Genomic DNA, 56,258 nt, shown 5'->3' with positions numbered 1-56,258 from the left:
CGCTGAGACCCGCCCGGGCCGCGGCGTCGCGGTCGACCCGCACCGCGATGTAGGGCAGCGAGGAGGAGAGGTTGCTCTCGGCCTGGCTGATCCCGTCGGTCCCGCGCAGGACCTCGAGGAGCTGGTCGCTCGCGCTCTGGAGGTCGCTCTGCGAGGCGGTCGAGAGGTCGACCTCGATGTCCGAGGAGGCGCCGAAGCCGGAGGAGGCGGCGACGCTGATGTCCTCGGCCGAGGCGACGCCCGACAGCGCGTCGCGGACGTCCGCCTGCACGGCCTCCTGGTCGGCCGACTCATCGGTGGTGACGGAGTAGCGGATCGAGGTGCCGCCGCCTCCTCCCCCGCCGAACGCGCTCTGCAGACCGCCGGAGGAGCCGACGGTGAGCTGGACGGTCTCGACGCCGTCGACGCCGAGGATCGCCGTGCTCGCCTGCTGCGCCGTCGCGTCCTGCGCGTCGAGGCTCTGGCCGACGGGGACCGTCTGTGTGACGGTGAAGGTGTCCTGCCCGCTGGAGCCGAGGAAGTTCGTCTTCATCAGCGGGTACAGCGCACCGGTCCCGACGAGCACGAGCAGCGCGAGGAGGACGGTGACGACCGAGTGCTTCAGCGTCCAGTGGATGATCGGGCCGTACACCGACTGCAGCCCGCGCGCCCGCCGGGGAGCGGCGTGGGCGCCGTGGTGCGGGGCCTCCTCGACCGGCGCGGCGGTGTCGGCCGGGACCCCCGAGGCGGGTGCCCCTCCGGCCGCCGCGCGCTCCTCCGCGAGCGCCGCCTGCGCGGCCTGGCGCACCGCCGGCCGCTTCGAGGGGCGGAGGAACCAGTAGGCGAGCACCGGCACGATCGTCAGCGCCACCACGAGGGAGGCGAGCAGGGCGATCGACACGGTCAGCGCGAAGGGCCGGAACAGCTCGCCCGTGGTGCCGCCGACGAACGAGATCGGCAGGAACACCGCGACCGTGGTGATCGTGGAGGCGGTGATCGCGCCGGCGACCTCGCGGACGGCGACCGCGATGGTCCGGGCCCGGTCCTCACCCGCGTCGAGGTGCCGCTTGATGTTCTCGATCACGACGATGGAGTCGTCGACCACACGGCCGATCGCGATGGTGAGCGCGCCGAGGGTCAGGATGTTGAGGGTGTAGCCGGCCGTCTGCAGGCCGATGAAGGTGATCAGCACCGAGGTCGGGATCGAGATGGCCGTGACCAGGGTCGAGCGCACCGACAGCAGGAACAGCAGGATCACCAGCACGGCGAAGACGAGGCCGAGCGCCCCCTCCTGCGCGAGCGACGCGATCGACTCCTGGATGTAGGGCGCCTGGTCGAAGACCGGGGTGAAGGCGGCGTTGTCGCCGATCGACTCCTCGAGGTCCGGGAGCAGCGCGGCCACGCCGGTCGACACATCGACGGTGTTCGCGGCCGGGAGCTTCGTGATCGAGAGGGTCAGGGCGGGCTGGCCGTTGACGCGCGAGATCGAGGTGACGGGGGCGTCGGTGACGGCGACCGTCGCGACGGAGCCGAGGGTGGTGACCGTCGGCTCTGCGGTCACGGCCGCGCCTCCCGCCGCCGCTCCGGCGTCGGAGCCGCCGGCGGAAGCCCCGGCACCCGCGGAGGCACCCGCGCCCGCTGACGCACCGGCGCCGCCCGCACCCGCGGAGGCACCTGCGGACGGCAGCAGCGGCAGCGCCGCGATCGCGTCGGTCGAGTCGAGCTTGACGCCCGACTGCACCGAGAAGGTCGACCCGTCCTGGGTGATCTGTCCGCCCGCGACGAGCACGCCGTTCTGCTGCAGGGCCGAGCGGATGTCGCCGGTCGAGAGGCCGGCCGCGGCGAGCGCCGCGTCGTCCGGAGTGATCGTGACGCGCTGGGCGGTCTCGCCGACGAGCGCCGCCTCGCGCACGCCCTCGACCTTCTCCAGGTCCGGGATGACCGTGGTGCGCAGGCGCTCGGCCAGCGCGTCCGCGTCGCCGTCGCTCGACACGGCGAGCTGCAGCACCGGCAGGTCGTCGAGGGAGCCGGTGACCACCTGCGGGTCGACGCCGTCCGGGAGCGTGCTCTTGATCCGGTTGATCGCCTGCAGGATCTTCTGCTCGGCGGTGGCGAGGTCGGTGCCGTAGGTGAAGGACGCCGAGATGAGGGAGGAGTCCGTGGAGGACGTCGCGCTGGTCGTCTCGAGCCCCGGCACCCCCTGGATGGCGGTCTCGATCGGCGTCGAGACGTCGTCGTTGACCACCTCCGGAGCGGCGCCCGGGTAGGACGTGACGACGGCGAGCTGCGGGAAGGAGATCGACGGCGCGAGCTCCTGCTTGAGCCCGGTCAGGGCGACTCCGCCGAAGACGGCGATGACGACGGTGACGAGCGCGATGAGCGCCCGGTTCTTCATGCTGAGGACCGCGAGGAGATGCACCCTCCGAGTCTTCCATCAGCCGACTGAGTGTTGGGAGGGACGCGGCGTTCCGGGGCGCGCGACGGGGCGACCCGCGCCACCGGCGGGCCCGGACGCCCTCAGCCCAGGCGGACCTCCGCCGTCGACGACCCGACGGGGAGGCTCACTGCAGCGCCCGCCCCGGCGCTCGAGAGCGCGAAGTCCCCGGCGAAGGCCCGGACGCCGACGCGCCCCTCGGCGTCCGTCCGGAGCACCGTCGGCTCGAGCCACCAGTCCCCGCGGATCCGCGAGCGCAGCGCCTCGTAGGCCGGCTTCGGGCTCCCGTCGCGGCGGAGGAACCCGCCCGGCGCTCCGAGCCAGGCTCCGGCGTCGTCGAAGCCCCAGTAGGTGATCGCCTCGACCGCCGGATGCGCGACCAGCGTCTCGTAGTGCCGCACCATCTCGTCCGCCTGCCGCGCCTCCCCCTCCGGAGTGGTCGGCCAGTCCTCGACCACGTGGTCGTTGAGGTCCTCGATCTCGGCGGGCATCAGCTCGCCCGAGACGAGGGTGGTCTCGGTCCAGTGCAGCGGCAGACCGAAGCGCGCGAACCTGTCACAGATCGCCGCGATCTGCTCCTCCCCGCGGAACCCCTGGTGCATGTGCGACTGCAGGCCGATCGCGTCGGGCCGGATCCCGGCCTCGAGCACGTCCTCGATCAGCCGCTCGTACTCGGGCCCGAGGTCGAAGTCGTTCAGCACGAGCACCGGTCCGGTGCCGAGGCTGCGCGCCTCCGAGAAGGCCAGCTCGACCATGCCGACGCGTCCCTTCTCGCGGGCGAGGCGGGTGACGGCGTTCGTCACGCCGTCCGGCTCGTTCGCGAAGCGCGGCATGATGACGACCTCGTTGATCGCGTCCCAGGTGTCGATCAGCCCGGCGAAGGCGCCCACCTCCCGGCGGATGCGCGCGCGGAGGAGCTGCTCGGCCTCGTCCAGCGGCAGCGCGTCGAGCCACTCCGGCTTCACGTAGTGCCAGACCAGCGGGTGCCCCTTCAGCCGGACGCCGTCCGCGGCGAGCGCGCGCGCCTCGGCGAGCACCTCCTCCGTCGCGGTGCGGCCGCGCTCCGGCTCGAAGCGGCCCCAGTAGACGGGGAGCGTCGCCGTGTCGAACAGGTCGAGCCAGAGCCGGCGCTCCTCGGCGCGCGCGGGGTCGGTGCTCGGAGGGGTGCAGCCGAAGGCGAAGGCGTGGCGGCGCTGCTCGACCGTCACATCGGCGTGGGCGAGCGGAGCGCCGTCGGCACCGAGGACGGTGACGAGGGCGTCGGCGAGACGGGGGCTGAAGTCGGTCATGCGGGGCCTCTCAGGCGGGGTGGCGCTCGTCGAGCGCCGTGTACTCGGATCGGGTGAGCGGGAGGACCGCTCCGTGCTTGGTGTCCTCGGGCAGGTCGAACTCCTCCGCGAGCTCCCAGCGGCCCGAGGCCGGATCGGTGCTCGTGTAGGCGCGGTAGCCGTAGGGGCGGAGGGCGTACTGGTCGACCCAGAGCGACCAGCGCTCATCGCGGTGGTGCCGGAAGACCAGCGGCCCCTCGATGCTCGGGCCGAGCTCCTGCCCGATCCCCCGGGCGACGGTGGCGAAGTCGTCCGCGAGGAGGGAGGAGCCGACCTGCTGGAACACCTGCATCGTGTCGGGGGCCTCGTCGTGCTGCTTGGCGAAGCGGTGGACGGCCGTGCGCTCGATCAGCAGCGTCATGTCGATCACTCCGCCGGGCAGCCGCAGGTAGGTCTCGGGCTCGGTGAACGTGCGGAAGTCGCGCGTGCGGGACATCAGGATGCGGCTGTCGCCCGTCTCGCCGGTGGCGGGGTCGCCGTCCTCGGCCAGGCCGGAGGACCAGTGCACGAGGAAGTCGCCCGAGACCGGGTCGTAGACCGACTCCGGCGCCCAGGCCATGCCCGCGGCCTCGGGAGCGACGGCGACCGCGCGCGGCTCGGACCACTCGAGGAGGTCCGGGGAGTCCCAGACCACGAGGTCGCGGCTCCCCCGGTGCCGGTAGAGGTCCCAGTCCGGGCCCTCGGGCCGCCAGACGCGGAGGTCGGTGGCGACGAGGTGGAAGCCCCGCGGCCCGCGGACGATGTGGGGGTCGCGGACGCCGCCCGTGCCGCCGGTCCACTCCAGCACCGGCCCGAGCGCGCGCCAGCGCAGCGGATCGTCGCCCCGGCTGAGCGAGAGGAAGATCTTCTCGCTGTGGCCGGTCCGGTCCTCCACGAAGTGGACCAGCAGGTAGCCGTACCCGTCGCTCATGAGAGAACGATCTCACACGCCCGGCGGGCACTCCACCTCAGACCACGTCGGCGAGGTACCCCGGGTCGGCTGCCGGGTGCCGCGCGACCTGCGCCCACGCCGTCGCGAGCGCCTCCACGGCCCGGTCGGTCGCCTCGGGCGAGTAGCCGATCGGGATGCGGAGGAACCGCTCGAAGGCGCCGTCGATCCCGAAGCGCGGGCCCGCGGTGATCAGCAGGCCCGCCGTCCGGGCGGCGAGCGCCAGCTGCGAGCTCGCCGGCCGGCCCAGGCCCACCCAGGTGGAGAGGCCGCCCGAGACCCGCGGCACGCTCCACTCCGGGATCGCGCGCGCCAGGGCCGCCTCGAGGTGGTCGCGGCCCGCGCGCAGCTGCGAGCGCCGCAGCTCCAGCACGCCGTCCATCCGGCCGAGCATGTCCGCGACCAGGAGCTGCTCCAGGATCGGCGTGCCGAGGTCGCTCGCCGAGCGCGCCAGCGCCAGCTTGCGGATCACCGCCCGCTCGGCGCGGATCCAGCCGATCCGGATGCCGCCCCACAGTGTCTTGCCGACGGAGCCGATCGAGAGCACCGTCCCCTCGGGCCCGTAGGCGGCGAACGGCAGCGGCGTCATCCGCCGGTCGATGTCGAGCTCGGCCGTCGTCTCGTCGGCGATGATCAGCGTGCCCTGCCGCGCCGCGGCGGCGATCGCCCGCTCCCTCAGCTCGGCGGCCATGGAGCGGCCCGTCGGGTTGTGGAAGTCGGGCATCAGGTAGGCCAGGCTCGGGCTCGTGCCGCGCAGCGCGGCGATCAGGCCCTCTCCGTCCCAGCCGTCCGCCCCGTCGACGTTCACCGGCACGAGCCGCGCGCCGGCCAGCCGGAGGGCCTCGTAGGCGTGCGGGTAGGTCGGGGCCTCGATCAGCGCCCGGTCGCCCCGCGCGAGCAGGGTGCGGGCGACGAGCGCGATCGCGTGCTGCGCGCCGATGGTCACCATGATCTGGCCGGGCTCGGTGCGCAGACCCCGCGCGGTGTAGCGCTCGGCGATCGCGCGGCGCAGCACCGGCAGGCCGACCGTGTCGTAGGAGCCGGAGTCGAAGTGCTCGGGGGCCGCCTGCGCCGCGCGGGTGTACGCCTCGGCCAGCTCGGGGACGGCGGGCAGTGCCGCCTTGGTGAAGTCGAGGAAGTCCGGCGCGAGCGAGGGCACCGCGTGCACGGCCGCTCCCGGCAGGCGGGTGACGCTGCCGGAGCCGCGCACGCTGACGAGGTAGCCGCTGTCGCGCAGCTCGCGGTACGCGGCGGCCACGGTCGTGCGGCTGACGCCGAGGCGGGCCGAGAGCTCGCGCTCGGCGGGCAGGCGGCTGCCCGCGGGGATGCGGCCGTCGATCCCGAGGAGGCGGATCCGGTCGGCCAGCGCGAGGTAGGCGGGCCGGGTGCCGCGCTGCTCGCGCCAGTCGCCGAGGAGGGTCTGCAGGGCGCGCGCGCCGAAGTGGACATCAGCCATGCGTCCAAGGTAGCCGGATTGGACCGCGCGAAGAAGGCCAATGCCACGCTGTGATGAGTCCATGACCCTCACCGCTCCCGTCGCCGCCGCCGCTCCCCCAGCGGGCCAGTGGCGCCTCCGACCCGTGCCGCGCCTGCTGGTGGGCCTGATCCTCTACGGATTCGCCGACGCGATGATGATCCGAGCGGCGATCGGCGTGGACCCGTGGACCGTCTTCGCCCAGGGGGTCGCGCACCAGACCGGGCTCGGGATCGGACTGCTCACGAACGTGATCGGCCTGCTCGTCCTGCTGCTGTGGATCCCCCTCCGACAGCGGCCCGGTCTCGGCACCGTGCTGAACGTGCTCGTGGTCGGCACGATGATCGATGTCGGGCTGCGCGTGCTGGCGACGCCGGACGAGTGGTGGGCCCGCGGCCTGCTCTTCGCCGGAGGCCTCGTGCTTCTGGCGGTCGCGAGCGGGATCTACATCGGCGCCCACCTCGGTCCGGGGCCCCGCGACGGACTGATGCTGGGCCTGCACACCCGCACGGGCCTGCCGATCTGGGTGGCGCGCTCGGGCGTCGAGCTCACGGTGCTGCTCATCGGCTGGGCCCTCGGCGGCGACGCCGGCCTCGGCACCCTCCTCTTCGCGGTGCTGATCGGGCCGCTCTGCTCGGTGACCCTGCCTCTGCTCGGGGTGCGGAGGCACTGACCCTCGCACGACGGAGGCCCCGCCTCCCGGACCGGTTCCGGGAGGCGGGGCCTTCGCGATCGGATCGGCTAGCGCTTGGCCGCGATCTCCGCACGCATCCGCGACGCCTCGTCGGAGTCCTGGATCGAGGCGATCCCCTCGGTGATCGAGGTGCCCGACGCGGGGGCCTCGTGCTCGTCCGCTCCGAGCGTGGTCTCGTCGAAGGGCGAGCGCCCGCCGAGGACCTCGCGGACCTGCACCATGTCGATCTGCTTGGTCCAGGTGCCCACGAGAAGGGTGGCGACCGCGTTGCCGGTGAAGTTGGTGACCGCGCGGGCCTCGGACATGAAGCGGTCGATGCCGACGATCACGCCGACGCCGTTGACCAGGTCGGGACGGAAGGACTGGAGGCCGCCGGCCAGCGTGGCCAGGCCCGCTCCGGTGACGCCCGCGGCGCCCTTCGAGGCGATCATCATGAAGAGGAGGAGGCCGATCTGCTCCGGGATCGACATCGGCGCTCCGGTGGCCGAGGCGATGAACAGCGACGCCATCGTGAGGTAGATCGCCGTGCCGTCGAGGTTGAAGGAGTAGCCGGTGGGCACGGTGATGCCGACGACGGGCTTGGAGACGCCGAGGTGCTCCATCTTCGCGATCAGGCGGGGCAGCGCCGCCTCCGAGGAGGAGGTGCCGACGATGAGCAGGTACTCGCGGGCCAGGTACTTCATCAGCGAGAAGATGCTGACGCCGGTCACCAGGCGCAGCAGCAGGCCGAGGACGACGACCACGAAGATCGCGCAGGTGATGTAGAAGCCGATCATCAGGGTGGCGAGAGCGACGACCGCTCCCCAGCCGGTCTTGCCGACGACCGCGGCGATGGCGCCGAACGCGCCGATCGGGGCGACCCAGAGCACCATCGAGAGGATGCGGAAGACCAGGACCTGGAGCTGCTTGATCGCTCCGAGGATCGGCTGGCCCTTGGCGCCCATCTTCTGCAGCGCGAAGCCGACGAGCAGCGCGACGAAGAGGGTCTGCAGGATGCTGCCGTCCACGAGCGAGGAGAACAGCGAGACGGGGATGATCCCGAGGACGAAGTCGCTGGTGCTCTCGGCCTTGAGGTCGCTGGTGTCGTAGGTGGCGCTCGAGATGTCGAGGCCCTCGCCCGGGTGCAGGATGTTGCCGACGACGAGGCCGATCGCCAGGGCGAAGGTCGACATCACGATGAAGTAGCCCAGCGCGAGTCCGCCGACCTTGCCGACCGTGGCGGCCTTCGCGATGGAGCCGATGCCGATGACGATGGTGCAGAAGATGATCGGCGCGATCATCATCTTGATCAGTCCGACGAAGGCCTTACCGACGGGCTCGAGCGTCGCCGCGAAGGCGGGAGCGACGAGTCCGACCACGACGCCGGCGACCACGGCGATGATGACGGCGATGTAGAGCCAGTGGTTCCGGTCGATGCGCCGCCGGGTCTTCGGAGGGGTGACCGCGGGGATCAGCCGGTCGGACGGCGTCTGAGGCGTCTTCGCCATGGGGGTGTCCTTCTCTTCGTCGAGGTGAGGGGGTAGGACGATGGTGGCCCCGCCTCCGGAGCCCGGCACGGTTGCGTTCATACTGTTCACGGCGGGGCGCCCCGAGCGCTCGCTCACGAGGGAGTGGCATGGTCAGGACGCCGAGCGCACGCGGACCGCGCGGCAGCATCGCCGCGCGCCTGTTCGCCGTGCAGCTGCTGAGCATCCTGCTGATCGCCGCAGCGGCCGTCGCGGTGCTGGCCCTCGACGCGCGGAGCCGGGCGGGCGACGAGGCCGCCCAGCGGAGCCTCGTCGTGGCGCGGACGGTGGCCGACAATCCGTTCGTCCTCGAGTCGACGGCCGGTGCGGATCCCTCCGCGAGCCTGCAGCCGTACGCCGAGGAGGTCATGCGGGACACCGGCGTCGACTTCCTCACGATCATGGCCCCCGACCGCACCCGGTACACCCACCGCGACCGCGACCGGATCGGCCTGCCGTTCCAGGGGACGATCGAGCCCGCGCTGGAGGGGCGGACCTTCACCGAGACGTACACCGGCACGCTCGGGCCCTCCGTCCGCGCCGTCGCGCCGATCGAGGACGCCGACGGCGCGGTCGTCGCGCTCGTGTCGGCGGGCGTCACGCTCTCGGCCGTGGACGCCTCCTTCGCCGCCCGCGTGCAGGTCGTCGCGTGGGGCGCGCTCGGGGCGGTCGCGCTCGGCGCGCTCGGCTCGTGGCTCCTCGCCCGCTACCTGAGGCGGGTCACGGGCGGGCGGGGCCCGGAGCAGATGAGCCAGGTCTTCGCCTACTACGAGTCCGTCCTGCACTCGGTGCGGGAGGGGCTGCTGCTGGTCGACGACCGCGGCCGACTGGTGCTCGCCAACGACCACGCGCTGGAGCTGCTCGGGCTCGAGGGCGTGCGGACGCCGGTGCCGGTCGCCGAGCTCGACCTCCCCGTCGCCCTGCGCGAGCTGCTGCAGGACGACGAGCCCGTCTCGGACCGCCTGGTCGTGGCCCGCGAGCGGATCCTCGTGGTGAACGAGCGGCCCGCCGCCTCCCCCGGCGCCCGCCCCCTGGGCACGGTCGTCACGCTCCGGGACCGCACCGAGCTGCAGCGGGTGAGCGGCGAGCTGGAGTCGCTGCGCACCCTCTCGGACGCGCTGCGCTCGCAGACCCACGAGTTCTCGAACCGCCTGCACACCATCGCGTCGCTGATCGAGCTCGGCCGGCCCGACGAGGCGCTCGCGTTCGCCGCCGGCGAGCTGAACCTCAGCCAGCGCCTGGCCGACCGGGTCCTCGGCTCCGTGCAGGAGCCGGTGATCGCCGCCCTGCTGCTGGGCAAGGCCGCACAGGCCCGCGAGCGCGGCGTCGAGCTGCACTTCGAGACGCACCTCGAGCCCGGCACGCAGGGGCTGGAGCCCGGGGACCTCGTGACGGTGCTGGGCAACCTGATCGACAACGCCCTCGACGCGGCCGCCTCCTCCGCTCCGGACCGCGAGCCGTGGGTGGAGGTCTACCTCGGCCTCGCGGAGGGCGAGCTGGTGGTGCAGGTGTCGGACAGCGGCCCCGGAGTCGCGAGCGCCGCCGACGTCTTCGCGCGCGGCTACTCGACGAAGGAGTCGGACGGCTTCGGCCGCGGCATCGGCCTGGCGCTGGTGCAGCAGGTGGTGGAGCGCCTCGGCGGCTCGATCGAGGTCTCGCGCCACGTCGGCGCGGTGTTCACGGTGCAGCTGCCGCTGCCCGCGCGGGTGGCGTCGTGATCCGGGTGCTCGTCGTCGAGGACGAGCCGCTGACCGCGAGCGCCCACGCCGACTACGTCCGGCGGGTCGACGGCTTCGAGGTGGCCGCGGTCGCCGGCAGCGGCGCGGAGGCGATCCGGGCCCTGCGCGCGGACCCGGGCATCGCGCTGATCCTGCTCGACATGAACCTGCCGGACATGGGCGGCCTCGACCTCTGCCGGGCCGTCAGGGCGGCGGGCCTGGACGTCGACGTCATCGCGATCACCGCCGTCCGCGACGCCGCGAACGTGCGCGCCTCCGTCGCCGCCGGCATCGTGCAGTACCTGATCAAGCCGTTCGTCTTCAGCGCGTTCGCCGCCAAGCTCGCCAGCTACCGGTCGTACCGCGAGCGGATGCACGGCGCCGACGTCGCCAGCCAGCACGAGGTGGACGGGGCCTTCGCGGCGCTCCGCACCTCCAACGCCCCGGGTCTAGCCAAGGGGCTCTCGGTCCAGACCCTCGAGGCCGTCACCGCACTGCTGGGCCCCGTCGGCCTCTCGGCGGCCGAGCTCGCCACCCGCCTCGACATCTCGCGGGTGACGGCCCGCCGCTACCTCGAGCACCTCGCCGACTCCGGAGTGGCGGACCGCGCGCCCCGCTACGGCTCCCCCGGCCGCCCGGAGCTGGAGTACCGCCGCCGCTGAGCGCGCGTCAGGCGGCCCGCAGTGCGGCGGCGATCTCCTCCTCGATCAGGTCGTGGTTGATCGCCGCGCCCACGCGCAGCCCGTCGGCGGACGAGGCGACGACCTGCGCCATGGGCTCGACCAGCGAGCCCGCGGCGAAGACCCCGGCGACGCCGGTCCGGCCCATCGGATCGACGGCGAGGTGCCGCGCGACTCCCGACGGGTGGTCGGCGAGCTCGAGGCCGAGCCCCTCGGGGAGCCGCCCCTCGACCCGCGGGCCGACGACGAGCGCGTCGAGCTCGTGCCGCCGACCGTCGATCACCACGCCGACCAGGCGGTCGTCCTCGACGAGGACCTTCTCGACGCGGCCGGGCACCAGAGCGATCCCGCGGGCGGCCAGCGCCGCCGCCTCGTCGCCGGCGGGCGCGGGTGCGCCGTGGAGCAGGATCGACGTCCGGTCGCTGAGCTGACGGAACATCTGCGCCTGGTGCCCGGCGAACGAGCTGCCGAGCACGCCGATCCGCCGGCCGCGCACCTCGAAGCCGTGGCAGTAGGGGCAGTGCAGGACGTCCCGTCCCCAGCGGGCGCCGAGCCCGGGGATCTCCGGCAGCAGGTCGCGGACGCCGGTCGCGAGCAGGAGGCGGCGCGCGCGGAGGACCGTGCCGTCGGCGAGGGTCGCGGTCACGCCCTCGGCACCCGCGGAGGCGCGGACCGCCTCGCCCTCGACCACCCGGGCTCCGTAGCCCTCGGCCTCGGCGCGCGCCAGGCGCACCAGCTCCGTGGGCGGGACGCCGTCGCGGGTCAGCACGTTGTGGGCACCGGGCGAGGGTGCGTTGCGCGGAGGTCCGCCGTCGACGACGAGGACGTCGCGGAGACTGCGGCCGAGGGCAGTGGCGGCGGCGAGGCCGGTGAAGGAGGCGCCGAGGATCAGGACGTCGGCGGGGGCGGGGACGGACGGGCCGGTGGGGGCGTCGGTGGAGGTCATGGGTCGATGCTCCGCCGCCCCGGGGCGGGCCGCGAGGATCCGTGCCGTTCCGGCATGCGGCGCGACCGCACGTGCCAGGATGGCGTCGTGCCCGAGACCCCGCCCGCCCCGTCCGACGACGAGATCGTCGCCGCCGTCGGGCCACGGCTCCGGCGCCTGCGCACCCGCCGCGACCGCACGCTCGCGTCCCTCGCGGCCGAGACCGGCATCTCGGCGAGCACCCTCTCGCGCCTCGAGAGCGGAGGCCGCCGCGCGACGCTGGAGCTGCTCCTCCCGATCGCCCGCGCCCTCGGGGCGCCGCTCGACGAGCTCGTCGGCGCCGCGCCGGAGGATCCCCGCGTGCACGGCCGGCCGGTGCGCCGGAACGGCATGCTCATCCAGCCGCTCAGCCGCGACGCGGGCGCGCTCCAGGCGTTCAAGCACACGCTCCCGGCCGGGCCGGTGACGGAGCCGGCGGAGCAGCGCGCGCACGAGGGCTTCGAGTGGCTCTACGTGCTGAGCGGGCGGCTCCGCCTGCGGCTCGGCGAGCACGATCTGGTGCTGCCGGCCGGCGAGGCCGCCGAGTTCGACACCCGGGTGCCGCACTGGTTCGGCCGCGCCGACGAGCAGCAGGTCGAGTTCCTCAGCCTCTTCGGCCGCCAGGGCGAGCGGATGCACGTGCGCGCGTCAACGCGCCGCTGAGCGCGGTCACGCCGCGCCGAGCACCTCGCGCGCGAAGCCCTCGGTGCGCGCCCGCAGAGTCGCGATCCGCTGCGCTCGCGCCGCCTCGAGGTCGAAGCCGATGTAGGCCACCGACGGGCGCCGCCGCACGTTCACCGAGCACTCGAAGCGGGAGCAGACGAGCGTGCCGAGCGAGTCCCCCGCCCGCCCGGCCGCTCCGGCCTTCCGCGCCCCGAAGAAGACGACGTCGTTCGGGAGCTGCACGTCGCGGCACCACGAGCACTGCGCCCGCGAGCGCGGCAGGGCGTCGGCCTGGGTGAGCAGGACCCCGACGAGGCGCTCCTCCAGCGGCACGACGACGTAGGCGCGGCGGCCCATCCTCCGGTCGCGCCAGCCGAGATGGTCGATGACCGACCAGTCCAGCGCGTCGAAGTCCTTCGGCAGCGCGAGGTCGGCGACCTCCTTGCGGGAGGCGTTGACGAAGGACTCGCGGATCTCGGTCTCGGTCAGTGGCTGCATGGCGCTTCCGAGCCTAGGCCGGGATCAGCCCAGGTGGGCGACGGCCTCCTTCGGAGCCTGAGCGAGGAACTCCTCCTTCTTCACCCGGATCATCGCGACGGCGACGACGGAGGCGACGACCAGCCCGATCGCGGCCGCGACGAAGACCGCGGAGTAGCCGTCGACGAAGGCGACCGGCGACTGCTGCTCGCCCGCGACTCCCGCGTAGAGGGTCGTGAAGATCGACAGCCCGATCGAGCCGCCGATCTGCATGGCGGCGTTCGCGGTCGCTCCGGCGGCACCGGCGTCGTGGGCCGCGACTCCGGTGAGCGCGAGGTTCTGCAGCGGCACGAAGACCATCGCCATGCCGACGCCCAGGAGGATCAGCGCGGGCAGCACCTCGAGGAGGTAGCCGCCGTCGGGGGTGATGCGGCTCAGGTAGAGGAGCCCGGCCGCCGCGATCAGCGGGCCGACGATCATCAGCACGCGCGGGCCGGTGCGCGGCAGCAGCTTGGCGGCGACTCCCGCGACGATCATGATCGTCACCGTCATCGGCAGGTTGGCCAGGCCCGCCTCGAGCGGCGGCAGGCCCAGGACCAGCTGCAGGTGCAGGGTCAGGTAGAGGGTGGAGCCGATCATCACGCTGCCGACGATCGCCTGGACCAGGAAGGCTCCGCCGCGGACGCGGTCGGCGACGATGCGCAGCGGCAGCGACGGGTGGTCGGAGCGGGCCTGGATCCGCACGAAGAGGGCCAGCAGCAGCACGCCGACGAGGAGGAAGCCGAGGGTGTCGACGCGGAGCCAGCCCTGCTCGGCGAGGGTGAAGCCGTAGACGACGCTCGCGAGCCCGAGCGCGACGGTGATCGTCCCGGCGACGTCGAAGCGGTTGCGCCCCTCCGCGCGGCTCTCGGTGACGAGCAGCTGGCCGGCGATCGCGCCGACCACGACGACGGGGACGTTGACGAGGAGGCACCAGCGCCAGTCGGCGAACTCGGTGAGCAGCCCGCCCAGCACGAGGCCGACGGCGGCGCCCGCTCCGGCGACCGCTCCGAAGACGGCGAAGGCCGTGCCCCGCTCGCGGCCGGAGGGGAAGGAGACGGTGAGGAGGGCCAGAGCGGCCGGAGCGAGCAGCGCGGCGAAGGCGCCCTGCAGCCCGCGGGCGGCGATCAGCTCGGTGCCGGAGGTGGCGAGGCCGCCCCAGGCGGAGGCGGCGCCGAAGCCGATCATCCCGATCAGGTAGGTGCGCTTGCGGCCGGTGTAGTCGGCGATGCGGCCGCCCAGGAGCAGGAGCGCGCCGAACGCGAGGGCGTAGGCGGTGACGACCCACTGGCGCTCGACGTCGGTGAGGCCGAGATCGGCCTGCGCGGCGGGGAGGGCGATCGTGACGATGGTGCCGTCGAGCACGACGACGAGCTGCGTGAGCGCGAGGATCACGAGCACCCACCAGCGGCGGGCGGAGGAGGGAGCGGACGGGGAGGGCATCGCGGCCTTTCACACGGAGCGGAGCGGGACCGGCGGGTCCGGATCCGAGCCGCGTCATCGGGGCCGAACCACCCCAACCAGTTGGTTGGGCGAAGAAGAGTGTATCGTTCGAGCGCCCGGAGGTGAACCATGGAGCCGACATCCGATGCGGCGCTGCCCGCGCGCGAGCGGATCCTCCGCGCGGCCTCCGTCGAGTTCGCCGCCCACGGCTTCGCGGGCGCCCGGGTCGACCGTGTGGCCGCGGCCGCGGGTCTGAACAAGGAGCGGCTCTACGCCTACTACGGCGGCAAGCGCGGCCTGTTCGTCGCGACCGTCGTCGAGGCGCTCGGCGCTCTCGACGAGACGCTCCTCGCCGAGGCGGCGGACCTCCCCGACCTCGCGGGCCGCATGTTCGACCACGTGTGGGAGCACCCGGAGTTCCTGCGCCTGCTCACCTGGGCGCGCCTGGAGGGAGCCGGCGTCTGGGAGGAGGCCGGCGAGCAGCTCGGCGGGGTCCCCGCCCCCGAGGCCCGGGTCCTCGAGTGGCAGCGCGCCGGCGTCGTCGACGCGAGCTGGTCCGCCGACGACCTCTTCATCGCCCTCCTCGGCCTCTGCGAGATCTGGCACCTCACCCCCTTCGCTTCCCGGGGCGGGGAGGAGACGCGCGACCGCCGCCGCGCCTTCGTCGTGCACGTCGCGCAGCTGGTGGGCGCACCGCGCTGAGGCCGACCCCTCCCCCGGCAACGGAAGCGACGTCGGCATCTCCGATCCGGACGCGGTGGACGGGGCGGCTCATCCCTCCGAGCCGGAACCCGACGGATCGGACTGGAGTGGGAGGTCCCACGGATCCGGCTTCGGGACGACCCCTTCATCACCCGGAAGGACCGCGCCCGCCGCGCGCTGAGCCTCGTCCTCGAGGAGGAGTGATTCGAAATCGCCGGGCGCGCACGGCATCTCCGCCCCGATCATGTACATCTCCTCGACAGCGCCGGTGACGAAGCTCGCCCGCAGCACCGGTCCGCCCTGCCCGTAGACCGTCGGGCGCGGAGTCGAATCGGTCACTCTCACCGTCATCCCCAGCGACTCCCAGTAGTCCGCGACCTTCCGCGCATCCCCCTCGACATCGGTGCCCGCCGGGGCCCACCAGGCGTAGCTGTAGCTCGCACCGCTCACCCGGTCGCCGGGGCCGCACACATCGGGCCTGGCCGCGCCGCTCCGCGGCCACCACCCCTCCACATCGAGCCGCCCCGCGGAGTCCCGCACGAACTCCACCACCCGATCCCGACCCTCCCGAGGACTCATCGTGCTCACCGGTCTCGCCTCCTTCTCCGTTGCACAAGCGTTCATCGACATCACGAGCAGAGCGGCGACGGTCAGCGCGACGCCCGTCCGCTGAGGAGAGCCTCTACCCGCCATGGGAGGCTCCCACGACCGCCTTCTGGAAGGCGGTCGGTCCGAGCGGCCGGTTCTCGGTCAGCAGGTCGAGTCGCCGGGAGACGGCCCACGCCGCGTTCTGCAGGGACTCGGTGTTCGTGTCGAGGTACCCCGCGAGATCGCCGTCGTCGCTCTTCAGCGCAGCGTGATCCGTCACGATCCTCCCGGCGTCGCCTCCGGTCTCCACACCGAAGACGCGCGCGCCGAAGTCCTCGTCAGCGGGATCCGTATGGTGGTTCCAGCTGAAGGCGCGGCCCATCCACGCGGCCTCGTCGCCGCTCTCGGTCTCGCCGAGGTACTTGTCCCGCGCCTGCCCCGCGAAGACGGATTCCGCGTGCAGGTCGCTCGCCTCGTCGACGCTGTCCGGGAGGCCGGCCGAGCCCAGCGTCACGACGACCCCGAGCTCGACGTCCGAGCGCGAGGCGGCGACGGCCATGACGGTGCTGCCGTAGGAGTGGGCGACGACGTTCGGCTTCGGCAGGTCGTCGCCCCGGACCGCGGAGAGCCCCTGGACAGCCGAGGCGAGTGCGGCGCCGCCGGCGACGGCTTGGTTCGAGGTGAGGACGTCCATGCCGTTCCCGCCGAGCCGCGCCATCGGCGGGGTCTCGTAGCCGATCCAGGAGACGACGGCGCTGCCGGGCGGGAGGAGCGACTGCAGATTCTGCGACGCCTTCGCCCATCGGGTCATGCTCTCCGTCGTCTGCCCCATCCCGGGGACGGCGTAGGTGACGTTCGTGGCGGTGTCGGGATCGCCGATCGAGACAGCGGCCAGCGGAGGCTCGTCGGCGGTCAGGGAGACGAGGAAGCGCGAGTCCTGACCGAGACCGCGCCGCAGCGATGCCCGCACGTCCCTCAGCGCCACCAGCTGCGACTCCACCGCCGCGAGTCGCTCCCCGTCGCCCGCCTTCCCGCGCAGGCCCGCCGCCTCGCTCCTCAGCGCCGCGATCCGCGCCCTCAGCGCCCTCTCGTTCGCCCTCGCCCGGGCGCGGTAGGGCACCCCCTCCAGATTCCCGATCACCCCGGGCAGACCGGCGACCAGCGCCTCCTGCTGCGGCGAGAAGATCGCGCCGTCCGTGGAGTCGAGGCTCCGCCACCAGTCGTTCACGAGGGTCGGAGCCAGTCGCCCGAGGCGCGCCGCGAGGTCGGGCGACGCCGCCAGGAGTGTCGCGAGATCGTCGGACGAGAGCGCCGCGAGGGAGTCGAGCAGGCTCCGGCCGCCCCGGGGCCGCGCCAGGGTGCCGACGGCGTCGAGGACGGGAACGGAGAGCGCCGCTCCCCCGGCGGCGGTGAAGGCCAGGGAGATCTGCTCGACCCAGGTCGCGTCGGCCGCACCGATCGACAGCAGCTCGCGGAAGCCCCGGAGCACCGAGAAGGACTCGACCGGCGCCCACGAGCAGCGGTTGCCGAAGGCTCCCCAGGCGGCCATCAGATCCTGGAGCCGGGAGCGCATCGCCTCGTCCGCCTGCCGGGTCTGCGAGACGAAGACGTCGAGGCGCTCGGGGTCGGCGGAGGTCGTGCCTCCCGCGGCGGGGCCGCCCGGGGACGTGCGGGGCACCGACCGGGGGGAGAACAGCGCACGGATCGGCGGAGGCACGACCGGCCGATCGGACGGCGGCCGGTCGACGACCTCGTCGACTCCCGCCGCGAGGGCCGCGACCGGATCGAGGCGGCGCTGCTGCTCGCGCTCGTCCGCCCGCCGCTCCCAGGCCGCGTACTCCTCCCGGCGCCGACGCTCCTCCTCGGCCTTCCGTGCCACGAGCCGAACCGTGTCGGCGAGCTCGTGCAGCTCGGCGCTCAGCCGACCGCGGTTCTCCCTGTCGCAGAGGCGGACACGGCGGAACAGCTCGGCGTACGCGCCGCGGAACTCGCCCAGTGCGTACTCGGCAGCGACGGACCTCAGCAGCTCCTGGGAGGCGAGCGCCTCCGCCGCCTCGTCCGAGGCGCGGACCAGCTCCGCCGCTGCTGCATGGTCGAAAGAGAACAGGGTCATCGCCTCCTGAGTGAGAACATCTCAGGAAATGTAGAACGACCACGACGGCGTCGGCACCGGGTGGCGCGAGACGGCGCGCGGTCAGCGCGCCCGCGCCGCGTCCGGCGGCACGCAGAAGTGGCGCGGACCGCATCGGTCCGCGCCACTCGTTCAGATCACGCGGCTCACTCCGCCGCGGTCAGCCGCTCCAGGTATCCCGCGAACGCGCGCAGGTCCTCCTCGGGCCAGGCGCTCAGCGCCTCCTGCATCCGCTGCCGCTGACGGCCCCCGAGGTCGCGCATCCGCTCGCATCCCGCCGCGCTGAGCGAGAGGAACCGCGCTCGGCCGTCGGCGGGATCGGAGGTCATCTCGACCAGGCCCAGCTCGGCGAGCTGGCGGGCCTGGCGGCTGATCGCGCTGCGGTCGACCCCGAGCCGCTCCGCCGCGGCGCCGGAGTGGACCGGACCGCAGCGCTCGAGGATCCGCAGCAGCCGCAGTCCGAAGGGCGGCAGCGCCGGGTCGATCGACGCCGCCGCGTCCCGGACGGCGAGGCGCACCTGGACGGCGAGCACGGTGATCTGCTCCTCGACCTCGTGCAGCGCCTCGGCCGAGGGCGCGGCGGCGGGCATCAGGAGCGCTCGATCACGTCGACGGAGCCGGTGGGAGCAGCGTGCCGGGCGTGCCCGATCGGCTCCTCCTGCCGCTCCTCGTCGGCGTGGCGGCCGTGTCCGGCGGGAGTGGCCTCGCGACCCTCCCGGGCGTGCGTCGCGTCGTCCGTCCGCCGGGCCTGGCCGACGGGGCGGAGCGCCGCCTGGCCGTCCGAGGCGGCGATGAGGGCGTCCTCCGCGGCCTGCAGCGGAGTGGTCGGCTCCGCCTTGAGCTGCACCGCGTTCTTCGAGCCGAGGCTCACGTTGGGCAGGAGGACGACGGCGATCAGCGTGACCACGGCGAGCGGGATGCTGTAGAGGAACACGTCGCCGACGCCGATCCCGTAGGCGCTCTCGACCACGACGCGCACGGCGTCGGGCAGGGTGGCCGGCCGCGGGATCGTGCCGCTGCCCAGCGCCTGCGCGGCGAGAGCCTGGTCGGCGGGAGCGAGCCCCGCGATGCCGGTCTTGATGCGGTCGGCGATCACGGTGCCGAGCATCGAGCCCAGGACCGAGACTCCGACGGTGCCGCCGAGGCTGCGGAAGAACGTGACCGCGCTGGTCGCGACGCCGAGGTTCTTCACCTCGATCGAGTTCTGCACCACCAGGACGAGGTTCTGCATCAGCATGCCCAGGCCGGCGCCGAGGACGGCCATGTAGATCCCGACGAGGACCAGGTCCGTGTCGTAGCGGAGGGTGCTGAGGAGGGAGGTTCCGATCACGGCGAGCACGCCGCCGCTGATCATGATCGCCTTCCACTTGCCGGTGCGGGAGATGATCCCGCCGAAGATCGTCGAGGCGATCAGCAGGCCGGCCATCATCGGGATGGTGAGCAGGCCCGACTGGGTCGGCGTGGCTCCGCGGGCCAGCTGCATGTACTGCGCGAGGAAGACGGCGACGCCGAACATCGAGACGCCGACCGAGATGCTCGCCACGACGGCGAGGCTGAAGGTGCGGTTCTTGAACATCCCCATCGGGATGATCGGCTCGGCCACGGTGAGCTCGGTGATCACGGCGGCGATGAGCAGCACGACGGCGCCGCCGACCATGACCGCGGTCTCCCACGAGGCCCAGTCGAAGTTCTTGCCGGCGAGGGAGACCCAGATCAGCAGGAGCGAGACTCCGCCCGCGATGAGCACGGCGCCGAGGTAGTCGATCCGCACCTTGCGCTTCGGGTGCGCGGGGAGGCGGAGGGTCATCTGGAGGAGGACGATCGCGACGATCGCGACGGGCATCGCGATGAAGAAGTTCCAGCGCCAGCCGAACGCGTCGGTCACGACGCCGCCCAGGAGCGGGCCGCCGACGGTGCCGATCGCCATCACGCCGCCGAAGAGGCCGGCGTACTTGCCGCGCTCACGGGGGCTGATGATGTCGGCCATGATGATCTGGCTCAGCGCGGCGAGTCCGCCGGCGCCCAGGCCCTGGAACACGCGGAAGACGATCAGCATGTTCGTGTCCTGCGAGAAGCCGGCCAGAGCGGAGCCGATGACGAACAGCCCGAGGGCGAGCTGGATCAGCAGCTTGCGGTTGAACAGGTCGGCGAACTTGCCCCAGAGCGGGGTGGAGACCGTGGTCGCGAGCAGGGTCGCGGTGACGACCCAGGTGTAGGCGTTCTGGTCGCCCTTGAGGTCGGAGATGATCCGGGGCAGCGAGGTCGACACGACCGTGCCCGCGAGGATCGAGACGAACATGCCCAGCAGCAGGCCGCTGAGCGATTCGAGCACCTGGCGGTGCGACATGGCGCCGTCCGGCCCGGCGGGGGCGTGCGGCGCGGTGGTTCCGCGCGATGCGGCGCGGTGTTCGGGGTGTGACATGGGCTCCTCTTCAGCACGGCGGCGGTTCTAGTTGACCGCGATCAACTATTGACCGAGAGCAACTATATAGCCGGGCGTCACGAATCTCCAGTGGCACTCTGCTGCCGTCCAGGCGCCGCTCCGGCCGCGCCTATCCTCGGAGCATGGACAACATCGATCGGAAGATCCTCGATCTGCTGCGCCAGAACTCCCGCGCGGGCTACGGCGACATCGGCGGCGTGGTCGGGCTCTCCGCCTCCGCGGTGAAGCGCCGCGTCGACCGCCTCGTGGCCGACGGCGTGATCCGCGGCTTCACGATCAAGGTCGACCCCGCGGTCGACGGCATGGCCACCGAGGCCTACGTCGAGCTCTTCTGCCGCGGCACCGTCGCTCCGGACGAGCTCCGCCGCATCCTCTCCGCGGTCCCCGAGGTCGTCGACGCGGGCACGGTCACCGGCTCCGCCGACGCGATCGTCCACATCCGCTCGCGCGACATCCCCAGCCTCGAGCTCGCCCTCGAGAAGGTCCGCATCGCGCCCAACGTCGACCACACGCGCTCCGCGATCGTCCTCTCCCGCCTCATCCAGCGCAGCGAGGCCTGACGGATCGCGCCACCTCCTCGACGCGCGTCGCGACCGCCTGGTACTCCATACCTGTATGGTGAATCCAGGAGGGCGAGCGTGAGCGACAGGGAACAGGCCGGTACGGCGGCACGACGGAGACGGCGCATCTGGCTGATGCTGCCGGCACTGTTCGTCGGCGTCCTGGCCGGGCACCTCGTCGCGACCGCGGTGGGCGCCGAGGATCCGTGGGACGTCGTGGTCACCGCCGCCGTCGCGGCAGCGGTGGCGTCCGTCGTCCTCGCCCTCGTCGACCGGCGGCGCTGAGCCCTCCCTCCTGGATCGGAATCCGAGGGAGGGAACGACGATGGAACGACAGAGGACGAGCACGGCACTGGTCGCGGCGGCGGCCGCTCTGCTGGCGGTGCCGCTGTTCACAGCGCAGGCCGCGCACGCCGAGCCGGCGAGGCAGGAGACGAGCAGCCGGGTGCACCTCGAGGCACGGGGCGGATCGGCGTCGACGGTGACCTTCGACGTCACCGACGGCACTCGGATCGTCGAGCTGGCGGGCGGCGGGGTCGGCTTCACGGACGGCGCCGAGACGTCCGACACACTCCCGGAGAGGATCGACGTCGGACGCGGCCGCACCGTGTCGGGCCACTGGTCGATCGACGACTCCGACACGCTCACCTTCCACTTCGCCCCGGACTCGGCGTCCCGCTCCGCGGTGCGCGGCCTGCACCTGAACAGCGACTGGAGCTCGCCCGAGTGGGGCCACTGCGTCGCCGGAAGCGGCGTCAGCGGTGCCGCGACCGGCGGGGTGATCGGTGCGATCTCCGGTCCCGGCGCGATCGCCTCCGCGACCGGCGGGCTGCTCGCGGGGATCATCGGCGGAGCGATCACCTGCTGAGCGCCGCCTCCTGAACGACCCGGATCAGGCGGGCGCGTCCGCTGCGGTGTGGACGCGCTCCCCGCCGATCCAGGTGCCCAGCACCCGGGTGTCCCCGATCGCCCCGGGGTCGCCGGCGAAGGGGTCCCGGTCCAGCAGGGCGAAGTCCGCCGCGAGTCCCACGGCGATCGAGCCCGACTCGCCCTCCAGGCCGTTCACCCACGCCGAGCCGGCCGTGGAGGCGGAGAGGGCGGTGGCGAGGTCGAGGCGCTGCTCCGGGAGGAACACCTCCTCGCTCCACCCCGGCTCGCGCTCGGACGGCGCCGAGAGGCGGTTCACCGCGACGTGGATCGCGGCGAGCGGGTCGGGCGTCGACACCGGCCAGTCGCTCCCCGACGCGAGCACCGCGCCCGAGCGGAGCAGATCGCCGAACGGGTACTGCCACGAGCCGCGCCGCTCACCGAGGAACGGCAGCGTCAGCTCCACCATCTGCGGCTCCGCCGAGGCCCACAGCATCTGCAGGTTCGCCGCGACGTCGAGCGCACGGAAGCGCGGCAGGTCGTCCGGATGCACGACCTGCAGGTGCGCGAGGTGGTGGCGGTTGCCGCGGCGCCCGTTCGCCTCGATCGTCCGGTCGACCGCGTCCAGGCACTCGCGCACGGCGCGATCGCCGATCGCGTGGAAGTGCACCTGGAACCCGGCCGCGTCCAGGAGCGGCACGGCCTCGTTCAGGAGGCGCGGGTCGACCATCGAGAGGCCGTCGCCGTGACCGTGGCCGCCGTGCCCGTCGAGGTAGGGCTCGAGCATCGCCGCCGTGAAGTTCTCGGCGACCCCGTCCTGCATGATCTTGACGGTCGTCGGAGCGAAGCGGTCGGCGGCGAGCGCCGCGCGCCGCTCGACGAGCTCCGGGATCTGCTCGACGCCGCGGCCCCGATCCCACCACAGCGCACCGCGGACGCGCCCGGTCAGCTCGCCGCTCAGCGCCGCGCGGCGGTACACCGGACCGGGATCTCCCACATCGCCGTAGGAGCCGATGATCGCGTCCTGCCACGCCGTCACTCCGAACGAGTGCAGGGTCTCCTGCCCGAGGAGCAGCGCGCGGTGGAGCTCGTCCGCGCTCGCGGGCGGGAGGTGGCGGCGGACCGCGTCCATCGCCCCCTCGTGCAGGGTGCCGGAGGGGGTGCCGTCGGCCAGGCGCTCGATGCGGCCGTCGGCGGGGTCCGGCGTCGTGCGGTCGATCCCCGCGAGGCGCAGTGCGGCGGAGTTGACCCAGGCACCGTGCCCGTCGGCGTTGGTGAGGAAGGCGGGCCGGTCAGGGACGACCGTGTCGAGCTCGCGGGCGGTCGGAGTGCCTCCGGGGAAGTCGGGCAGGTTCCAGCCGCCGCCGAGGATCCACTCCGCTCCGCTCTCCCGAGCCGCGTACTCGGCGACCGTCGCCAGGTGCTCGGCGGGCGACCCTCCCGCTCCGAGCCAGCAGCGCAGCAGCGCGGCACCGCCCCAGACCGGGTGCACGTGGGCGTCCTGGAAGCCGGGGACGAGCATCCGGCCCTCGAGGTCGACCACCTCGGTGCGCGGCCCGATCAGGTCGGAGGCGTCGGCGCCGACCGCGACGATCCGCCCTCCGACGACAGCGACGCCGTGCGCTCGGGAGCGCACGGCGTCGGCGGTGAAGACGGCGCCGCCGGTCAGGACGAGATCGGCGGCGCGCACGGGTTCAGAAGCCCGCGGGAGCGAAGGCCTGCGTCATCTGGGAGAAGAGCGACACCGTCCAGCCGATCGCGATGAGGAACGACACGACCACGACGCCGAGGAAGACCCAGAGCGGGAGGAGTCCGCCGCCGGTCACGCGCTTCACGACCACGCTGCGGCCGATCACGTAGACGTAGGGAGCGGCGAGGAAGGCCCACGCCCAGTGGAACGGACGCTGCAGGCCGGCTCGCTTCAGCTGGCGCCAGTCGAGGAAGGCGAAGACGACCTCCGCCGCGTAGATCAGGAAGCCGACGACCTGGAGCACGCCGAGGCCGACGAGGTAGGCGGTCGACATCCCCATCGAGGAGCTCGGCCCGTAGGTCGAGGCCATCGACGAGTCGACGATCGCGCTCGGCGGGAGGAGGAAGATCGACAGCGCCGAGAGCAGCGGCAGGAGAACCACCACCCAGATCCACGGGGTGGACGTGACGATGCTCGTGTCGCGCTGCTGCACGGGTGCTCCCGGAGCCGCGGCATAGGCCGGGTACTGCGGCTGCTGCTGGCCGTAGGGCTGCTGCGGCTGCTGGCCGTACTGCTGGGGAGCCTGCTGGCCGTAGCCCTGCTGCGGCTGCTGCGGCTGCTGCTGGCCGGCGCCCTGCTGGCCGTAGCCCTGCCCGTAGCCCTGCTGCCCGTAGCCCTGCTGGCCGTAGCTCTGCTGCGGGTCGGCGGACGACGGCTGCTGCGGATACCGACCCGAGGCCGACTGCCCGTAGCTCGTCGCCGCTCCGCTCGACGTCTCCCCGTAGGCGGGACGCTCGGCGGGCGGCGCAGGCGGAGTCGGTGCGGTCGGCGGAACGGGAGTCGCGGCGGCCTGCGCCGACCCGCTCTCGGCCGGGGCGGTGGGAGTGGCCGCCGGCGCGTCGCGGAGCGACTCCGTCCAGCCGGTCCCGTCCCACCAGCGCTGACGGGACGAGCCCGCCGGGTCCGGGTACCACCCGGCGCGGGGTCCGGAGGCCTCGCCGCCCGTGCTCGCGCCCTGGTCCGTGCCGGTTCCGTTGTCGTCCGTCATGGCGTCCTCCACTCCCCTCCGGGCGTCTGCCCGCGATCTCGGACCACCGTAGCGCCGCGACACGATGCATGGCCTGAGGGCGGGCTGATCGCGCGCTGTCCGAGCGCTGTCCGCACCGGCAGGCGCCGGAGCCCGCCGACCGCCAGGATGGACGCATGCCCCACCTCCTCCGAGCCCGCGCCGCCCTCTTCGACATGGACGGGACGCTCGTCGACTCGACGGCCGTCGTGGAGACCATCTGGGGCGCCTTCGCCGAGCGCTTCGCTCTCGACCACGACGCGGTGCTCGGCGCCGTTCACGGTGTCCGCGCCGCCGACAGCGTCCGCCGCTTCGCTCCGGCCGGCAGCGACGTCGACGCGATCGTCGCGGAGCTCGACGCGTACGAGCTCGAGCACACCGAGGGCACCGTCGAGATCCCCGGCGCGACGGCGTTCCTCGCCTCACTCCCCCGCGAGCGCGTCGCCCTGGTCACGTCCGCGAGCCCGGCACTGGCGGCCGCCCGTCTGGCCGCGGCGGGCGTCCCCTCCCCCGACACCGTCGTCACCGCGCACGACGTCGCGAACGGCAAGCCTGCTCCCGACGGCTACCTCGCCGCCGCGGCCCTGCTCGGAGTCTCCCCCGAGGACGCGCTGGTGTTCGAGGACGCCGAGGCCGGCATCCGGGCGGGTCTGGACGCCGGCATGCGCGTGATCGTCGTCGGGAGCCACGAGAGCTCGAGCACGCGGGGGCTGCCCCGGATCGCGCACTACTCCGACGCGCACGCCGCGCTCGAGGGCGACGAGCTCGTCGTCACCCTCGGCGGGCCTCAGTAGCGGATCGCGTCGATCACCTTCACCCGCACGGCGACGATCGCCGGCACCAGGCCCGCGAGCGCGCCGACGAGGGTCGCCGCCCCGAGCCCGAGCAGCGCCGCCTCGGCCGGGAAAGGCGGGATGTCGGCGATCCCGTTGTCCTGCACGAAGGCCACCGTCCACGGGTTGGTGACGAGGATGACCGCGACCGTCACGCCGACCACTCCCGCGACGACGGTCGCCACGACGCTCTCCATCATGATCGAGAAGAAGATGCGGCCGGAGGAGGCGCCGAAGCTGCGCCGGATGCCGATCTCGCGGATCCGCTGCCGGACGGTGACCAGGGCGATGTTGAGCAGTCCGAGCGCGCCGAGCGCCAGCACCAGGCCCGCCACGCCGCCGATCACCCAGGTCAGCACGCCGAAGGGGTCGGAGTCGTAGACCAGGTAGTCCTGCCGGTCGACCGACACCTCGAAGTCGGATCCCAGGGCGCCGGCCACGTCGCGCTCCACCGCCGCGGCGAGGGGCTCGGCCAGGTCGAGCGGCACCCACATCTCGTAGTTCGGCACGCCCTGCCCGCCGTACTGCGGGTCGGCGTCGCGGGCGACCGCCGGGTAGGCGTCCGCGAGCATCATCATCGACGGATCCGTCTCGAACTGCGAGGAGGGAGTCACGCCGACCACCACGCCCGTGACGTCGCGCTCGGAGCCGAGCAGGGTGACCACCGGGTGGGTGCGCAGATCCGGGCTCCCGATCCGCTCCCAGAAGCGCTCGTTGACGACGAGGGCGGGAGCGAGGCGCTGGGAGTCGCGGGCGGTGAACCAGGAGCCGTCCACGATCTTCAGCCGGTGCATCTCGGCGAAGGGCTGGTCGACCGCCTGCACCGCGACGTCGACGGCGCCGTCGGCGAACTGGACGCGCGCGCTGCCGTAGGTCGAGCGGCTCGCGTAGGTGATGGAGTAGCGCTCGAGCGCACCGGTCCACGCGGCCTGGAGTGCGTCGGCATCCACCTCGGCGGTGCCGGTGCCGGAGGGGTAGGCGGAGAGGAAGAGGCTCGCCGGGCGCCCGCTGGAGCGCTCGGCCTGCTCGATGCTGGCCTGGCGGGCGATGCCGCCGGCGGCGACGACCGCGGTCAGGGCGGCGACGGCCACCGCGACTCCGATCAGCGAGAGCAGCACGCGTCCGCGGTGGATCCGCAGCTCGGTCCACGCCTCGACGATCGCGCCGGCGATCCCGACGAGCGCGCGCATCAGAGGACCACCCCCTCGGCGACGGGGCCCGCATCCGCGGTCGAGCCCAGGCGGCCGTGGTCGAGCCGATAGTGGCGCTCGGCCCGCGCCGCGATGGCCGGGTCGTGGGTGATGGTGACCAGCGCGGAGCCGGACTCGCGGGCGATCTCGTCGAGCAGGCCCATCACGCTCTCGCCGGTGTCGGTGTCGAGGGCGCCCGTCGGCTCGTCGGCGAGGATCAGCCGCGGTCGGCGCACCAGGGCGCGGGCGATCGCGATCCGCTGCTGCTCGCCGCCGGACATGCGCCCGGGCATCGAGTCCACGCGGTGCCCGAGGCCGACGCGCTCCAGCATCTCGGCCGCGAGGTCGCGGCGGCGCCAGAACTCCGATCCGGTCGCGTAGAGCAGCGGCGTCATCACGTTCTCGCGGGCGGTCCGCCCCTCCAGCAGGTTGAACTGCTGGAAGATGAAGCCGATGCTGCCGCCGCGGATGCGCGCGCGGGCCCGCGAGGACAGGGTCTCGGTGGGAGCACCCTCGAGCAGCATCCGCCCCTCGGTCGGCTCGTCGATGAGTCCGAGGATGTTGAGCAGCGTCGACTTGCCGGAACCGCTGCGCCCCACGACCGAGACGTGGTCGCCCTCGCCCACCTCGAGATCGACGCCGTCGAGGATCGTCAGCGGCGGTGCATCGGGCAGCGGGACGACCTTGCGGATCCCCTCGAGCCGGAGGATGGTCACGAGCAGAAGACCGAGCCGTCGGGCTGCGCGATGCAGTCGCCGCCCAGCTGGACGTCGGGAGCAGCCTCCTCCGCGCCCGGGACGAACTGCAGGAGCTCGGCGCCCTCCTCCACTCCGCCGGTGATCTCGACGGAGCTGCCGTCGGTGAGTCCCAGCGTTACCGGGACCTCCTCGGTGCTGCCGTCGTCCGCCCGGCGGAACACGACGCCGGACTGGGCGGTGCCCTCGACCGCGGTGGTCGGCACGACGAGGACGTCCTCCGCCTTGCCTCCCGCGAGCGTCACCGAGGCGGCGAGCCCGGGGAACACGGTGACCTCCGTCGGCACCTGGCAGGTGAAGCTCGTGCCGGAGCCGCCGGTCGAGGTTCCACCGCCGCCGCCGTCCGTCGCGCCGCCGGTCGTGCCGCCCTCGCCGGCTCCGGCGAGAGGGGTGCTGATGGTGAGGTCGGTGCAGGTGAAGCCCGCGGGCCCGCCGGTGATCGCGACCTGCGCCTCCGTCGGCCGGTTCTGGATGCGGTAGAGCTGCTGCGCGTCGATCGTGCCGGTGACGGCGTAGCTCGGCGGCGCGACCTGTCCGGTCACCTCGCCGACCGTGACGGCCTGGTCGTGGATGACGCCGAGGGCGCTGAGGGTGCCGCCGGTCGCGGCGTAGACCCGCTCGAAGCGCACGGAGGGCTCCTGCTGGGTGAGGGTGACGGCGCCGTCCGGGCCGGTCGTCTCGACCGGGTCGCGCGGAGTCTCGACGCGGATGTCGTAGATGAGATCGCCCGACGCGACGGCCGCGCCCTGCTGCACGTAGACGTCGTCGACCGTTCCGGCCGCTGTCGCCTTCAGCGGCACGGCGGGGTCGGCGGCGACGGTGCCCTGGAGGGTGAGGTCGTTGGTGACCGTGCCGCGGGCGACCGTGACGGTCGGCTCGGTGATCTCACCGGTCGGCTGCGTCGGATCGGCCTCGGCCGCGCCGTCCGGGAAGAACGCGATCTTCACCAGGGCGATGCTCGCGGCTCCGATGATGACCATCCACACGATCGGGAACACCCAACGCCGAACCGCACCCATCAAGTCCCCCGACTCCGCTTCCAGGGCGCTCCGCCGTGGGGCGCCGGAGGCAGCCTATCCGGCGACGAGGTGGCGTTCCGGACCGTGGCGCGCCCGTCAGCCGGCGAGCGCCGCGACGATCGAGGCGACGCGGCGCGCCCTCGTCTCGGTGGCCTTCGCGCCCTCGACCGACGTGACGTGGGCCTTCCGCGCGCTGGGCGAGAGCGCGGCGAAGCGCTCCGCAGCGCCCGCCGAGGCCAGCGCGGACGCCAGGTCCTCCGGCACGACGACCTCGCGCGGCGCGGTGTCGAGCTCGATCACGACGTCGATCGCGTCACCGCCGGCGAGCTGCGTCTCGCGGCGCTTCTCGGCCGAGAACGGGATGAGCGCGCGTCCGCCCATCGCTCCGACCGTGCTGGTGAAGCGGTAGCCGTTCACCGTCACCGCGACGGCGGGACGCTTGCCGCCGCCGAGTGCCTCGAGGACCTCGGGCGGCACCTCGATGCCGGTGTTGTTGCCGATCTGGAAGAGCGTCGTGGTGAACTGCACGAGGCGATGATGGCACCGATTCCCGCGTGTCGCGCGGCCGATCGCTGTACTGACGCGGAGGGCCGTCGACTCGATCCTCGTCGACCTCCCGTTCACGGATCCGGAGCGCTCGAGGGCGTTCTCCACGGCGCTCGGCCGGACCCTGGATCCCCTTTTCAGCCCTGAATCCTCTGTTCAGCGACGACGCCGCCTGCTCCGTCGCCTCCGAGCACGTGTCCGCGATGCTCCTCCCGCACCCCTCCTTCTCGACCTCCAGGTCGAAGGAGATCATCGACGCGCGCTCCCAGGTGCAGGCCCTCTTCGCGGTGAGCGTCGGCAGCCGGAGGAGGTCGGCGAGGTGGACGGGAACGGGCCGGCCTCCGGCGGCGCCGAGCCGGTCGCGGTGCAGGACCTCGGCTCCATGCGGGCGCGCGGCCTCGAGGACCCTGACGGCCACGTCCGGGAGTCCCTGTACACCGATCCGGCCGCGGCCGAGGCCGGTCCGCCCCGGGAGTGAGGGTCGGCGCGCTCAGCAGGAGCGGGTGTCGGGGTCTCCGAGCGAGGAGCGCACGGCGTCGACCGTCATCCTGCCCTCGGGGTCGAGCCGGGCGAGCATGCGCGACATGATGTCGGCCAGCTGCGGGATCTGCTCGGCGTCGAGCGGATCGATGACGTCGGCCAGCACGGTCGCGACGTGACCGGGCGCCGTGTCGACGATCTTCTGGAGGCCGGCGTCGGTGAGCACCGCGTTCGTGGCGCGGCCGTCGGAGGCGCAGGGGCGGCGCTCGAGGTAGCCGCGGGCGACGAGGCGGGTCACCACGTGCGAGAGCCGGGGCAGGGTCGCGTTGGTGCGGGCGGCGAGCGTGGTCATCCGGAGGGCGCGGTCGGGCGCCTCGGACAGCATCGCCAGCGTCAGGTACTCGAAGTGCGTGAGTCCCGCGTCGCGCTGCAGCTGAGTGTCGAGGGCGCCCGGCAGCAGTTCCACGACCGCGATGAAGCGCAGCCAGGCGTCGAGCTGATCGGGCGTCAGCCAGCGTGTCTCGGGCGCACTCATCCCCCCACCCTACCCACTACTTGCCGCGACAAGTAAGTCCCCCGCGCCTCGTCGAGCCGCGTCCCGGGGCTCCGTCGGGAGGCCGACCCGCGCCAGCCCGATCCATACCATCCCCGCAAGCACCGCCCCCGAGGCGAACCAGCGATCCGCGTACCAGCGGATCGCTGTAGCCGAACGCCCCCCGCTCCTCAGAACGCACCCCGTCGCGAAGCCGACCGCGCCACACAGAATCCACACCATCCCCGCGAGCACCGCCCCCGAGGCGAACCAGCGATCCGCGTGCGAGCGGATCGCTGTAGCCGAACGCCCCCCGCTCCTCAGAACGCACCCCGTCGCCAAGCCGACCGCGCCACGCCCGTCAGGGACGGGCGTGGAATTCAACTCACAGCACGTCGTCGCTCAGATCGATCGGGTTGCCGAAGCGGTGGTTCGTGATCGAGATCGCCTGCTCGCGGAGGAAGGGCAGCAGTTCGACGCGGCCGGCGGGGGTGACCGGGTCGGCGTAGACGGCGGTGTCGAGGGCGCCGCCGAGGGCTTCGGCGAGGGCGGTCGCGAGGGGGACGCGGGATCCGTCGGCGCGGGTGAGCGGGACCGGCGTGCCCGTGCTGCCGCGGGTCATGCCGGCGACGACGTCGGTGAAGGAGCCGGTCGAGTCGTACGATCGGCGGACGACGGCCTGCTGTCCGTGCGTCGGGCTGCCGGGGGCCTGCGGGCCCGCGTAACCGTCGACGCGGTCGGAGACGATGTCGCCGATGATGCGGATGCGCGGCGCCGTGATGCGGCCGGCCGCGGCGCGCTCGAGCCACTGGGCGTCGGTCTCGACGACGATGCGCGGGACGAGGCCCGCCATCTCGGCGAGCTCGTCGCCGCCGAGCATCTCCTGGACCCGCGGCGGGAGCGGGAGGGACGTGGAGATGTCCATCCGGGAGCGGGTCAGCAGACCGGCGGCGATGACGCGGAGGAGCTCTCCGAGGTCGCCGCCGTCGGCCAGGCGCAGCGCGATCGGCACGCGGAGGTAGCGGAACAGGTTGCGCTCGACGCCGACCTTCGAGATGTCGGTGACGACTCCGAACTCGGTCGCCCAGGCGAGCTGGTCGGAGAGTGCGGAGCGGCGGAGCAGGTCGAACTGCTCGAACCGGAGCGAGGACTGGGCCGCCTCGATGAACTGGCGCGCGCGGTCGTCGAGGCCGCGCAGGTGCAGCGTCGAGGAGGAGCGCGCGGGCGAGGGCTTCCAGGAGCCGAGGCCGATGAGGTGGTTGGGTCCGCCCGCCTTCGCGCCGCCGCCGACGGACGAGCGCTTCCAGCCGCCGAAGGGCTGGCGCCGGACGATGGCTCCGGTGATGCCCCGGTTGACGTAGAGGTTGCCCGCCTCGACCGAGTCGATCCAGAGGGCGAGCTCGTCGGCGTGCAGGGAGTGGAGCCCGGCAGTGAGCCCGTACTCGGTGCCGTTCTGCATCCGGACGGCGTCCTCGAGGGTCGCCGCGTGCATGATCCCCAGCACCGGGCCGAAGAACTCGGTGAGGTGGACGTAGCTGTCCTCGGTGACGCCCTCGCGGATCCCGGGCGACCAGAGCGTGCCGCTCTCGTCGAGGCGCTGCGGCTCGACGAGCCACGACTCGCCTCCGCCGAGCGTGGTGAGCGCGTGCAGGAGCTTGCCGGTGGGCTCCTCGATGAGCGGCCCCATCACCGCCGACGGGTCGTCGGGCCGGCCGACGCGGAGCGACGTGACGGCGTCGACCAGCTGGGCGCGGAAGCGCTTGGAGCGGGCGACCGAGCCGACCAGGATCACCAGGGAGGCGGCGGAGCACTTCTGGCCCGCGTGCCCGAAGGCGCTGCGGACGATGTCGGCGACGGCGAGGTCGTAGTCGGCGTGGGGAGTGACGATGATCGCGTTCTTGCCGCTGGTCTCGGCCTGCAGTGCGAGGCCGGGCCGCCAGGAGCGGAAGAGGCGGGCGGTCTCGTAGGAGCCGGTGAGCAGCACGCGGTCCACGAGGGGGTCGGTGATCAGCGCCCGTCCCAGCTCCTCCTCGTCGAGGTCGACCAGGGCGAGGAGCTCCTGCGGGACGCCCGCGTCCCAGAGCGCCTCGACGAGCACAGCCGCCGAGCGGCGGGCCTGGGGCGCCGGCTTCACCACGACTCCGGAGCCGGCGGCGAGCGCCGCGAGGATCGATCCGGCCGGGATGGCGACCGGGAAGTTCCACGGCGGAGCGACGACGGTGACCCGCGCGGGGACGAAGGTGGCCCCGGTGACGGCGTCGAGCTCGCGGGCGCGGGTGGCGTAGTAGTGGGCGAAGTCGATGGCCTCGGAGACCTCGGGGTCGGCCTCGGCGATCGTCTTGCCGGTCTCGGAGGCCATCACCTCGATCAGGCGGTCGCGGTTCGCGGCGAGGACGAGGCCGGCGCGGTCGAGCACGGCCGCTCGGTCGTAGCCCAGGCGCTCGCCCCAGCGCTCCGCGCGGCGGGACACCGCGCGCAGCACCTCCTGGAGCTCCGCCTCGGTGCTCACGCGTGCGGCGTCGGCCGTGCCCGCTCCGATGGTCGACCCGGCGATGCGCTCGGTGATCAGGCGCGCCCAGCGTCGGTTGCCGGGGAGGGCGGGGTCGGTGTCGGGCTCGTTGTGGAAGCCCGCGGTCGCGGCGGCCGCACCGGAGCCGCGGCTGAGGCCGAGGACGGCCTGCGTCAGGCCCGCGGCGGCCGGGTCCTGCGCCCGCTCGCCGGCGCGGGCGTGCTCCTGCACGAGGCGGCGGCCGGAGCCGGAGGACCACTCCCGCAGGCGGTCCTGCGTGCGGTTCGGCGGCGGGACGGAGTCGTCGAGGGCCTCGAGCGAGGCGCGGAAGCGGCCGAGCTCCCGCTGCAGCACCTCCTCGTCGTCGAGGCGGAACGCGGCCGAGAGGAAGTTCTCGGGGCTGCTGTTCTCCTCGAGCCGGCGGATGAGGTACGAGATGGCCACGTCGAACTCGTGCGGGTGCACGACGGGCGTGTAGAGGAGGAGTCGTCCCACGTCCTCGCGGACGGCGCGCGCCTGCCCGGTCGCCATCCCGAGCAGCATCTCGATCTCGACCGCGCCGGTCACCCCGCGCTCGGTCGCCGTGAGCCACGCCCAGGCGAGGTCGAAGAGGTTGTGCCCGGCGACGCCCACGCGCACCGCGTCGACGCGCTCCGGCCGCAGCGCCCGGTCGAGCAGGCGCTTGTAGTTCGTGTCGGCCTCCACCTTGCTGCCGACGGTCGCGAGCGGCCAGTCGTGCAGGGCCGCGTCGACCCGCTCCATCGCGAGGTTCGCGCCCTTCACGACGCGCACCTTGATCGGGGCTCCGCCGCGGGCCCGGCGCTCCTGCGCCCACTCGGTCAGCTCGTCGAGCACGCGGACGGAGTCGGGCAGGTAGGCCTGCAGGACGATGCCCGCCTCGAGGTCGAGCATGCCCGGCTGCTCGAGGAGGCGCCGGAACACGGCGACCGTCAGGTCGAGGTCGCGGTACTCCTCCATGTCGAGGTTGATGAAGGTGGGGTCGGCTCCGGACGCGGCGGCCTGGTAGAGCGGGGTGAGCCGCTCCACGACGCGGTCGACCTCCTCCTCGAAGGCCCACATCGACAGCTGGCTGACGACGCTCGAGACCTTGACGCTGACGTAGTCGACGTCCGGCCGCTCGAGCAGGCGGAGGGTCCCCTCGAGGCGCCGGCGGGCCTCGCGCTCGCCGAGCACGGCCTCGCCGAGGAGGTTGAGGTTGAGCCGGTCGCCGCCCTCGCGCAGCGCGGCGACGGCCGCACCGAGACGCGCCTCCGAGGCGTCGACCACGAGGTGCCCGACGAGGCGGCGGAGGACCCGGCGGGCCGCGGGCACGACTACCCAGGGCAGCACGGGGCCGACGGCGCCGCCGGTGCTGATCGCGGCGCGCAGATAGGAGGGGAGGAAGGCGGGCGTCTTCGCGGTGAGCGCCGCGAGGTTCTCGGCCGCGACCGAGAGGTCCTCGGGCCGGGCGACGCCGTCGACGAACCCGACGGTGAAGTCGAGTCCGTTCGGGTCCTGGAGCACGCCCGCGAGCCGCTGGGCGGCGGGCTCGACCGGGAACTCGCCGCTGCGCGCGATCCAGCGGCGGACCAGGGACTCGACGCGCTCGATCATCGGGCGGTCGTCGACCTCGGGCTCGGCGGCGGCGGGCGCCGCGTGCTCCGACTCCGACGCGGCGTCGGGCCCGCGCACGACCTCGTCCTCAGGGTCGCGCACGACCTCGTCCTCTGCATCGGGCTCGCTCACGGCCTCGTCCTGAGCGTCGCGCACGACCTCGTCCTCGTCCTGAACACCGGGCTCGCGCAGGTCCTCGTCCTCAGCGTCGGACTCCTGCTCGTCCTGAGGCTCGGCCACGTCCTCGGACGCGGACTCCGGCGCCGGCACGACCTCGGCCCCGCTCACGGAGTCGCGCGCCTCACCGGCCTCGACCTCGTCGTCCGACCCCGTGCCGCCCTCCGGCGTCCGACCACCGATCGTCGCGTCGACCCCGCTCCGCACGGCCGCGTCGTCGGGCTCGCGCTCCGGGTCGCTGCCGGGCACACCTGGGGTCGTCGACTGCTGCATCCTCCGAGGCTAAGCCCGACCCGCCGCCCGGACGCGGCGTGACGCGGTGGTCGCGCCGACTCGCCCGCGAGCCGCCCCTGTGGAGGAGCGGATCAGTGCCGGCGGTGGTCCTGGATGGTCATCCGCGGGCCGTGCCGCGGCTTCCTCGCTCCGCTGCAGCCGATCAGCCGGATGACCCGCTGCCGGTGCCCGCGCCACGGCTCGAGGAGCTCGAGCATGCCGTCGTCGTCGACCCCGAGCCGGCCCGTGAGCGCGAAGCCGACGGCCGCGGCCAGGTGGTAGTCGCCCACGCTGACCGCGTCCGGATCTCCGTGGGCGCGCATCATCACCTCGGACGCCGTCCACGGCCCGATCCCCGGCACCGACTGCAGCCGGCGGGCGACCTCGTCGCCGCCCCGCCCGAGCGCGAGGGTCCGCTCGAGGCCGGAGGCGACGAGCGCGGCGGTGAGGACGGTCCGCGAGCGCCGCGGATCCACTCCCGCGCGGTGCCAGTCCCACGAGGGCACGCGCCGCCACTGCTGCGCGCTCGGAGCCACGTGCAGAGCGACCGGCCCCGGGGCGGGCTCCCCGTGGAGGCGCACCAGCACCCGGTAGGCGCGCCACGCCTCCGTGCTCGTGACCTTCTGCTCGAGGACCGACGGCGCGAGCATCTCGAACACCAGGTTCGCGCGCGTGAGGCGCAGGCCCGACGAGCGGCGGAGCACCTCGGCGAGCGGCGCGTGGGCCGACAGGTCGAGCCCGCTCCAGTCGTCGCCGTGGCCGAGGAGCTCGGGGACCGCGTCGATCAGCCACTCCGCTCCCCCGCCCCAGGCGCGCGCGTGGACCGCGCCGTCCGCCGCCTGCCGCAGGTGCAGCGTGCCCGGGCCGAGCGGCGTGCGGAACGCCCGCCAGAAGCCGGACGCGTCGAGGAGCATGGTCGGGTCGCCCGAGCCCCGCAGCAGCGTGCGGAGGGTGAGCGCGAGGCTCACGGGCTCCGACGGCGCGTAGACCGTCGCCCAGAAGGGCTCGGGAGCGGGGGCGGGGATCGACACGCAGTGATGCTAACCGGCGGCTCCGACACCGGATCGGACGCTCCTCCGCAGAACCCCCATCCACGACGTGTTCGGAGCGACACGCCCGGCGGATTGGTTCAGTCGGCGTGAACACATGCGCGGATCCGATCGCCCGTTTCCACTGGTCAGCAGGTCGGTCCCGGGCGTAGCTTCGCGCTGTCGCGGCGGCGCTCCAGCTGCCCGGCACCCGCCTAACACTGGAGATGCGCACATGTTCGACACGACCTTCATCCGCAACGCGATCGTCAAGAGCTCTGAGACCGCTCTCGACCGTCGCCGCTTCTTCGAGGCCACCGGCGTCGCCGGCCTCGGCATCGGAGCCGCGGCCCTCGCCGCGCCCACCGCCTCCGCCGAGGAGGTCGCTGCCAGCGGCCCCAGCGACGCCTCGATCCTCAACTTCGCCCTCAACCTCGAGTACCTCGAGGCCGAGTTCTACCTCCGCGCCGTCTACGGCACCGGCCTCGGCGGCTCGGACGTGACCGGCAAGGGCACGCCCGGCGGCGTCATCGGCGGCCGCCCCGTCGACTTCAAGACCCCGTGGCTGAAGAGCTTCGCCACCGAGGTCGCGAACGACGAGAAGGCCCACGTGCAGTTCCTGCGGGCCGCGCTGGGCACCGCGAAGGTGGCCCGCCCGGCGATCAACCTGAAGGACAGCTTCAACTCCGCCGCCGTTGCGGCGGGGCTGATCAAGGCCGGTCAGTCGTTCGACCCGTTCGCGAGCGAGTCGAACTTCCTGCTCGGCGCCTTCGTCTTCGAGGACGTGGGAGTGACCGCCTACAAGGGCGCCGCCCCGCTCATCCAGTCGAAGACCTACCTCGACGCGGCCGCCGGCATCCTCGCGGTGGAGGCGTACCACGCGGGCGCGATCCGCTCGGCGATCTACGCCGCCGACCTGTCCGACTCGGCGAACAAGCTCTCCGACGCGCGCGACAGCCTCGACGGCAAGACCGACCTCGACCAGGGCGTCAAGGTCAACGGCCAGGCGAACATCGTCCCGACCGACGGCAGCTCCATCGCGTTCAGCCGCACCCCGGGCCAGGTCCTCAACATCGTGTACCTGAACCCCGCGGCCGGCACGCGCACCGGCGGATTCTTCCCCCGCGGCGTCAACGGCGAGCTCGTCACGACCTAGTCCCACCAGCACAGAGCACGACGACGGGCCCTTCCTCGAGGCGGCGAGGAGGGGCCCGTCGTCGTCCGCGTGCACATCCGTTCACCGGGTCCTCTAACCTGAGCGGGTGAAGATCGGGATCCTGACCTCCGGTGGCGACTGCCCCGGCCTCAACGCCGTCATCCGCGGTGCCGTCTACAAGGGCATCAAGGTCTACGACCAGGAGTTCGTGGGCTTCCGGAACGGCTGGCGCGGAGTGGTCGACGGCGACCTCCTGCCCCTGGGCCGCCCCGAGATCCAGGGAATCGCCAAGCAGGGCGGCACGATCATCGGCACCAGCCGGACGAACCCCTTCGAGGGCGAGAACGGCGGCCCCGAGAAGATCGCCGAGATGATGGACCGCAACGGCATCGACTCGATCATCGCGATCGGCGGCGAGGGCACCCTGGCGGCGGCCAAGCGCCTCACGGACGCGGGCCTCAAGATCGTCGGCGTCCCCAAGACCATCGACAACGACCTCGGCGCCACCGACTACACCTTCGGCTTCGACACCGCCGTCGGCATCGCGACCGACGCGATGGACCGCCTCCGCACCACCGGCGACTCGCACGGCCGCTGCATGGTCGCCGAGGTCATGGGCCGCCACGTCGGCTGGATCGCCCTGCACTCCGGCATGGCCGCGGGCGCCCACGTCATCCTCATCCCGGAGAAGCGCACCTCCCTAAACCAGATCGTCGAGTGGGTGCAGAGCGCGCAGGACCGCGGGCGCGCACCGCTCGTCGTGGTCGCCGAGGGCTTCTCGCTCGACACGATGGACGACGCCCACTCCGAGCGCGGCCTCGACGCCTTCGGCCGGCCCCGCCTCGGCGGCATCGGCGAGCTGCTGGCCCCGCTCATCGAGGAGCGCACCGGCATCGAGACCCGCGCCACGACGCTCGGCCACATCCAGCGCGGAGGCACGCCCACCGCGTTCGACCGCGTCCTCGCGACCCGCCTGGGCATGGCCGCCATCGACTCCGTCGTCGCCGAGCACTGGGGCCGCATGGTCGCCCTGCGCGGCACCGACATCTACCACGTGGACTTCGCCGAGGCGCTCGGCACCCTCAAGACGGTCCCGGACGCCCGCTACGAGGAGGCGCGCACCCTCTTCGGGTAGCGCGCGCTCCCCGCGGAGCGGGTCAGCCCTTCGCGCCGTCCGGCGTCGCCGTGGCGACGATCTGCGCCCGCGCGAGGGTGTGGAAGTGCGCGTTGAAGCCGAGGATCGCCGGCGTCGACTCCGGATCGAGGTCGAGCGACTCGACGTCGAGGGCGTGCACCACGAAGAAGTAGCGGTGCTCGCGGTCCGGCGGCGCCGCTCCGACGAACTGGCGCAGCCGCATCTCGTTGGGCAGCGTCTGCGCGCCCGCCGGGAGCAGCTCGAAGCCGGCGGCTCCGGCTCCCGTGGGGAGCTCCGTGGTGTCGGCCGGGAGGTTGTAGACGGCCCAGTGCCAGAAGCCGGAGCCGGTGGGCGCGTCGGGGTCGAACACCGTCACGGCGAAGCTCTTCGTCTCGGCGGGGGCTCCCGACCAGCGCAGGTGCGGCGAGACGTCCTCCCCGCCGGAGCCCTCGCCGTAGTGGCGGGCGGACAGGGGCGCACCGTCGGCGATGTCGTCGCTCTCGAGCGCGAAGGTCGGCACCTCGCCGAGGCGGGCGTAGGGGTCGTAGGTCCAGTCGGACATCCGGTTTCTCCGTTCGGGAAGGGCGGGCGGGGGCCCGCGCCCTCAGCCTAGGAACCCGGCGGTGCGCGCCGAAGGGCTTGCGGAGGGGGTCAGGACCCGAGATAGCGCCCGGGCCGGTGGTTGAACGCCAGGACCAGGTTGAGCACCACCACTCCCGCCGCCGAGATCAGCACGTTCAGCGGAGGCACCACCAGCAGCGCGGCCGCGACCACGCACGCGTCGAGCGCCATCATCACGTAGCCCGCCCGCCAGCCGAGCCGCTCCTGCGCGATCAGGGCGACGATGCTGAATCCGCCCAGGCTCGACCCGTGCCGGAAGAGGATCAGGAGGCCGATCCCCGCGAGCACGTCGCCCGTGAGGACGCCGTAGACGGGCTCGATCCGCAGCTCGCCGAACGCCAGCGGGTGCAGGCCCGCCAGGACCGAGACCAGCACGATCGAGAACATGGTCCGCAGCGTGAAGCGCCAGCCCTTCTTCCACAGCGAGAGGGCGAGGAACGGCACGTTGACGGTGACGAGGATCACGCCGAACGGGATGTCGAGCGGGTACCCCAGCAGCAGTGCGAGACCCGCGGTGCCGCCCGTGACCGCCTGGCTCGCGCGCAGCAGGTAGAGGCCGAGCGACACGACGAACGCACCGGTGACGAGACCGAAGACGTCCTCGAGGCGGGAGTGCGGCACGGGGGCGGAGGCGTCGGGCACCCGACGATGCTGCCACACGCCGCGCCCCGGTCCGGACGTCCTCGTAGGATGTGCCGGTGCTGCCGAAGATCCTGCTGTTCTACCGCTTCGTGCCGCTGGCCGACCCCGAGTCCGTGCGGCTGTGGCAGCGCGAGCTGTGCGAGTCGCTGAGCCTGCGCGGGCGCCTGCTGATCTCGGAGCACGGGGTGAACGGCACGCTGGGCGGCGGGATGGACGCCCTGAAGCGCTACGTCCGCCGCACCCGTGAGCACTCGGCCTTCCACGGGCTCGAGGTGAAGTGGAGCGACGGCTCCGGCCTCGACGACGACGGCCGCAGCCTCGACTTCCCCGGTCTCTCGGTGAAGGTGCGCGACGAGATCGTCTCGTTCGGCGCGCCCGACGAGCTGCGGGTCGACGCCGACGGGGTCGTCGGGACGGCGCCGCGGCTCGACCCGGACCAGCTGGACGCCCTGGTCGCCGAGCGCGACGACGTGGTGCTCTTCGACGGCCGCAACGCCTTCGAAGCCGAGATCGGCCGGTTCGAGGGGGCGATCGTGCCGGGGGTCTCCAGCACCCGCGAGTTCGTCGAGCAGCTCGACGCCGGCGTCTACGACCACCTCAAGGGCCGGCCCGTCGTCACGTACTGCACCGGCGGCATCCGCTGCGAGGTGCTGTCGAGCCTGATGACGGCGCGCGGCTTCGGCGAGGTGTACCAGCTCGACGGCGGCGTCGTCCGCTACGCCGAGGCGCGGCGCGACCGCGGGCTGTGGAAGGGGGCCCTGTACGTCTTCGACGGCCGCGGCTCCGTCTCCTTCTCCCCCGACGCCGAGGTGCTCGGCCGCTGCACCTCGTGCGCCGCGCCGACCAGCCGGATGCGCAACTGCACCGACCTCTCCTGCCGCGCCCAGCTCGTGGTGTGCGCGGACTGCGATGCGGCGGCCTGCGCCGCGCACGCGGGCCCTACGCTCGTGCCATGAGCATCGAAGCGCGCGGACGCACCCTCGTCGACCTCCACACCGCCCCCGAGCTGCTGCAGGTGGTGAACGTCTGGGACGTGATCAGCGCGACCACGGTCGCCGCACTCCCGGAGACCCGGGCGCTCGCGACCGCCAGCCACTCCATCGCGGCGGCGTTCGGCTACGAGGACGGCGAGCGGATCCCGCTGGAGCTGCACCTCGGCATGATCGAGCGCATCGTCGCCGCCGCCGAGGTCCCGGTCTCGGCCGACCTCGAGGCGGGCTACGGCGACGCGGGCGAGACGGTCCGGCGCGCGATCGGGATCGGCGTCGTGGGCGCGAACCTCGAGGACCAGGCGAAGCCGCTCCCGGAGGCGCTGCGGGCGGTCGAGAAGGCCGTCGCCGCGGCCGAGGAGGAGGCGGTGCCCTTCGCGCTCAACGCCCGCACGGACGTGCTCCTCCGCGCCGGCGACCGCGACCGCGATGAGGTCCTGGCCGACGCCGTCGAGCGCGGCCGCGCCTACCTCGACGCCGGCGCCACCTGCTTCTTCGTCCCCGGGCTGCTCCAGGACGCCGAGCTGGAGTCCCTGGTCGCCACCCTCGGGCGGCAGCGCGTCAGCGTCATCGGCGTCCCCGGATCCCAGTCCCCCGCCCGCTTCGAGGAGCTCGGGCTGGCCCGCGTCTCCTACGGTCCGTGGACGCAGCGCGTCGCCCTGACGGCGCTCCAGGACGCGGCCGCCGCCCTCTACTCCGGCGGATCGCTGCCCGAGGGCACCCGGCCCCTGAACTGACCGCCCGGCCGCGGGCCCGCGGGCGTAGCGTGGGCCCATGTACCGAGCCATCGTCGTCGAGCGGCACTCCGACTCCGACACCGACACCCCCAACCGAGCCCGCCTCCTCGAGCGCGACGACCCCGACCGCTCGCACGGCGACGTGTCGATCGCCGTCGAGTACTCGAGCGTCAACTACAAGGACGCCCTGGCGCTGGCGGGGCGGCCCGGGATCGTTCGCCGCACTCCGCTCGTCGCCGGCATCGACCTGGTCGGCACCGTGGAGTACGCGGACGGCGAGGCGGGCGAGCGCTTCGACTCCGGCGACCGGGTGGTGCTCAACGGCGCCGGCCTCGGCGAGCGCCACGACGGCGGGCTCGCCGAGCGGGCGCGTGTCGACTCCGCGTCGCTGCTCCGGCTGCCCGGCGCGATCTCGGCGGCACGGGCTGGAGCGATCGGCACCGCGGGCTTCACGGCGATGCTGGCCGTGCTGGCGCTCGAGCGGCACGGCGTGCGGCCGGGCAGCGGTCCCGTCCTGGTGACGGGGGCCTCGGGAGGCGTGGGGTCGCTCGCCGTCGCGCTCCTGGCGCGCCTGGGCCACGAGGTCGTCGCCTCGACCGGCCGGCTCGGCGAGCACGGCGCTCTGCTCCAGCGCTTGGGCGCCTCCGACGTCATCGACCGCGCCGAGCTGCAGGAGGGCGGGAAGCCGCTGCAGTCCGAGCGCTGGGCGGGAGCGGTGGACTCCGCCGGCTCGCACACGCTCGCGAACGCCCTCGCGCAGACGCGGTGGGGCGGGTCCGTGGCAGCATGCGGTCTCGCGCAGGGGCCGGACCTGCCGGTGAGCGTGATGCCGTTCATCCTGCGCGGAGTGACGCTGGCCGGCATCAACTCGGTGGAGGCGCCGCGCAAGCTCCGCGAGGAGGCCTGGCGCCGCCTGGCTCACGACCTCGACCTGGAGCTGCTCGACGAGCTGACGACGACGGTGCCGCTCGGCGGGGCGGTCGACGCGGCCGAGGACGTGCTCGCCGGCCGCTCGCACGGTCGGACTGTGGTGGACGTCCGCGCCTGACGGTTCGGCCTCGCCGGAGGGCGTCCGCCCGCCTCGAGCGTGGAGGAGGGGGCGCCCCGGCCGGCGCTGCGGGGCGGCTGCTCGTGCGGCGGTGCGCTACTCCGCAGCCTCGGTGGCGCCGCTCGGCTCGGCCGACGCGTGACCGACGGAGGAGTCGGGGCGCGCGGCGCGGGGCTTCGCCGGCGTGCGGGGCTTCGGCGCGGGCTTCGCGGCCGGCCCCGGCTTCGCGGGGGCGGGCTCGGCGGACTCGGATCCGGCGGGCTTCGGCTCGGCGGGCTTCGATCCCGCGGACTTCGGCTCGGCGGGCTTCGGCTCCGCGGGCTTCGGCTCGGCGGGCCTCGGCTCCGCGGGCTTCACCGGGGCTGCGGACTCGATCGGCTCGGAGCCGATGACGTCCACGGGCGCGGATCCCCCGGACCCGGCCGGCGTGCTCGCGGCGGTCCGAGCACTCGTCTTCGGAGCGGCCTTCGGAGTGGCCTTCGGAGTGGCCTTCGGGCTCTTCGGAGCGGCCCCCGCTGCTGACTCCGTCGGAGCCGCGACGTCCTCCGCGGCGCCGTCCGCCTCCGGAGCCGCGGTCGCCGCTGCCGCCGCGCTCCCGCCGCTCGCAGCCTCCCGGCCCTCGACCACCGTCGCCGGACCCGCCGCCTCCGCGGCCACGGCCGCGGCCTCCGCCGCCTTCGCCTTCTTCTTCGCGCGCTTCTCCGCGGCGGCCGCCTGGGCCCGCTCCGCCTGCTCGGCGACCTCGGGGACGATCACGAGGTCGTCGGTCTCGATCACGGGGATCGCCGCGGTCGTCGTCCCCAGCTGGAGGGCCGCGATCAGCTCGGGAGCGTGCTTGGTGCTCACGATCAGGCGGGAGTAGTCCTCGTCGACCAGGTCGATCACGACGGCCGAGGCGGTGCGCTTGATCAGCAGGAAGTCCTTGCCGCCGTGGAACTTCCACGTGCCGGCCGCGAGCGTGAGCGGCACCGCGGTGCCCGGCGCGCGGATGCCCCGCACCCAGATCCAGGGGTCCTCGGTGACCGTCGCCGAGCGGATGCTCGACCGGTCGACGACGACGTCGCTGCGGTGGAACGCGAGCAGTCGCTCGGCCGCGGTGAGGCGGAGTTCGAGGCGGTCGGGGAGCACGGTCACGACGGGCATGCCTCTAGTCTGCCCCGCCGCCCGCCGCCGGGTCAGCGCCGGATCGCACAACGATGCCCCGCCGCCCGCGTGGGTGGCAGCATGGTCGGATGCCGATGGATCCGGACGAGGCGCGCCTCCTCGACGCACTGCTGGCCGAGCGGCAGGCCGAGACGCGCGACGAGGCGGCCCGGCTCGAGGCCTCGCTGGCCGAGCTCCTGCGCGACCGTGCCGACGGCACCGCCGATGACGAGCACGACCCGGAGGGCACGCCGCTCTCGGCCGAGTGGTCGCGGATGGCCGGAGTCCGCGACGCTCTCGCCCGCACGGCGCGCGAGCTCGACGCCGCTCGCGCCCGCCTCGGCACCGGCGGCTACGGGGACTGCGCCTCGTGCGGGCGCCCGATCGGGGCCGCCCGCCTCGCCGCCCGGCCCACGGCCGAGCTCTGCATCGACTGCGCCCGTCTGGCGGAGTCGCGCATCCGCTGACGCCCTGCGAGGCGAGCCTGCGGCGAGCTCTCCGTCTGAAGGCCCCCACAGATCCCGGCGTGCGGAAACCCGGTTTCTCCTGCGAGCATTCACATCCGGTCGCGTCCCTCGAACGGGTCTGACGGACCCCTCCCCCCCCCCTGCTCGAAAGGCACTCCTGCGATGACCGAGACGTCGACCGCCCGATCGACCGGCGCCCCTCCCGCCCCCGACAAGCGCGCCTGGCGCTCGCTGATCGTCCTGCTCGCGGGCATGTTCATCGCCCTGCTCGACACGACCATCGTGAACGTGGCGCTGCCCACCATCCGCACCACGCTCGACGCCTCCGAGTCGACGCTCTCCTGGATCATCTCCGGCTACGCCCTCGCGTTCGGCCTCGCCCTCATCCCCGCCGGCCGCCTCGGCGACCGCTTCGGGCACAAGTGGGTCTTCGTCAGCGGCATCGCCCTCTTCACCGTCGCCAGCTTCGCGTGCGGACTGGCCGCGGACGACACCCAGCTCGTCATCGCCCGCATCGTGCAGGGCCTGGCGGGCGGCGTCTTCGTCCCGGCGGTCAACGCCTACATCCAGCTCCTCTTCCGCGGCCCCTCGCGCGGCAAGGCCTTCGCGGTGATGGGCGCGGTCCTCGGCGTCTCGTCGGCGCTCGGCCCGATCATCGGCGGCCTGATCATCCAGGCCTTCGGCGACGAGAACGGCTGGCGCCTGGTCTTCTGGGTGAACCTGCCCATCGGCGTCGCGACCCTGATCGCCGCCGCGGTCCTCCTCCCCGCCCGCCGCGACCTCGAGGCCGGCGACCGCGCCCCGAGCGGAGGCGTCGACTGGCTCGGCCTCGTGCTCGTCTCCGGCGGCCTGGTCGCCCTGCTCGTCCCGCTCATCCAGGGCGAGGACGAGGGCTGGCCGCTGTGGACCTTCCTCTCGATCGCCGGCGGAGTCCTGCTCCTCGCCGCGTTCGGCGCCTGGGAGGTCCTCCACGTCCGCCGCGGCCGCGCTCCCCTGGTGCCGCCGTCGCTGTTCCGCCACCCGGCCTTCACCGGAGGCGTGATCCTCGCGCTGGTCTACTTCGCGGCCTTCACGAGCATCTTCTTCACCATCTCGCTGCTCTGGCAGTCGGGCCTCGGCCACACCGCGCTCGAGTCGGGCCTGGTGTCGATCCCCTTCGCGATCGGCAGCATCATCAGCTCCTCGCAGAGCAACCGGATGACCGCGCGCCTGGGCCGCAACGTCCTGGTGATGGGCAGCGGACTCCTCGCCGTCGGGCTCGGCTGGGTCTGGCTGGTGCTGCTGACCGCGACCCCGGACTCGATCAGCAACTGGCAGCTCCTGCCGCCGCTGCTGATCGCGGGCCTCGGCAACGGCTTCTTCATCGCCCCGAACGTGCAGTTCATCGTCTCGACCGTCGACCCGCAGGACGCGGGCGCGGCGAGCGGCGTGATCTCGGCGATCCAGCGCATCGGCTCGGCCGTGGGCATCGCGGTCATCGGCAGCGTGCTGTTCGGGAGCCTCGTCATCACGGGTCCGGACACGGTCGCCTCGGGCTTCCTCGACGCCGCGGCTCCCGCAATGCTCCTCAGCACCCTGATGGCGGTCGCCGCCTTCGCGCTGGTGTTCGTGCTGCCGAAGTCGGTCTCGCGCCGGGGCTGAGGGCCCCTGTCCGGTCGCCGCACGCCGGCGGCCGGGCGCGCGGAACGTACGCCGCCCGGAGCTCCGGCGCGGCGGGCCCCCCGCCTGATCCGCGGGCGGCCCGGGAGCCTACGCCCGAGCGGCCGCCGCGGCCTTCGCCGCCGCCGGCAGCGCGTCCACGATGCGCCCGATCGCCGCGTCGTCGTGCGCGGCCGAGACGAACCAGGCCTCGTACACCGACGGCGGCAGCGAGACGCCCGCATCGAGCATCGCGTGGAAGAACGCCGGGTAGCGGAACGACTCCTGCGCCTGGACCTCGGCGTAGTCGCGCACCGGCCGGCCCAGGTCCGTGAACATGAAGCTGAAGAGGCTCCCGGCCGTCTGCACCGTGTGCGCGACGCCCTCGGCCGTCAGCGCCGCCGACACCTCGCGCTGGAGCGTCAGCGCCGTGGCGTCCAGCGAGGCGTAGACCGCGTCGTCGGCCAGCTGCAGCGTCCGGATGCCCGCGGCCACCGCGACCGGGTTCCCGGAGAGGGTGCCCGCCTGGTACACCGGCCCGAGCGGTGCCAGGTGGTCCATGACGTCCGCACGGCCACCGAGAGCCGCGACCGGCATCCCTCCGCCGATGACTTTGCCGAAGGTGTAGAGGTCGGCCCGGTACGGAGCCTCGGCGCCGCGGTTCTCGAGCCCCCACCAGCCGCCGGCGCTCACCCGGAAGCCGGTCAGCACCTCGTCCATGATCAGCAGCGATCCGTTCGCATGCACGAGCTCGGCGAGGGCCGCGTTGAAGCCCGGGTCCGGAGCGACGACGCCCATGTTGGCGGCCGCGGCCTCGGTGATGACCGCCGCGATGTCGGCGCCGCGCTCGGCCAGGACCGCGCGCACCGCCTCGAGGTCGTTGTACGGCAGCACGATCGTCTGGGCCGCGGTCGCGGCCGTGACGCCGGCGGAGGCGGGCAGCGAGAGAGTCGCGAGACCGGAGCCGGCATCGGCGAGCAGCCCGTCGGAGTGGCCGTGGTAGTGGCCGGAGAACTTGATCAGCAGGTCGCGGCCGGTGACGCCGCGGGCGAGGCGGATCGCCGTCATCGTCGCCTCGGTGCCGGTGGAGACCAGGCGGAGCTTCTCGATCGGCGAGACTCCCCCGGCCGTGATCCGCGCCTCGACCAGCTCGGCGAGGTCGGTCTCGGCGGGAGTGGACGCGCCGAACGAGAGACCGCGGGCGGCCGCCTCCTGCACCGCCGCGACGACCTCGGGGTGCGCGTGCCCGAGGACGGCGGGGCCCCAGGAGCAGACGAGGTCGACGTACTCGCGCCCGTCCGCGTCCGTGATGTACGGGCCGGCGGCCGAGACCATGAAGCGCGGGGTCCCGCCGACCGAGCGGAACGCTCTGACGGGCGAGTTGACGCCTCCGGGGATCGCGTGCCGGGCACGCTCGTACAGGGTGTCGTTCGCCGAGGTGGTCACCCCTCCAGGGTACGCGCGCCGCCCGGCGCCCTCGCGCCGGAGGAGCGCTTTCGGACGAGACGCCGAGGCTCGCTCCCAGGAGGAGGAGCGGCTACTTCAGCAGGTCTCGAGCGATCTCGACGGCCCAGTACGTGAGAACCGCGTCGGCCCCCGCGCGGAGGATCCCCGTGACCGACTCCAGGATCGCCGGCTCGCGCGAGATCCAGCCGTTCGCGGCGGCGGCCTCGATCATCGCGTACTCCCCCGACACCTGGTACGCCCAGACCGGCACGTCCGAGACGGAGGCGATGTCCGAGAGCACGTCGAGATAGCTCATGGCGGGCTTCACCATCACCACGTCGGCACCCTCGGCGAGGTCGAGGGTCGCCTCGCGCAGGCCCTCGCGGCGGTTCGCCGGGTCCTGCTGGTAGGTGCGGCGATCGCCCTCGAGCGTGGACTGCACGGCCTCGCGGAACGGACCGTAGAAGCTGGAGGCGTACTTCGCCGAGTACGCGAGGATCGCGGTGTCCAGGTGCCCGGCGCCGTCGAGAGCGGCGCGGATCGCTCCGACCTGGCCGTCCATCATCCCCGAGAGCCCGAGCAGGTGGGAGCCGGCCTCGGCCTGGGCGAGCGCCATCTCCTCGTAGCGGAGGAGCGTGGCGTCGTTGTCGACGCGCCCGCGGTCGTCGAGCACGCCGCAGTGGCCGTGGTCGGTGAACTCGTCCAGGCACAGGTCGGTCTGCACGACCAGCGCGTCGCCGACCTCCTCCACGACGACCCGCGTCGCGGCGTTGAGCACGCCGTCGGGGTCGGTCGCACCGGAGCCGACCGCGTCGCGCGTGGTGGGCACGCCGAACAGCATCACGCCGCCGATCCCCGCCTCGGCCGCCTCCGTCACCGCTCCGCGGACGCTGTCCAGCGAGTGGTGCATCACCCCCGGCATCGACCCGATCGGCCGGGCCTCGGTGATCCCCTCGGCCACGAAGAGGGGCAGGATCAGCTGCGCCGGGTGGATGCGCGTCTCCTGGACGAGACGGCGGAGTGCGGGGGTCGTGCGGAGGCGGCGCGGGCGGATGGCAGTCATGTCCTCCAGCGTAATCCCGCCCCGCCGAGCACCCCCCGGGAGCGCGGACGCCCCACCCCGTGGAGGTGCTCCGGACGCAGGACGTCAGCCGAGAGGCGGGTACCCGGCCTGTGAGGCGAGGCCCGCCCCTCCCGGCCGACGTCGCGCCGGAGAGGCGGCTCAGCGGGGAGCGCGCTCCGTGGCGACGGCGGCGACCGCGTCGATGAGGGAGGAGGCCGAGCGCTCATCGGCGACGACGTCGACGCGCAGGCCGAAGTCGCGGGCGTCCTTCGCGGTCTGCGGGCCGATCGCGGCGACGAGGATCGACTCGGGCACCGGGCCGAGCTGCTTCTGGACCTGCTCCGCGACGCTGCCCGAGGTGACGAGGATCGCGTGCACGGCTCCGCCGGCGACATCCGCCACGACGCGCTCCTCCACCGGGACGCCGACCGTGCGGTAGGCGACCACGGAGCGCACGTCGTGCCCGATGCGGGTGAGGCCCTCGGTGAGCAGCGGCTTGGCGATCTCGGACCGCAGCGTCAGCACGCGCAGGGGGTGCCGACCGCCGGTCGCCTCCTCCCACTCGGCCAGGAGGCCGCGGGCGGAGTTGTCCTCGGAGGGGACGAGGTCGACGGAGTAGCCGGCGGCGACGAGCGCGGCCGCCGTGGTCTCTCCGACCGCCGCCACCTTGGTGCTGGCGGGCACGGTGGTGCGCAGGAGGGACAGGACGTCGACCGTGGTGGCGCTCGTGACGGTCATCCAGTCGAAGGCGCCGGCCTCGAGGTCGGCGAGGGCCTGCTCGAGCGCCGGGAAGTCGTCGGTCGGCGCGAAGTTGATCATCGGAGCGACGACGGGCGAGGCTCCCTTGGCACGGAGAGCGGCGGCGACACCGTCTCCCCACGGGCCTCCGCGGGGGACGAGGATGCGCCACCCCTGCAACGGCTTCTCCCACTGGGAGTAGGCGGCGGGGACGATCACGAAGGGGCTCCCAGGGGTGCGAGTTCGGCGGCACCCGCACCGAGAAGCGCGTCAGCGAGCAGAGAGCCGCAACGGAACGCGGCTTCGACGACGGGCAGTTCGCGACCACCATACTGCGGATCCGCCCGGTGTCGACCACCGCCGACCGAACCGTTATCGACCGGCTCCGCGACCTCTCGTGCGAGGGACGCCGTGCCGTCGACGGCGAAGACCACGCCGTGCAGGACCACGCGGTCCTCCTCGACGACCGCGGAGGCTCCGATCGGAGCGGCGCACCCGGCCTCGAGGGAGGCGAGGAGCGACCGCTCGGCCGTGATCGCCGCGCGGGTCGGCACGTGCTCGACCGCCGCGAGAGCGGCACGCAGCTCCTCCGACGGCTCCTCGTCGCGCACCTCGATGGCCAGCGCTCCCTGACCGGGGGCGTGCGGGGAGACGTCGAAGCCGAGCACCTCGGTGATCGCGTCGACCCGGCCGAGGCGGCGCAGGCCGGACAGGGCGAGCACGATCGCGTCCAGCGGCGAGTCGCTGCCGGGCAGCACCCTCCGGAGCCTGGTGTCGATGTTGCCGCGGATGTCCACGATCTCGAGGTCCGGACGGGCGGCCAGCAGCGCCGCGCGCCGACGGGGCGAGCCCGTGCCCACGCGGGCTCCGACCGGCAGGGTCGCCAGGGTGAGCCCGTCGCGGGCGCAGAGCGCGTCGCGCGGGTCCTCCCGCTCGGGGACCGCTCCGAGCAGCAGGCCCTCCACCGGAGCGGTGGGCAGGTCCTTCAGCGAGTGCACGATCGCATCGCAGCGCCCGGCGAGCAGCGCGTCGCGCAGGGCGCTGACGAACACGCCGGTGCCGCCGAGGGAGGCGAGCGAGCCGCGCATGCGGTCGCCGTCCGACTCGATGCGCACCAGCTCCACGGGGACCCCCGCGGCGGCCGACATCAGATCGGCCGTCATCCGGGTCTGCGCCACCGCGAGCGCGCTCGCGCGGGTGCCGACTCTGATGCTCACGACAGACGACTCCTCATCACGGTGCGACTCCCGCCAGGGCGGGCTTGAACCCCGCTCGCACGTTCTCGCAGCAGCCGGGGCGGCAGACGTCGTACCAGGGGCCGAGCGCCGTCATCGAGGGCCGGTCCTCGGTCGGCACGCCGTTGACGCGCTCGAGGACCAGGTCGATCAGGCCGGAGACGTAGACCGGGTCCGTGCCGGGGGTCGCGACGCGGAGCGCGACGAGTCCGTGCTCCTCCGAGGTCTCGAGGGCCTCGTTGTCGAGGTCCCACATGACCTCCATGTGGTCGGACACGAAGCCGAGCGGGACGATCAGCAGCGCGCGGCGGCCGCGGGCCGGCAGCTCCGCGATGGCGTCGTTGATGTCCGGCTCGAGCCAGGGCTGGGTGGGCGGGCCGGAGCGCGACTGGTAGACCAGCTGCCAGGGCACGTCCTCGTCCGTGGCGGCGGCCATGACGACCTCGGCGACGGCGAGGTGCTGCGCCTCGTAGGCGCCGCCCGGTCCGAACTCGTGCACGTCGACGACGGTGCCGTCGTCGTGGCGCTCGTGGGGTCCGCTGCGCTCGGCGTCGGCCATGGGGATCGAGTGCGTCGAGAACAGCACCTCCACCTCGGACGTGACATCGAGGTCGGGCATCCGCTCGCGCAGCTCGTCGAGCCCGTTGTGGACGGCCTTGATGAACGGCATCACGAAGCCGGGGTGGTCGAAGAACTGGCGCACCTTGTCGATCCGCAGCTCGCCCTCGAGGCCGGTCGCGTCGAGCGCCGCCGCGTAGTCCTCGCGGTACTGCCTGCAGGACGAGAAGGAGGAGTACGCGCTGGTGGCGATGGCGAGCAGGTTGGTGAACCCGCGCTCCTTCGCCTCGGCGACGGCCTCGCTCATGTAGGGCGCCCAGTTGCGGTTGCCCCAGAGCACGGGGAGGTCGATGCCGCGGTTCGCGAGCTCGGCCTCGAGCGCCTTCTTCAACGCGCGGTTCTGCGCGTTTATCGGGCTGACGCCGCCGAAGTGGCGGTAGTGGTGGGCGACCTCCTCGAGGCGCTCCTCCGGGATGCCGCGGCCGCGGGTGACGTTGCGGAGGAACGGGATGACGTCGTCCTGACCCTCGGGCCCGCCGAAGCCGGCGAGGAGGATCGCGTCGTAGGCCACGGGGACCTCGACGTGCTCGGGGCCGGACGCCGCCGCGGGGGTGGCCCCGCGGACGAGGATCGGCTCGCTGGTCGTGTCGCTCATCGGAGCACCTCGGCGATCTGGTCGGCGTCGATGCGCCGGCCTGTGTAGAAGGGGACTTCCTCGCGCACGTGGCGGCGGGCCTCGGTGGCGCGCAGGTCGCGCATGAGGTCGACGAGGTTGACGAGCTCCTCGTCCTCGAGGGCGAGGATCCACTCGTAGTCGCCGAGCGAGAACGAGGCGACCGTGTTGGTCAGGACGGAGCGGAACCGCGAGCCCTGGCGCCCGTGCTGGGCGAGCATCGCCCGGCGCTCCTCCTCGGGGAGGATGTACCACTCGTAGGAGCGGACGAAGGGGTAGACCGTGAGCCAGCGGGCCGGCGCCTTCCCGCGCATGTAGGCGGGGAGGTGGTTCGAGCTGAACTCGGCGTCGCGGTGCACGCCCATCGCGTTCCACGTCGGCAGGAGGCCGACCAGCAGCTCCGTGCGCCGCAGCTCGCGGTAGGCCCGCTGCAGCTCCTCGGGCGCCGGGCCCGTGAGCCACAGCATGATGTCGGCGTCGGCGCGCAGGGCCGAGACGTCGTAGGTGCCGCGGACGGTCACGCCCTCGCTCTCGAGCTGGGCGACGAGGTGCTCGTACTGCTTCACAGCGGGATCCACGGCGTCGCTGGAGAGGGTGAACGGACGTGCGGGATCCCTGCGGAGAACCGCCCAGAGCGTGTATCCCAGGGCCTGATCGGAGTGATCCTGATCGGCGGGGGGCTGCGGCGCCGGAGCGGCGGCGCTCGTGTCGGGGGCGGACTGAACGGGACCCGCCGTGCCGGCGGTCTGATCGGTCATTGATCCATCATCCCTCCGCTCGTGCCGATGCACAAAAGCGGCGGGGGCTCTGGCGCCGGAGGGCCCGGGACGCTAGCGCCCCGGGCCCTCCGGCACTCAGTCCTCGATGATCTGCTTCGCGACGCCCCAGACGACGAGGCCCACGGCGGCGGCGGCGCCGACCGCTCCGGCGATCAGCGCGGAGGGGTTCTGGCGGCGCACCACCTGGAGCTTGCGCTCGATCGTCCGCTGGGCGGTACGCACCTTGCGCGGCACGTTGACCTTGTACTCGATCGCGTCGAGGGTCGCGGCGAGCTCGGAGCGAGCGCGCTCGATGTCGGCCTTCAGCTGGCCGGGCTTCAGCTCCGCCGGGTCGACGAAGCGGGGCGTGGTGCTGCTGACGGATCGCTCAGTTGTCATAGCTGCCCACTCCCTTGAACGCCTGGACGTCCTTCTTGATGCTGTTGATCGAGTCCTGCGGCACCGGCGGCACGGCCTTCTTGATGGTGCGCACGCCGACGAGGGCGAGGATCACGGCCACCAGGAGGAAGAAGACCGTCACGATCAGCGCCGACAGCCAGGCCGGAAGCCAGGAGGCGATGCCGATGATCGCGAAGGCGACCAGCGTCGCCCACGCGGTCAGGAGGAGGAAGGCCGCGACCGCGAACAGGCCGACGGCCAGACCCGCGCTCTTCGCCTTGCCCGCCAGCTCGTTCTTCAGCGAGGCGACCTCGGCCTTGACGAGCTCGATCACGAGGCCGGGCAGGTCGCTGACCAGCTCTCCCAGTGATCGGGCGTTCTTGGGATTGCGTTCGTTCACCACGGGAGCTCCTCGAGGGTGGGACGTGCCGGCCGGCGCGCGCCTGGCACGGCCGGAGGGATGAGCACTAGGCCCTGCTGGTGGAGGTGGACGTCGTCGACCCGCCGGAGCCGGCCGACGCCGCGGCCTCGTCGACCTTCGAGGCCGCCTTGCGGGCGGCGGCCGACGCCTCCGCGTCGCTCGCTCCCTGGGCCTTCCTGCCGCCGGACACGGCCTTGATGACCACCGAGCGCACGACCTCGTACGCCTTGTCCGAGACGCTGCTCAGCTGGGTCTTCGCGGCACCGCCGACGGCGCCCGCGACGTCCTGCACCGGCTGGGTCCGCCAGAAGCGGCCTGCCGCCGAGGCGATCTGCTCGTACCGCTTGCGGCCGGCACGTGCTCCCAGCACGTACCCGGCTGCGGCTCCTGCCACGAAAAGAATCTTGCCCTTCACGCCTACTCCTCGTCCTGGGTCGCTCTCGCGATCGTCCACGCGGTCGGTGACCACTCGTGCCGGGGCACGCCGCACGCTCGCGCGGATGCCTGGGCCTAAGAGTAGCCGTCGGCGTCGCGGGCGTCGCTCGGCAGCCCGACTCCTTGACGCACCAGTCGGCGCCGGATAAGGGCGGCCGTCTCGGCGGCGTGCGGGAGCACCGAGGCGAGGCCCGTGCCCGCGATCCAGGTGCCGGTCACAGCGACTCCCTCGATCGGGAGGAGCGCCTCGCGGAACGCCTCCAGGTGCGCGCGGCGGCCCAGCGCCGCGGCGGGCCGGACGTTGGCCCAGCGCACCCGGGCGGAGTCGACGAGCGACGCCGGATCGAGGGCGAGTCCGAGCAGCGTCGAGGCGTCGAGCAGGGCGATCGCGGCCGCCTCGGCATCGGTGCGCCCCTCGAGCGGCGGGCGCTCGCCCGGGCGCCCGTAGGAGAGGCGCAGCACGTGGCGGCCGGGAGGGAGGGAGGCGGCCAGCCAGTCCCACTTCGCGGTCGCGTGCGTGATCGCCTTGGCCGTGACGTCGGTGGCGGTGGGCGCCACGAGCACGCCGGAGCCGCGGGGGGCTGCGTCCAGGCGGGCGTCGTCGAGGACCAGGGTCACCAGCTCGACGGAGTCGTGGGGCGCCTCGTCGGCGCGCTCCGCGACGGCGGGAGCGAGGCCGGCGAGCAGCGCCCGGGCGTCGCGCTCCGGGGTCGAGACGATCACCGCTCGGGCGCTCAGAGCGCCGTCGGCGAGGGTCAGGACGAAGTCCCCGTCGGAGCCCTCGAGCCGCTGCACGGAGGCGCCGGTGCGGATCTCGCCGGAGAGGTAGTCGATCCGCTGGACCAGCGCGGCGACCAGGCGGTGCATCCCGCCTTCGAGCCCGCGGACCGCGACTCCGGCCGGGAGGTTCGCGCGGAGGGCGGCCACGGCCCGGGCGAGGGAGCCCGCGCGGGTGAGCGCGCCGTTCAGTCCGGGTGCGGCCAGGTCGACGTCGATGTCGTCCGGCCGGCTCGAGTAGACGCCGGAGACGACCGGCGCGACCAGGTCCTCGAGCACGCGCTCGCCCATCCGGGTGCGCACCAGCTCGGCGAGGGAGTGCGCGCGGCCGATGCGCAGCACCGGCATCAGGGTGTCGAGCCAGGCGCGCCAGGCGCCGCGGCGGCCGATCGCCCGCACGACGTCGGGGGCGAGCGGCGTGCCGGGGATGCCGAGGATGCCGGCCCGGGGCGACGGCACGGAGCGGCCGCCCGAGAGGTGCAGCCACGAGCCGTGCGTCCGGGGCTCGACGATCGACTCGGCGAGCGGGACGCCGTCGAGGGTCAGCGCGGCGAGCGTCCGCTCGACGTGGCCGCCGCGGGTGGCGAAGCTCTCGGCGCCCGCGTCGAGCGCGGCTCCGGCCAGGGCGAGCGGAGAGACGGAGCCGCCGACCCGCTCCCCCGCCTCGAGCACCACGACGCGCAGGCCGATGCGCAGGCACTCCGCGGCGGCGGCGAGCCCCGCCACTCCGCCGCCGACGACCGCGACGTCGTACGACGCCGCGTCGCGGGGGCGCTCCTCGCTCACGGCCGCCAGGCGTGCACGAACGCGACGAGGCGCGTGAGCACGTCGGGGTCGGTCTCGGGCGGCACGCCGTGGCCGAGGTTGAGCACGTGCGCGGGGGCGCTCAGGCCCCGGCGGAGCACGTCGTCGACGTGGGACTCGAGGACCTCCCACGGCGCGGTCAGCAGCGCCGGGTCGACGTTGCCCTGCACCGGCACGAAGCCGCCGAGGCGGTGGTTGGCCTCGTCGAGCGGGATCCGGTAGTCGACGCCCACCACGTCGGCGCCGATGCCGTGCATCGCTCCGAGCAGCTCGCCGGTGCCGACGCCGAAGTGCACGATCGGGACGTTGCGGCGCGTCTCCCCGTGGTCGAATGCGAGGTCGCGCACGTGGACGAGGGCGCGCGCGGAGGCGGGAGCGACGTGGGTCGTGTAGTCCGAGAGCGAGAGCGCCCCGGCCCAGGAGTCGAAGAGCTGCGCGGCGCTGGCCCCTGCGAGCACCTGCGCGCGGAGGAAGCGGCCGGTGACCTCGGCGGTCCACTCCATCAGCTGAGCCCAGGCGGCGGGGTCGGCGTGCATCATCGTCCGCGCGCGCAGGTGGTCCTTGGACGGGCCGCCCTCCACCAGGTAGGCGGCCAGGGTGAAGGGAGCGCCGGCGAAGCCGATGAGTGGTGTGTCGCCGAGGCCCGCGACGGTGCGGCGCACGCCCTCGCGGATGGGCTCGAGCGTCTCGTCGAGCACGGACGGGTCGATCGAGGCGAGCTCGGCGACGTCGGCGGCCGTGCGCACCGGCTTCTCGAGCACCGGACCGCGCCCGGGGACGATGTCGACGCCGACGCCCGCGAGCCGCAGCGGGATCACGATGTCGCTGAAGAAGATGGCCGCGTCCACTCCGTGGCGCCGCACCGGCTGCAGGGTGATCTCGCTCGCCAGCGCCGGGTCGAGGCAGGCGTCGAGCATCTTCGTGTCGGTGCGCAGGGCCCGGTACTCCGGGAGGCTGCGGCCGGCCTGGCGCATGAACCAGACGGGCGTCCTCTCGCCCCGCTCGGAGCGGTAGGCGCGCAGGAGCAGCGAGTCGGCCGTGCGGCCGGCGGAGAGGGGGTGCAGCGGATCGAGCAGGCCGTCGGTGGGGGAGGTCACCGCGGCATTATTCCAGGCGCATCCGTGCATTCCTCCCCAGTCCGGGACCCCGCCCCGCAGAGCGCGGGTAGACTGATGTGGTGCTTCTGTGTCTGACGGCGTCGCACAAGAACGCCAGCTTCGATCTCCTCGAGAAGCTCTCCGTCGACTCCTCCGCCGTGACCGCGGCCCTCTCCGAGGGGATCGACTTCGTCTCCGGAGCCGTCGTCGTCGCGACCTGCAACCGCTTCGAGGCCTATCTCGACATCGAGGAGCCGCTGACCGCCGCGCAGGCCGTCGCCGTCGAGGCCGCCACCGCCGCCGTCAGCGCCGCGACCGGCGTCGAGCAGGACGAGCTGCGCGGGAGCGTCGACGTCGTCTCGGGCGACCGGGTGGCCGAGCACCTCTTCGCCGTCTCCAGCGGGCTCGAGTCCGTCGTGGTCGGCGAGGGCGAGATCGCGGGCCAGGTCCGCCGGTCCCTCGAGGAGGCGCGCCGCCTCGGCACCACCTCCTCCGAGCTCGAGCGGCTGTTCCAGCGCGCCTCGCAGACCTCGCGCGGCATCAAGAACCGCACCGGCCTCGGCAGCGCCGGCCGCTCGATCGTGCGTCTCGCGCTCGACCTGGCCGCGAGCCGCGTCACCGACTGGCGGGCCGCCCGCGTTCTCCTCGTCGGCACCGGCAGCTACGCGCGGGCGACCGTCGCGGCCCTGCGCGACCGCGGAGTGGTGGACATCGCCGTGCACTCCCCCTCCGGCCGCGCCGAGGGCTTCGCCGCCCGCCGCTCGCTCCGGCCCATCGCCGCCGCCGATCTCGCGCTCGAGGCGGTCTCGGCCGACATCGTCATCACCTGCACGACGACCCAGGAGCCGGTGCTCGACGCCGGCGACCGAGGTGACGTCGGAGGCGACGTTGCGCGGCAGGCCCAGGTCGATCACGAGCTGGCGCTCGCGAGAAAAGCCCTGGAGGCGCC

53 protein-coding genes (1 of these 53 running past the window's edge) are annotated in these 56,258 nt (G+C 73.5%); 18 read left to right on the top strand and 35 right to left on the bottom strand.

What is annotated here, in order from left to right:
- The 4 genes from C5D04_RS02585 to C5D04_RS02570 form a co-directional block, all read right to left on the bottom strand.
- Positions 1–2,398 carry the 5' portion of an efflux RND transporter permease subunit gene (locus C5D04_RS02585; protein WP_104347185.1) on the bottom strand. 911 nt of this gene lie to the left of the window's left edge, so 2,398 of the gene's 3,309 nt are visible here — the first part of the coding sequence; it begins with the start codon at positions 2,396–2,398; its stop codon lies off the left edge, out of view.
- 98 nt (positions 2,399–2,496) lie between these two features.
- Positions 2,497–3,702: an endo-1,4-beta-xylanase gene (locus C5D04_RS02580; protein ID WP_104347184.1), complete on the bottom strand. Its 1,206-nt coding sequence runs from the start codon at positions 3,700–3,702 to the stop codon at positions 2,497–2,499.
- Between the two features lie 10 nt (positions 3,703–3,712).
- Positions 3,713–4,651, bottom strand: coding sequence for a glycoside hydrolase family 43 protein (locus C5D04_RS02575; RefSeq protein WP_104347183.1), 939 nt, complete (start codon positions 4,649–4,651; stop codon positions 3,713–3,715).
- Positions 4,652–4,688: 37 nt separating this feature from the next.
- Positions 4,689–6,125, bottom strand: a complete 1,437-nt coding sequence (locus tag C5D04_RS02570) for a PLP-dependent aminotransferase family protein (protein WP_104325956.1) — start codon at positions 6,123–6,125, stop codon at positions 4,689–4,691.
- A 61-nt stretch (positions 6,126–6,186) separates the two neighbouring features.
- Between C5D04_RS02570 and C5D04_RS02565 the strand changes: the two genes are divergently transcribed.
- Positions 6,187–6,816, top strand: a complete 630-nt coding sequence (locus C5D04_RS02565) for a YitT family protein (protein ID WP_374952930.1) — start codon at positions 6,187–6,189, stop codon at positions 6,814–6,816.
- Between the two features lie 68 nt (positions 6,817–6,884).
- On the opposite strand, the gene C5D04_RS02560 is transcribed toward C5D04_RS02565, so the two are convergent.
- Complete coding sequence (locus C5D04_RS02560) at positions 6,885–8,324, bottom strand: cation:dicarboxylate symporter family transporter (protein ID WP_104223811.1); 1,440 nt, start codon at positions 8,322–8,324, stop codon at positions 6,885–6,887.
- Positions 8,325–8,452: 128 nt separating this feature from the next.
- Between C5D04_RS02560 and C5D04_RS02555 the strand changes: the two genes are divergently transcribed.
- Together C5D04_RS02555 and C5D04_RS02550 are read left to right on the top strand one after the other, a co-directional pair.
- Positions 8,453–10,060, top strand: coding sequence for a sensor histidine kinase (locus C5D04_RS02555; RefSeq protein ID WP_104260395.1), 1,608 nt, complete (start codon positions 8,453–8,455; stop codon positions 10,058–10,060).
- Positions 10,057–10,722 carry a response regulator gene (locus tag C5D04_RS02550; RefSeq protein ID WP_104347182.1) on the top strand — a complete coding sequence of 222 codons (666 nt, stop codon included), beginning with the start codon at positions 10,057–10,059 and terminating at the stop codon, positions 10,720–10,722. The genes C5D04_RS02555 and C5D04_RS02550 overlap by 4 nt, the downstream gene beginning before the upstream one ends.
- 7 nt (positions 10,723–10,729) lie before the next feature.
- Here C5D04_RS02550 and C5D04_RS02545 read toward each other — a convergent pair whose 3' ends face one another.
- Entirely contained in the window at positions 10,730–11,686 is a 957-nt protein-coding gene (locus C5D04_RS02545; RefSeq protein ID WP_104347181.1) for an NAD(P)/FAD-dependent oxidoreductase, read from the bottom strand.
- A gap of 87 nt (positions 11,687–11,773) precedes the next feature.
- Between C5D04_RS02545 and C5D04_RS02540 the strand changes: the two genes are divergently transcribed.
- A complete protein-coding gene (locus tag C5D04_RS02540) occupies positions 11,774–12,367 on the top strand; it encodes a helix-turn-helix domain-containing protein (RefSeq protein WP_104283164.1) in 594 nt (197 codons plus the stop codon).
- A gap of 6 nt (positions 12,368–12,373) precedes the next feature.
- Here C5D04_RS02540 and C5D04_RS02535 read toward each other — a convergent pair whose 3' ends face one another.
- Both C5D04_RS02535 and C5D04_RS02530 read right to left on the bottom strand, forming a co-directional pair.
- Positions 12,374–12,865 (bottom strand): FBP domain-containing protein, encoded by a 492-nt coding sequence (locus tag C5D04_RS02535; RefSeq protein ID WP_104347180.1) that lies wholly within the window; start codon positions 12,863–12,865, stop codon positions 12,374–12,376.
- Positions 12,866–12,889: 24 nt separating this feature from the next.
- On the bottom strand, positions 12,890–14,326 hold the full coding sequence (locus C5D04_RS02530) for an MFS transporter (RefSeq protein WP_104246903.1): 1,437 nt from the start codon (positions 14,324–14,326) through the stop codon (positions 12,890–12,892).
- A gap of 129 nt (positions 14,327–14,455) precedes the next feature.
- Here C5D04_RS02530 and C5D04_RS02525 point away from each other — a divergent pair, with 129 nt between their 5' ends.
- Entirely contained in the window at positions 14,456–15,028 is a 573-nt protein-coding gene (locus tag C5D04_RS02525; protein WP_104297647.1) for a TetR family transcriptional regulator, read from the top strand.
- A 69-nt stretch (positions 15,029–15,097) separates the two neighbouring features.
- Here C5D04_RS02525 and C5D04_RS02520 read toward each other — a convergent pair whose 3' ends face one another.
- The 4 genes from C5D04_RS02520 to C5D04_RS02505 form a co-directional block, all read right to left on the bottom strand.
- A complete protein-coding gene (locus C5D04_RS02520) occupies positions 15,098–15,478 on the bottom strand; it encodes a hypothetical protein (protein ID WP_146079695.1) in 381 nt (126 codons plus the stop codon).
- A gap of 232 nt (positions 15,479–15,710) precedes the next feature.
- On the bottom strand, positions 15,711–17,729 hold the full coding sequence (locus C5D04_RS02515) for an alpha/beta hydrolase (protein ID WP_104347178.1): 2,019 nt from the start codon (positions 17,727–17,729) through the stop codon (positions 15,711–15,713).
- A gap of 164 nt (positions 17,730–17,893) precedes the next feature.
- Positions 17,894–18,337 (bottom strand): MarR family winged helix-turn-helix transcriptional regulator, encoded by a 444-nt coding sequence (locus tag C5D04_RS02510; protein ID WP_104222853.1) that lies wholly within the window; start codon positions 18,335–18,337, stop codon positions 17,894–17,896.
- Positions 18,337–20,094 carry an MDR family MFS transporter gene (locus C5D04_RS02505; RefSeq protein ID WP_104347177.1) on the bottom strand — a complete coding sequence of 586 codons (1,758 nt, stop codon included), beginning with the start codon at positions 20,092–20,094 and terminating at the stop codon, positions 18,337–18,339. Before C5D04_RS02505 ends, C5D04_RS02510 begins: the two co-directional genes overlap by 1 nt.
- A gap of 218 nt (positions 20,095–20,312) precedes the next feature.
- Here C5D04_RS02505 and C5D04_RS02500 point away from each other — a divergent pair, with 218 nt between their 5' ends.
- From C5D04_RS02500 to C5D04_RS02495, 3 genes are all read left to right on the top strand, one after another.
- Complete coding sequence (locus C5D04_RS02500; RefSeq protein ID WP_104222855.1) at positions 20,313–20,750, top strand: Lrp/AsnC family transcriptional regulator; 438 nt, start codon at positions 20,313–20,315, stop codon at positions 20,748–20,750.
- 78 nt (positions 20,751–20,828) lie between these two features.
- The gene (locus C5D04_RS17850; RefSeq protein WP_146076614.1) at positions 20,829–21,035 is read left to right on the top strand and encodes a hypothetical protein; all 207 of its coding nucleotides are present in this window, start codon (positions 20,829–20,831) and stop codon (positions 21,033–21,035) included.
- Positions 21,036–21,075: 40 nt separating this feature from the next.
- Positions 21,076–21,618 carry a hypothetical protein gene (locus C5D04_RS02495; RefSeq protein WP_104347176.1) on the top strand — a complete coding sequence of 181 codons (543 nt, stop codon included), beginning with the start codon at positions 21,076–21,078 and terminating at the stop codon, positions 21,616–21,618.
- Positions 21,619–21,642: 24 nt separating this feature from the next.
- Here the strand turns inward: C5D04_RS02495 and C5D04_RS02490 are convergent, their stop codons facing one another.
- Positions 21,643–23,307, bottom strand: coding sequence for an amidohydrolase (locus tag C5D04_RS02490; RefSeq protein WP_104347175.1), 1,665 nt, complete (start codon positions 23,305–23,307; stop codon positions 21,643–21,645).
- Between the two features lie 4 nt (positions 23,308–23,311).
- The gene (locus tag C5D04_RS02485) at positions 23,312–24,355 is read right to left on the bottom strand and encodes a DUF2510 domain-containing protein (protein WP_146087829.1); all 1,044 of its coding nucleotides are present in this window, start codon (positions 24,353–24,355) and stop codon (positions 23,312–23,314) included.
- Positions 24,356–24,510: 155 nt separating this feature from the next.
- Here C5D04_RS02485 and C5D04_RS02480 point away from each other — a divergent pair, with 155 nt between their 5' ends.
- On the top strand, positions 24,511–25,167 hold the full coding sequence (locus C5D04_RS02480) for an HAD-IA family hydrolase (protein ID WP_104347173.1): 657 nt from the start codon (positions 24,511–24,513) through the stop codon (positions 25,165–25,167).
- On the opposite strand, the gene C5D04_RS02475 is transcribed toward C5D04_RS02480, so the two are convergent.
- The 4 genes from C5D04_RS02475 to C5D04_RS02460 form a co-directional block, all read right to left on the bottom strand.
- Entirely contained in the window at positions 25,161–26,396 is a 1,236-nt protein-coding gene (locus C5D04_RS02475; RefSeq protein WP_104233103.1) for an ABC transporter permease, read from the bottom strand. The genes C5D04_RS02480 and C5D04_RS02475 overlap by 7 nt on opposite strands.
- Positions 26,396–27,112 (bottom strand): ABC transporter ATP-binding protein, encoded by a 717-nt coding sequence (locus C5D04_RS02470; RefSeq protein WP_104233102.1) that lies wholly within the window; start codon positions 27,110–27,112, stop codon positions 26,396–26,398. The genes C5D04_RS02475 and C5D04_RS02470 overlap by 1 nt, the downstream gene beginning before the upstream one ends.
- Positions 27,109–28,131: an efflux RND transporter periplasmic adaptor subunit gene (locus C5D04_RS02465; protein WP_104246912.1), complete on the bottom strand. Its 1,023-nt coding sequence runs from the start codon at positions 28,129–28,131 to the stop codon at positions 27,109–27,111. The genes C5D04_RS02470 and C5D04_RS02465 overlap by 4 nt, the downstream gene beginning before the upstream one ends.
- A 135-nt stretch (positions 28,132–28,266) precedes the next feature.
- Positions 28,267–28,698: a YdeI/OmpD-associated family protein gene (locus C5D04_RS02460; RefSeq protein WP_104314415.1), complete on the bottom strand. Its 432-nt coding sequence runs from the start codon at positions 28,696–28,698 to the stop codon at positions 28,267–28,269.
- A 337-nt stretch (positions 28,699–29,035) separates the two neighbouring features.
- Here C5D04_RS02460 and C5D04_RS18105 point away from each other — a divergent pair, with 337 nt between their 5' ends.
- Positions 29,036–29,194, top strand: a complete 159-nt coding sequence (locus C5D04_RS18105) for a hypothetical protein (RefSeq protein WP_181133514.1) — start codon at positions 29,036–29,038, stop codon at positions 29,192–29,194.
- Between the two features lie 12 nt (positions 29,195–29,206).
- On the opposite strand, the gene C5D04_RS02455 is transcribed toward C5D04_RS18105, so the two are convergent.
- The 3 genes from C5D04_RS02455 to C5D04_RS02445 form a co-directional block, all read right to left on the bottom strand.
- Positions 29,207–29,731, bottom strand: coding sequence for a MarR family winged helix-turn-helix transcriptional regulator (locus C5D04_RS02455; protein WP_104233099.1), 525 nt, complete (start codon positions 29,729–29,731; stop codon positions 29,207–29,209).
- 382 nt (positions 29,732–30,113) lie between these two features.
- Positions 30,114–33,851, bottom strand: coding sequence for a proline dehydrogenase family protein (locus tag C5D04_RS02450; protein WP_104257692.1), 3,738 nt, complete (start codon positions 33,849–33,851; stop codon positions 30,114–30,116).
- 542 nt (positions 33,852–34,393) lie between these two features.
- Positions 34,394–35,332 (bottom strand): DNA-3-methyladenine glycosylase, encoded by a 939-nt coding sequence (locus tag C5D04_RS02445; protein ID WP_258068819.1) that lies wholly within the window; start codon positions 35,330–35,332, stop codon positions 34,394–34,396.
- Positions 35,333–35,564: 232 nt separating this feature from the next.
- On the opposite strand from C5D04_RS02445, the gene C5D04_RS02440 reads away from it, so the two are divergent.
- Positions 35,565–36,485, top strand: a complete 921-nt coding sequence (locus C5D04_RS02440) for a ferritin-like domain-containing protein (protein ID WP_104222865.1) — start codon at positions 35,565–35,567, stop codon at positions 36,483–36,485.
- Between the two features lie 106 nt (positions 36,486–36,591).
- On the top strand, positions 36,592–37,620 hold the full coding sequence (locus tag C5D04_RS02435) for a 6-phosphofructokinase (RefSeq protein ID WP_104226151.1): 1,029 nt from the start codon (positions 36,592–36,594) through the stop codon (positions 37,618–37,620).
- Between the two features lie 22 nt (positions 37,621–37,642).
- Here the strand turns inward: C5D04_RS02435 and C5D04_RS02430 are convergent, their stop codons facing one another.
- Entirely contained in the window at positions 37,643–38,182 is a 540-nt protein-coding gene (locus C5D04_RS02430) for a YbhB/YbcL family Raf kinase inhibitor-like protein (protein WP_104222867.1), read from the bottom strand.
- Between the two features lie 89 nt (positions 38,183–38,271).
- Complete coding sequence (locus tag C5D04_RS02425; RefSeq protein WP_244230588.1) at positions 38,272–38,883, bottom strand: YitT family protein; 612 nt, start codon at positions 38,881–38,883, stop codon at positions 38,272–38,274.
- A gap of 56 nt (positions 38,884–38,939) precedes the next feature.
- Between C5D04_RS02425 and C5D04_RS02420 the strand changes: the two genes are divergently transcribed.
- The 3 genes from C5D04_RS02420 to C5D04_RS02410 are packed head-to-tail and all read left to right on the top strand — an operon-like array spanning position 38,940 to position 41,657.
- Positions 38,940–39,839 (top strand): rhodanese-related sulfurtransferase, encoded by a 900-nt coding sequence (locus tag C5D04_RS02420; RefSeq protein WP_104347172.1) that lies wholly within the window; start codon positions 38,940–38,942, stop codon positions 39,837–39,839.
- Positions 39,836–40,609: an isocitrate lyase/phosphoenolpyruvate mutase family protein gene (locus tag C5D04_RS02415; protein ID WP_104347171.1), complete on the top strand. Its 774-nt coding sequence runs from the start codon at positions 39,836–39,838 to the stop codon at positions 40,607–40,609. Before C5D04_RS02420 ends, C5D04_RS02415 begins: the two co-directional genes overlap by 4 nt.
- A gap of 37 nt (positions 40,610–40,646) precedes the next feature.
- Positions 40,647–41,657 (top strand): MDR family oxidoreductase, encoded by a 1,011-nt coding sequence (locus C5D04_RS02410; protein WP_104347170.1) that lies wholly within the window; start codon positions 40,647–40,649, stop codon positions 41,655–41,657.
- 96 nt (positions 41,658–41,753) lie between these two features.
- On the opposite strand, the gene C5D04_RS18810 is transcribed toward C5D04_RS02410, so the two are convergent.
- A complete protein-coding gene (locus C5D04_RS18810) occupies positions 41,754–42,800 on the bottom strand; it encodes a hypothetical protein (RefSeq protein ID WP_308471765.1) in 1,047 nt (348 codons plus the stop codon).
- Positions 42,801–42,889: 89 nt separating this feature from the next.
- Between C5D04_RS18810 and C5D04_RS02400 the strand changes: the two genes are divergently transcribed.
- Complete coding sequence (locus C5D04_RS02400) at positions 42,890–43,267, top strand: TraR/DksA family transcriptional regulator (protein WP_258060010.1); 378 nt, start codon at positions 42,890–42,892, stop codon at positions 43,265–43,267.
- 162 nt (positions 43,268–43,429) lie between these two features.
- Entirely contained in the window at positions 43,430–44,908 is a 1,479-nt protein-coding gene (locus C5D04_RS02395) for an MFS transporter (protein WP_104257675.1), read from the top strand.
- Between the two features lie 108 nt (positions 44,909–45,016).
- On the opposite strand, the gene hemL is transcribed toward C5D04_RS02395, so the two are convergent.
- The 11 genes from hemL to hemE form a co-directional block, all read right to left on the bottom strand.
- Positions 45,017–46,351: a glutamate-1-semialdehyde 2,1-aminomutase gene (hemL, locus tag C5D04_RS02390; protein ID WP_104246920.1), complete on the bottom strand. Its 1,335-nt coding sequence runs from the start codon at positions 46,349–46,351 to the stop codon at positions 45,017–45,019.
- 91 nt (positions 46,352–46,442) lie between these two features.
- Positions 46,443–47,414, bottom strand: coding sequence for a porphobilinogen synthase (gene hemB / locus C5D04_RS02385; protein ID WP_104347169.1), 972 nt, complete (start codon positions 47,412–47,414; stop codon positions 46,443–46,445).
- A 159-nt stretch (positions 47,415–47,573) separates the two neighbouring features.
- Positions 47,574–48,368, bottom strand: a complete 795-nt coding sequence (locus C5D04_RS02380; protein ID WP_104295301.1) for a uroporphyrinogen-III synthase — start codon at positions 48,366–48,368, stop codon at positions 47,574–47,576.
- Entirely contained in the window at positions 48,368–49,369 is a 1,002-nt protein-coding gene (hemC, locus tag C5D04_RS02375) for a hydroxymethylbilane synthase (protein ID WP_104249903.1), read from the bottom strand. The genes C5D04_RS02380 and hemC overlap by 1 nt, the downstream gene beginning before the upstream one ends.
- A gap of 16 nt (positions 49,370–49,385) precedes the next feature.
- On the bottom strand, positions 49,386–50,600 hold the full coding sequence (locus C5D04_RS02370) for a ferrochelatase (protein WP_104222877.1): 1,215 nt from the start codon (positions 50,598–50,600) through the stop codon (positions 49,386–49,388).
- Positions 50,597–51,376: a hydrogen peroxide-dependent heme synthase gene (gene hemQ, locus C5D04_RS02365; RefSeq protein WP_104222878.1), complete on the bottom strand. Its 780-nt coding sequence runs from the start codon at positions 51,374–51,376 to the stop codon at positions 50,597–50,599. The genes C5D04_RS02370 and hemQ overlap by 4 nt, the downstream gene beginning before the upstream one ends.
- Before the next feature lie 96 nt (positions 51,377–51,472).
- A complete protein-coding gene (locus C5D04_RS02360) occupies positions 51,473–51,775 on the bottom strand; it encodes a DUF3618 domain-containing protein (RefSeq protein WP_104222879.1) in 303 nt (100 codons plus the stop codon).
- The gene (locus C5D04_RS02355; RefSeq protein ID WP_258062864.1) at positions 51,765–52,175 is read right to left on the bottom strand and encodes a phage holin family protein; all 411 of its coding nucleotides are present in this window, start codon (positions 52,173–52,175) and stop codon (positions 51,765–51,767) included. Before C5D04_RS02355 ends, C5D04_RS02360 begins: the two co-directional genes overlap by 11 nt.
- Before the next feature lie 67 nt (positions 52,176–52,242).
- Positions 52,243–52,611, bottom strand: coding sequence for a hypothetical protein (locus C5D04_RS02350; protein ID WP_146085379.1), 369 nt, complete (start codon positions 52,609–52,611; stop codon positions 52,243–52,245).
- A gap of 95 nt (positions 52,612–52,706) precedes the next feature.
- On the bottom strand, positions 52,707–54,194 hold the full coding sequence (locus tag C5D04_RS02345; RefSeq protein ID WP_258068818.1) for an NAD(P)/FAD-dependent oxidoreductase: 1,488 nt from the start codon (positions 54,192–54,194) through the stop codon (positions 52,707–52,709).
- The gene (hemE, locus tag C5D04_RS02340; RefSeq protein WP_104222882.1) at positions 54,191–55,339 is read right to left on the bottom strand and encodes a uroporphyrinogen decarboxylase; all 1,149 of its coding nucleotides are present in this window, start codon (positions 55,337–55,339) and stop codon (positions 54,191–54,193) included. Before hemE ends, C5D04_RS02345 begins: the two co-directional genes overlap by 4 nt.
- 50 nt (positions 55,340–55,389) lie before the next feature.
- Between hemE and C5D04_RS02335 the strand changes: the two genes are divergently transcribed.
- The coding region (locus C5D04_RS02335) for a glutamyl-tRNA reductase (protein WP_104347168.1) at positions 55,390–56,258 on the top strand (869 nt) is incomplete at its 3' end.

Origin of the sequence: Rathayibacter sp. AY1D2 (assembly GCF_002932695.1) — a bacterium.
GTDB lineage: Bacteria > Actinomycetota > Actinomycetes > Actinomycetales > Microbacteriaceae > Rathayibacter.
This window is presented reverse-complemented; position numbering and strand designations above follow the sequence as displayed.

Coding starts and splice junctions, on each gene's coding strand:
- C5D04_RS02575 (WP_104347183.1), bottom strand. CDS start 4,651: ATGAGCGACGGGTACGGCTACCTGCTGGTCCACTTCGTGGAGGACCGG.
- C5D04_RS02510 (WP_104222853.1), bottom strand. CDS start 18,337: ATGCCCGCCGCCGCGCCCTCGGCCGAGGCGCTGCACGAGGTCGAGGAG.
- C5D04_RS02555 (WP_104260395.1), top strand. CDS start 8,453: ATGGTCAGGACGCCGAGCGCACGCGGACCGCGCGGCAGCATCGCCGCG.
- C5D04_RS02480 (WP_104347173.1), top strand. CDS start 24,511: ATGCCCCACCTCCTCCGAGCCCGCGCCGCCCTCTTCGACATGGACGGG.
- C5D04_RS02565 (WP_374952930.1), top strand. CDS start 6,187: ATGACCCTCACCGCTCCCGTCGCCGCCGCCGCTCCCCCAGCGGGCCAG.
- C5D04_RS02395 (WP_104257675.1), top strand. CDS start 43,430: ATGACCGAGACGTCGACCGCCCGATCGACCGGCGCCCCTCCCGCCCCC.
- C5D04_RS02440 (WP_104222865.1), top strand. CDS start 35,565: ATGTTCGACACGACCTTCATCCGCAACGCGATCGTCAAGAGCTCTGAG.
- C5D04_RS02450 (WP_104257692.1), bottom strand. CDS start 33,851: ATGATCGAGCGCGTCGAGTCCCTGGTCCGCCGCTGGATCGCGCGCAGC.
- C5D04_RS02370 (WP_104222877.1), bottom strand. CDS start 50,600: ATGAGCGACACGACCAGCGAGCCGATCCTCGTCCGCGGGGCCACCCCC.
- C5D04_RS02360 (WP_104222879.1), bottom strand. CDS start 51,775: ATGACAACTGAGCGATCCGTCAGCAGCACCACGCCCCGCTTCGTCGAC.
- C5D04_RS02455 (WP_104233099.1), bottom strand. CDS start 29,731: ATGAGTGCGCCCGAGACACGCTGGCTGACGCCCGATCAGCTCGACGCC.
- C5D04_RS02415 (WP_104347171.1), top strand. CDS start 39,836: ATGAGCATCGAAGCGCGCGGACGCACCCTCGTCGACCTCCACACCGCC.
- C5D04_RS02495 (WP_104347176.1), top strand. CDS start 21,076: ATGGAACGACAGAGGACGAGCACGGCACTGGTCGCGGCGGCGGCCGCT.
- hemQ (WP_104222878.1), bottom strand. CDS start 51,376: ATGACCGATCAGACCGCCGGCACGGCGGGTCCCGTTCAGTCCGCCCCC.
- C5D04_RS02560 (WP_104223811.1), bottom strand. CDS start 8,324: ATGGCGAAGACGCCTCAGACGCCGTCCGACCGGCTGATCCCCGCGGTC.
- C5D04_RS02530 (WP_104246903.1), bottom strand. CDS start 14,326: ATGCCCTCCCCGTCCGCTCCCTCCTCCGCCCGCCGCTGGTGGGTGCTC.
- hemB (WP_104347169.1), bottom strand. CDS start 47,414: ATGACTGCCATCCGCCCGCGCCGCCTCCGCACGACCCCCGCACTCCGC.
- C5D04_RS02570 (WP_104325956.1), bottom strand. CDS start 6,125: ATGGCTGATGTCCACTTCGGCGCGCGCGCCCTGCAGACCCTCCTCGGC.
- hemE (WP_104222882.1), bottom strand. CDS start 55,339: ATGCACGGATGCGCCTGGAATAATGCCGCGGTGACCTCCCCCACCGAC.
- C5D04_RS02505 (WP_104347177.1), bottom strand. CDS start 20,094: ATGTCGCACCGCCAGGTGCTCGAATCGCTCAGCGGCCTGCTGCTGGGC.
- C5D04_RS02410 (WP_104347170.1), top strand. CDS start 40,647: ATGTACCGAGCCATCGTCGTCGAGCGGCACTCCGACTCCGACACCGAC.
- C5D04_RS02475 (WP_104233103.1), bottom strand. CDS start 26,396: ATGCGCGCGCTCGTCGGGATCGCCGGCGCGATCGTCGAGGCGTGGACC.
- C5D04_RS02500 (WP_104222855.1), top strand. CDS start 20,313: ATGGACAACATCGATCGGAAGATCCTCGATCTGCTGCGCCAGAACTCC.
- C5D04_RS02430 (WP_104222867.1), bottom strand. CDS start 38,182: ATGTCCGACTGGACCTACGACCCCTACGCCCGCCTCGGCGAGGTGCCG.
- C5D04_RS02545 (WP_104347181.1), bottom strand. CDS start 11,686: ATGACCTCCACCGACGCCCCCACCGGCCCGTCCGTCCCCGCCCCCGCC.
- C5D04_RS18810 (WP_308471765.1), bottom strand. CDS start 42,800: ATGCCCGTCGTGACCGTGCTCCCCGACCGCCTCGAACTCCGCCTCACC.
- C5D04_RS02580 (WP_104347184.1), bottom strand. CDS start 3,702: ATGACCGACTTCAGCCCCCGTCTCGCCGACGCCCTCGTCACCGTCCTC.
- C5D04_RS02465 (WP_104246912.1), bottom strand. CDS start 28,131: ATGGTCATCATCGGAGCCGCGAGCATCGCCCTGGTGAAGATCGCGTTC.
- C5D04_RS02485 (WP_146087829.1), bottom strand. CDS start 24,355: ATGACGGACGACAACGGAACCGGCACGGACCAGGGCGCGAGCACGGGC.
- C5D04_RS02400 (WP_258060010.1), top strand. CDS start 42,890: ATGCCGATGGATCCGGACGAGGCGCGCCTCCTCGACGCACTGCTGGCC.
- C5D04_RS02535 (WP_104347180.1), bottom strand. CDS start 12,865: ATGCAGCCACTGACCGAGACCGAGATCCGCGAGTCCTTCGTCAACGCC.
- C5D04_RS02525 (WP_104297647.1), top strand. CDS start 14,456: ATGGAGCCGACATCCGATGCGGCGCTGCCCGCGCGCGAGCGGATCCTC.
- C5D04_RS02515 (WP_104347178.1), bottom strand. CDS start 17,729: ATGACCCTGTTCTCTTTCGACCATGCAGCAGCGGCGGAGCTGGTCCGC.